57 protein-coding genes and 1 tRNA gene (2 of these 58 cut by a window edge) are annotated in these 57,321 nt (G+C 45.7%); 46 read left to right on the top strand and 12 right to left on the bottom strand.

Annotation, left to right across the window (positions count from 1 at the left end; all coding sequences use genetic code 11):
• The 10 genes from ICE93_RS11505 to ICE93_RS09990 form a co-directional block, all read left to right on the top strand.
• Positions 1–132 carry the 3' portion of an HNH endonuclease gene (locus tag ICE93_RS11505; protein ID WP_216187832.1) on the top strand. Its footprint begins 66 nt before the window's first position, so the window shows 132 of its 198 coding nt (coding positions 67–198); its start codon lies beyond the left edge, outside the window; its stop codon occupies positions 130–132.
• Positions 129–1,808, top strand: a complete 1,680-nt coding sequence (locus ICE93_RS10030) for a DEAD/DEAH box helicase family protein (protein WP_216187831.1) — start codon at positions 129–131, stop codon at positions 1,806–1,808. The genes ICE93_RS11505 and ICE93_RS10030 overlap by 4 nt, the downstream gene beginning before the upstream one ends.
• 139 nt (positions 1,809–1,947) lie before the next feature.
• Positions 1,948–2,256: a hypothetical protein gene (locus ICE93_RS10025; protein ID WP_216187830.1), complete on the top strand. Its 309-nt coding sequence runs from the start codon at positions 1,948–1,950 to the stop codon at positions 2,254–2,256.
• Between the two features lie 4 nt (positions 2,257–2,260).
• Positions 2,261–2,749: a hypothetical protein gene (locus ICE93_RS10020; RefSeq protein WP_216187828.1), complete on the top strand. Its 489-nt coding sequence runs from the start codon at positions 2,261–2,263 to the stop codon at positions 2,747–2,749.
• A 236-nt stretch (positions 2,750–2,985) separates the two neighbouring features.
• Complete coding sequence (locus tag ICE93_RS10015; protein ID WP_216187826.1) at positions 2,986–3,312, top strand: hypothetical protein; 327 nt, start codon at positions 2,986–2,988, stop codon at positions 3,310–3,312.
• Positions 3,312–3,635 (top strand): hypothetical protein, encoded by a 324-nt coding sequence (locus ICE93_RS10010; protein ID WP_216187824.1) that lies wholly within the window; start codon positions 3,312–3,314, stop codon positions 3,633–3,635. The genes ICE93_RS10015 and ICE93_RS10010 overlap by 1 nt, the downstream gene beginning before the upstream one ends.
• Positions 3,636–3,644: 9 nt before the next feature.
• A complete protein-coding gene (locus ICE93_RS10005) occupies positions 3,645–4,166 on the top strand; it encodes a surface-adhesin E family protein (RefSeq protein ID WP_216187822.1) in 522 nt (173 codons plus the stop codon).
• Positions 4,167–4,180: 14 nt separating this feature from the next.
• Entirely contained in the window at positions 4,181–4,531 is a 351-nt protein-coding gene (locus ICE93_RS10000; RefSeq protein WP_216187819.1) for a hypothetical protein, read from the top strand.
• The gene (locus tag ICE93_RS09995; protein WP_216187816.1) at positions 4,531–4,884 is read left to right on the top strand and encodes a hypothetical protein; all 354 of its coding nucleotides are present in this window, start codon (positions 4,531–4,533) and stop codon (positions 4,882–4,884) included. The genes ICE93_RS10000 and ICE93_RS09995 overlap by 1 nt, the downstream gene beginning before the upstream one ends.
• Before the next feature lie 13 nt (positions 4,885–4,897).
• Positions 4,898–5,269, top strand: coding sequence for a glycine zipper family protein (locus ICE93_RS09990; protein ID WP_216187814.1), 372 nt, complete (start codon positions 4,898–4,900; stop codon positions 5,267–5,269).
• Between the two features lie 99 nt (positions 5,270–5,368).
• Here ICE93_RS09990 and ICE93_RS09985 read toward each other — a convergent pair.
• Positions 5,369–5,445 (bottom strand) — tRNA-Met (locus tag ICE93_RS09985).
• 254 nt (positions 5,446–5,699) lie between these two features.
• Here ICE93_RS09985 and ICE93_RS09980 point away from each other — a divergent pair.
• Genes ICE93_RS09980 through radA form a run of 3 tightly spaced genes read left to right on the top strand, consistent with a single transcriptional unit; the run spans position 5,700 to position 9,451 of the window.
• Positions 5,700–7,541 carry a potassium transporter Kup gene (locus ICE93_RS09980; protein ID WP_255554734.1) on the top strand — a complete coding sequence of 614 codons (1,842 nt, stop codon included), beginning with the start codon at positions 5,700–5,702 and terminating at the stop codon, positions 7,539–7,541.
• An 11-nt stretch (positions 7,542–7,552) separates the two neighbouring features.
• Positions 7,553–8,047, top strand: a complete 495-nt coding sequence (locus tag ICE93_RS09975; protein WP_255554617.1) for a hypothetical protein — start codon at positions 7,553–7,555, stop codon at positions 8,045–8,047.
• A gap of 39 nt (positions 8,048–8,086) precedes the next feature.
• Entirely contained in the window at positions 8,087–9,451 is a 1,365-nt protein-coding gene (gene radA / locus ICE93_RS09970) for a DNA repair protein RadA (RefSeq protein WP_216187809.1), read from the top strand.
• 11 nt (positions 9,452–9,462) lie between these two features.
• Here the strand turns inward: radA and prmB are convergent, their stop codons facing one another.
• From prmB to dapD, 3 genes are read right to left on the bottom strand one after another with little or no spacing between them, the layout of a single operon-like run.
• Positions 9,463–10,359, bottom strand: coding sequence for a 50S ribosomal protein L3 N(5)-glutamine methyltransferase (gene prmB, locus ICE93_RS09965; RefSeq protein ID WP_216187807.1), 897 nt, complete (start codon positions 10,357–10,359; stop codon positions 9,463–9,465).
• 46 nt (positions 10,360–10,405) lie between these two features.
• Positions 10,406–11,557: a succinyl-diaminopimelate desuccinylase gene (gene dapE / locus ICE93_RS09960; protein WP_216187805.1), complete on the bottom strand. Its 1,152-nt coding sequence runs from the start codon at positions 11,555–11,557 to the stop codon at positions 10,406–10,408.
• Between the two features lie 9 nt (positions 11,558–11,566).
• A complete protein-coding gene (gene dapD, locus ICE93_RS09955; protein ID WP_216187803.1) occupies positions 11,567–12,394 on the bottom strand; it encodes a 2,3,4,5-tetrahydropyridine-2,6-dicarboxylate N-succinyltransferase in 828 nt (275 codons plus the stop codon).
• Positions 12,395–12,568: 174 nt separating this feature from the next.
• On the opposite strand from dapD, the gene smc reads away from it, so the two are divergent.
• Genes smc through ligA form a run of 3 tightly spaced genes read left to right on the top strand, consistent with a single transcriptional unit; the run spans position 12,569 to position 19,189 of the window.
• Complete coding sequence (gene smc / locus ICE93_RS09950; RefSeq protein ID WP_216187801.1) at positions 12,569–16,090, top strand: chromosome segregation protein SMC; 3,522 nt, start codon at positions 12,569–12,571, stop codon at positions 16,088–16,090.
• Positions 16,091–17,164 (top strand): cell division protein ZipA C-terminal FtsZ-binding domain-containing protein, encoded by a 1,074-nt coding sequence (locus ICE93_RS09945; RefSeq protein ID WP_255554613.1) that lies wholly within the window; start codon positions 16,091–16,093, stop codon positions 17,162–17,164.
• A 9-nt stretch (positions 17,165–17,173) separates the two neighbouring features.
• The gene (gene ligA / locus ICE93_RS09940; RefSeq protein ID WP_216187798.1) at positions 17,174–19,189 is read left to right on the top strand and encodes an NAD-dependent DNA ligase LigA; all 2,016 of its coding nucleotides are present in this window, start codon (positions 17,174–17,176) and stop codon (positions 19,187–19,189) included.
• Between the two features lie 14 nt (positions 19,190–19,203).
• On the opposite strand, the gene ICE93_RS09935 is transcribed toward ligA, so the two are convergent.
• Positions 19,204–21,801 (bottom strand): [protein-PII] uridylyltransferase, encoded by a 2,598-nt coding sequence (locus ICE93_RS09935; protein ID WP_216187795.1) that lies wholly within the window; start codon positions 21,799–21,801, stop codon positions 19,204–19,206.
• 4 nt (positions 21,802–21,805) lie between these two features.
• Positions 21,806–22,642: a type I methionyl aminopeptidase gene (gene map / locus ICE93_RS09930; protein WP_216187792.1), complete on the bottom strand. Its 837-nt coding sequence runs from the start codon at positions 22,640–22,642 to the stop codon at positions 21,806–21,808.
• Positions 22,643–22,909: 267 nt separating this feature from the next.
• Between map and rpsB the strand changes: the two genes are divergently transcribed.
• The 16 genes from rpsB to ICE93_RS09850 all read left to right on the top strand — a co-directional run bounded on the left by rpsB (position 22,910) and on the right by ICE93_RS09850 (position 37,874).
• Entirely contained in the window at positions 22,910–23,659 is a 750-nt protein-coding gene (rpsB, locus tag ICE93_RS09925) for a 30S ribosomal protein S2 (protein WP_068322489.1), read from the top strand.
• Entirely contained in the window at positions 23,659–24,543 is an 885-nt protein-coding gene (tsf, locus tag ICE93_RS09920) for a translation elongation factor Ts (RefSeq protein ID WP_216187789.1), read from the top strand. The genes rpsB and tsf overlap by 1 nt, the downstream gene beginning before the upstream one ends.
• A gap of 185 nt (positions 24,544–24,728) precedes the next feature.
• Positions 24,729–25,439: a UMP kinase gene (gene pyrH / locus ICE93_RS09915; RefSeq protein WP_216187787.1), complete on the top strand. Its 711-nt coding sequence runs from the start codon at positions 24,729–24,731 to the stop codon at positions 25,437–25,439.
• A gap of 11 nt (positions 25,440–25,450) precedes the next feature.
• The gene (gene frr, locus ICE93_RS09910; RefSeq protein ID WP_216187785.1) at positions 25,451–26,011 is read left to right on the top strand and encodes a ribosome recycling factor; all 561 of its coding nucleotides are present in this window, start codon (positions 25,451–25,453) and stop codon (positions 26,009–26,011) included.
• Positions 26,012–26,036: 25 nt separating this feature from the next.
• Positions 26,037–26,810 (top strand): polyprenyl diphosphate synthase, encoded by a 774-nt coding sequence (uppS, locus tag ICE93_RS09905; RefSeq protein WP_216187783.1) that lies wholly within the window; start codon positions 26,037–26,039, stop codon positions 26,808–26,810.
• 26 nt (positions 26,811–26,836) lie between these two features.
• The gene (locus ICE93_RS09900) at positions 26,837–27,664 is read left to right on the top strand and encodes a phosphatidate cytidylyltransferase (RefSeq protein ID WP_216187781.1); all 828 of its coding nucleotides are present in this window, start codon (positions 26,837–26,839) and stop codon (positions 27,662–27,664) included.
• A complete protein-coding gene (gene ispC, locus ICE93_RS09895; RefSeq protein WP_216187780.1) occupies positions 27,664–28,860 on the top strand; it encodes a 1-deoxy-D-xylulose-5-phosphate reductoisomerase in 1,197 nt (398 codons plus the stop codon). The genes ICE93_RS09900 and ispC overlap by 1 nt, the downstream gene beginning before the upstream one ends.
• A complete protein-coding gene (locus ICE93_RS09890; RefSeq protein ID WP_255554607.1) occupies positions 28,857–29,981 on the top strand; it encodes an RIP metalloprotease in 1,125 nt (374 codons plus the stop codon). The genes ispC and ICE93_RS09890 overlap by 4 nt, the downstream gene beginning before the upstream one ends.
• Complete coding sequence (gene bamA / locus ICE93_RS09885; protein WP_216187778.1) at positions 29,978–32,317, top strand: outer membrane protein assembly factor BamA; 2,340 nt, start codon at positions 29,978–29,980, stop codon at positions 32,315–32,317. The genes ICE93_RS09890 and bamA overlap by 4 nt, the downstream gene beginning before the upstream one ends.
• A gap of 18 nt (positions 32,318–32,335) precedes the next feature.
• Positions 32,336–32,863, top strand: coding sequence for an OmpH family outer membrane protein (locus ICE93_RS09880; RefSeq protein ID WP_216187776.1), 528 nt, complete (start codon positions 32,336–32,338; stop codon positions 32,861–32,863).
• 5 nt (positions 32,864–32,868) lie between these two features.
• Entirely contained in the window at positions 32,869–33,936 is a 1,068-nt protein-coding gene (lpxD, locus tag ICE93_RS09875) for a UDP-3-O-(3-hydroxymyristoyl)glucosamine N-acyltransferase (protein WP_216187774.1), read from the top strand.
• 46 nt (positions 33,937–33,982) lie between these two features.
• Positions 33,983–34,432 (top strand): 3-hydroxyacyl-ACP dehydratase FabZ, encoded by a 450-nt coding sequence (gene fabZ / locus ICE93_RS09870; RefSeq protein ID WP_216187772.1) that lies wholly within the window; start codon positions 33,983–33,985, stop codon positions 34,430–34,432.
• Positions 34,432–35,229 (top strand): acyl-ACP--UDP-N-acetylglucosamine O-acyltransferase, encoded by a 798-nt coding sequence (gene lpxA, locus ICE93_RS09865; RefSeq protein WP_216187771.1) that lies wholly within the window; start codon positions 34,432–34,434, stop codon positions 35,227–35,229. Before fabZ ends, lpxA begins: the two co-directional genes overlap by 1 nt.
• A complete protein-coding gene (lpxB, locus tag ICE93_RS09860) occupies positions 35,189–36,445 on the top strand; it encodes a lipid-A-disaccharide synthase (RefSeq protein ID WP_216187768.1) in 1,257 nt (418 codons plus the stop codon). Before lpxA ends, lpxB begins: the two co-directional genes overlap by 41 nt.
• Positions 36,442–37,035, top strand: coding sequence for a ribonuclease HII (rnhB, locus tag ICE93_RS09855; protein ID WP_216187765.1), 594 nt, complete (start codon positions 36,442–36,444; stop codon positions 37,033–37,035). Before lpxB ends, rnhB begins: the two co-directional genes overlap by 4 nt.
• Positions 37,036–37,049: 14 nt before the next feature.
• Positions 37,050–37,874: an RNA methyltransferase gene (locus tag ICE93_RS09850; RefSeq protein WP_216187763.1), complete on the top strand. Its 825-nt coding sequence runs from the start codon at positions 37,050–37,052 to the stop codon at positions 37,872–37,874.
• A 15-nt stretch (positions 37,875–37,889) separates the two neighbouring features.
• On the opposite strand, the gene ICE93_RS09845 is transcribed toward ICE93_RS09850, so the two are convergent.
• The gene (locus tag ICE93_RS09845; RefSeq protein WP_216187761.1) at positions 37,890–38,717 is read right to left on the bottom strand and encodes a pyruvate, water dikinase regulatory protein; all 828 of its coding nucleotides are present in this window, start codon (positions 38,715–38,717) and stop codon (positions 37,890–37,892) included.
• A gap of 106 nt (positions 38,718–38,823) precedes the next feature.
• Between ICE93_RS09845 and ppsA the strand changes: the two genes are divergently transcribed.
• Positions 38,824–41,229: a phosphoenolpyruvate synthase gene (gene ppsA / locus ICE93_RS09840; protein WP_255554606.1), complete on the top strand. Its 2,406-nt coding sequence runs from the start codon at positions 38,824–38,826 to the stop codon at positions 41,227–41,229.
• A gap of 80 nt (positions 41,230–41,309) precedes the next feature.
• Here the strand turns inward: ppsA and ICE93_RS09835 are convergent, their stop codons facing one another.
• The 5 genes from ICE93_RS09835 to smpB form a co-directional block, all read right to left on the bottom strand.
• Positions 41,310–42,182 carry a peptidase gene (locus ICE93_RS09835; protein WP_216187759.1) on the bottom strand — a complete coding sequence of 291 codons (873 nt, stop codon included), beginning with the start codon at positions 42,180–42,182 and terminating at the stop codon, positions 41,310–41,312.
• 53 nt (positions 42,183–42,235) lie between these two features.
• Positions 42,236–43,033 carry a transglutaminase family protein gene (locus ICE93_RS09830; protein ID WP_216187757.1) on the bottom strand — a complete coding sequence of 266 codons (798 nt, stop codon included), beginning with the start codon at positions 43,031–43,033 and terminating at the stop codon, positions 42,236–42,238.
• A gap of 18 nt (positions 43,034–43,051) precedes the next feature.
• Positions 43,052–44,029, bottom strand: a complete 978-nt coding sequence (locus tag ICE93_RS09825) for an alpha-E domain-containing protein (RefSeq protein WP_216187755.1) — start codon at positions 44,027–44,029, stop codon at positions 43,052–43,054.
• 12 nt (positions 44,030–44,041) lie between these two features.
• Positions 44,042–45,454, bottom strand: coding sequence for a circularly permuted type 2 ATP-grasp protein (locus tag ICE93_RS09820; protein WP_216187753.1), 1,413 nt, complete (start codon positions 45,452–45,454; stop codon positions 44,042–44,044).
• Positions 45,455–45,586: 132 nt separating this feature from the next.
• On the bottom strand, positions 45,587–46,039 hold the full coding sequence (gene smpB / locus ICE93_RS09815; protein ID WP_068321829.1) for an SsrA-binding protein SmpB: 453 nt from the start codon (positions 46,037–46,039) through the stop codon (positions 45,587–45,589).
• A 25-nt stretch (positions 46,040–46,064) separates the two neighbouring features.
• Here smpB and ICE93_RS09810 point away from each other — a divergent pair, with 25 nt between their 5' ends.
• The 13 genes from ICE93_RS09810 to ICE93_RS09750 form a co-directional block, all read left to right on the top strand.
• Positions 46,065–46,496 carry a type II toxin-antitoxin system RatA family toxin gene (locus ICE93_RS09810; RefSeq protein WP_216187750.1) on the top strand — a complete coding sequence of 144 codons (432 nt, stop codon included), beginning with the start codon at positions 46,065–46,067 and terminating at the stop codon, positions 46,494–46,496.
• A complete protein-coding gene (locus ICE93_RS09805) occupies positions 46,489–46,839 on the top strand; it encodes an RnfH family protein (protein ID WP_216187747.1) in 351 nt (116 codons plus the stop codon). Before ICE93_RS09810 ends, ICE93_RS09805 begins: the two co-directional genes overlap by 8 nt.
• Before the next feature lie 26 nt (positions 46,840–46,865).
• Complete coding sequence (guaB, locus tag ICE93_RS09800; protein WP_216187744.1) at positions 46,866–48,329, top strand: IMP dehydrogenase; 1,464 nt, start codon at positions 46,866–46,868, stop codon at positions 48,327–48,329.
• A gap of 37 nt (positions 48,330–48,366) precedes the next feature.
• Positions 48,367–49,974 (top strand): glutamine-hydrolyzing GMP synthase, encoded by a 1,608-nt coding sequence (gene guaA, locus ICE93_RS09795; RefSeq protein WP_216187742.1) that lies wholly within the window; start codon positions 48,367–48,369, stop codon positions 49,972–49,974.
• A 30-nt stretch (positions 49,975–50,004) separates the two neighbouring features.
• Positions 50,005–50,802 (top strand): ferritin-like domain-containing protein, encoded by a 798-nt coding sequence (locus tag ICE93_RS09790; protein WP_216187739.1) that lies wholly within the window; start codon positions 50,005–50,007, stop codon positions 50,800–50,802.
• A gap of 4 nt (positions 50,803–50,806) precedes the next feature.
• Positions 50,807–52,705, top strand: coding sequence for a radical SAM protein (locus ICE93_RS09785; RefSeq protein WP_216187736.1), 1,899 nt, complete (start codon positions 50,807–50,809; stop codon positions 52,703–52,705).
• Between the two features lie 65 nt (positions 52,706–52,770).
• On the top strand, positions 52,771–53,472 hold the full coding sequence (locus tag ICE93_RS09780) for a hypothetical protein (protein WP_216187734.1): 702 nt from the start codon (positions 52,771–52,773) through the stop codon (positions 53,470–53,472).
• A 98-nt stretch (positions 53,473–53,570) separates the two neighbouring features.
• Positions 53,571–54,176 carry a hypothetical protein gene (locus ICE93_RS09775; protein ID WP_255554602.1) on the top strand — a complete coding sequence of 202 codons (606 nt, stop codon included), beginning with the start codon at positions 53,571–53,573 and terminating at the stop codon, positions 54,174–54,176.
• Positions 54,177–54,204: 28 nt separating this feature from the next.
• Positions 54,205–54,858, top strand: coding sequence for a 7-carboxy-7-deazaguanine synthase (queE, locus tag ICE93_RS09770; protein WP_216187730.1), 654 nt, complete (start codon positions 54,205–54,207; stop codon positions 54,856–54,858).
• Between the two features lie 33 nt (positions 54,859–54,891).
• A complete protein-coding gene (queD, locus tag ICE93_RS09765) occupies positions 54,892–55,356 on the top strand; it encodes a 6-carboxytetrahydropterin synthase QueD (protein WP_216187728.1) in 465 nt (154 codons plus the stop codon).
• Positions 55,357–55,815, top strand: coding sequence for a tRNA adenosine(34) deaminase TadA (tadA, locus tag ICE93_RS09760; RefSeq protein WP_216187726.1), 459 nt, complete (start codon positions 55,357–55,359; stop codon positions 55,813–55,815). It abuts the gene before it with no gap.
• Positions 55,812–56,756: an LD-carboxypeptidase gene (locus ICE93_RS09755; RefSeq protein ID WP_216187724.1), complete on the top strand. Its 945-nt coding sequence runs from the start codon at positions 55,812–55,814 to the stop codon at positions 56,754–56,756. Before tadA ends, ICE93_RS09755 begins: the two co-directional genes overlap by 4 nt.
• A 77-nt stretch (positions 56,757–56,833) precedes the next feature.
• Positions 56,834–57,321, top strand: the 5' portion of a protein-coding gene (locus tag ICE93_RS09750) for a heme-binding protein (RefSeq protein WP_216187722.1). It continues 79 nt past the right edge of the window; the window shows 488 of its 567 coding nt (coding positions 1–488); the start codon lies at positions 56,834–56,836; its stop codon lies off the right edge, out of view.

Here is a 57,321-nt window from a genome sequence, read left to right as displayed (position 1 = left end):
ATATGCAAAGAAAAATTAAAGCGCAATTTCCATGCTGATCATGTTTTGGCATATGCAAATGGCGGGAAGACTGTAACAAAAAATGGTCAAGCCTTATGCCAAAAATGTAATTTAACTAAAGGTACAAATTGAATATTAAATTAAGACCCTGGCAAGTAGAAGCTCATCAAAAGGCGATGGACTGGTTGGTACGCAGTAAAAGAGACCGTCATTTTTTAATAAATGCAGCCCCTGGCGCTGGTAAGACTTTAGCGGCATGTGCGATAGCAAAAACATTGCTTGATGGTGAGGAAATCAGCCGAGTGATTGTTATTGCACCGCGTACGCAAGTGGTGACGCAATGGGCCGATGACTTTACCCGTGTAACGGGGAGGCATATGGGCAAAGTTACCGCAAAGGATGGAGAGTTGGGTGATCTTGGCATGGATATTTGCGCCACTTGGTCAGCTATTCAAGGTCTTTGGCCAGAGCTGCAGGCAGTCTGCCAATCCTCAAAGGTGTTGGTGATTTGTGATGAACACCATCATGCTGCGGTAGAGGCTGCTTGGGGTGAAAGTGCAGGCGGAGCTTTTGAGTCAGCCAAATTTGTGCTGGTATTAACTGGAACACCAATTCGCTCCGATGGTGCAGAGTCAGTATGGTTGGCTTATGACGATAGTGGCGCAATTTCACATCCAGAAGAAGGCACGTACACCTTAACTTATGGCGATGCTGTAGAGCTTGGATATTGCAGGCCAATTACATTCCATAAACACCAAGGTAAGTTTACGGTTGATCTAGGTGGTGAAGAGGTAAAAGTTTCCGGTGACACTGAGCCCACATTACCTAAAAATCTGGCGCGAATTCCCGGGCTACAGACAGCACTTGATTTTTACAAGTTGGCCAAGACGCCACAGTACATCCCTGGAACAGAAAAGCCATTAATGACGGGTTATCAAGCCTCAATGATCGAGTCCGGGATCGAGAAATTAAACCAGCTACGTCTAACAATGCCTGAGGCAGGTGGATTGGTTATAGCTCCGAATATTGAAGTAGCGGAGTTCATGGCCTCTTTATTAGAGGACTTAGATGGAGAGAAGCCGCTAATTGTCCATAGTCAGTTAGCCAATCCAGAAGACAAAATTAAGCAATTTAGAAATACAACACGAAAGTGGTTAGTTTCGGTTGCCATGGTTTCTGAGGGTGTAGATATTCGTCGGCTCAGGGTATTAATTTATTTGCCTAATGCTCTAACCGAGTTGGCCTTTAGACAGGCAATGGGCCGTGTTGTCAGAACTGCTTCATATGATGATTATTCACGTGCGTATGTTGTGATGCCAGCCTTTAAAACATTTGAAAAATATGCAAAACGGGTTGAGGACGAGATGTCTCCGGCAAACCGAGTCGATCCTGGGCCTCCGAAAGAGAAGGTCTGCCCTCAATGTGGTGAGAGTCATCCACTATCGGCTACTGACTGTGAATGTGGCTATGAGTTTCCAAAGAAGCCAGAGGATAAACAAGTTAAAAAATGCGTATCTTGCGGAGCGCTGAATTTACGTCATGCAGAGACTTGTCATGCCTGTGGTCAGAGCTTCTCGACTGAATTTACTTTAACGCTTGAGGAAGCGCTGCGAGTAGGTGCAATTGTTAGGGGTATGGAGCTTGAAGAGGGTGAGGTCCAGGGCTCGGAGGAGATGGCACCTGAACTAAAGAGACTCATTCTTAAAAGTGGTGACCAGCACTTAATTCGATTTTTAAAAACAGTTCCTGAGGAAAGCTACTCAAGATTAGGTCGAATGTTAGATGAAGTGCGATCGGGAAAGGTGTAATTAAAAAGCATGCAATTTTTGAGAAATCAATTAGTAAATCTAAGTGGAAATTTTGATATTGCAATTTGGATTATGACGATTTGTACGGTTATAGATACATTAATTTCAATAGTAGAAAAATTCAATTAAGGAAAAGACATTGAAGAATATTAAGAAAGTAGTAGGTGTATTAACGCTGGTTGTGTATGGGCAAGTATGTGGACAAGTTGCTAATTGGGATAACTCGCCAGCAAATTGGAAAAACAGCGAATCGAATTGGGATAACTCGCCAGCAAATTGGAATAACAGTCCTAGTAATTGGAATAACAGTTCAAGTAACTGGAATGCAACCAATGGAATTTATGACAACCAGGGTAAGCGACTTGGGTATGAGGTGCAATCGCCAGCTGGAGTGACAAACGTATTTGATAACAACGGTAACCGTATTGGTTACGTACCAAGTAAGTGAGCCTATGACTGCACAAATATCCGAAACATTAATTTATGAAGATCAAAGACTTTCTATGTGCTCGCAACCATTGGACTATTGGTTGTGTACAGCCGGTAAGGATGTTGAATTCCAATCAACATCAACTGCATGTTGGCGCGGTTATATGGGGACATGGAAAGTGATAAATGACCGCCTGTATTTGACAGGTTTGAGTGGAACTGGTCGTGATGGATCAAAACTAAGAATGAAAGATTTATTTCCTGATCATGCAAAAGGAGTTTTTGCGCATTGGTTTACTGGTGAGGTGAGGTGCCCATTTGGCAAGATGCTTGATTACGTGCATATGGGGTACGGAAGCACTTTTGAGAAAGATTTGTATCTAACCTTTAAAAAAGGAATGTTGGTTGCTAAACGTGTAATTACAAATGGCATTGGTAAGGATGGCGATCCCGAAGGATATGGCGTAGCAGCTTTTACAACATTTCCAGTCGATAAAAGTGGTCCGCAATGATGCTGTATTTGCAAATTTATATAGGCATAGGCTTGGTGATATCGGTCGGGCTCTACATATTTCAGTACGAGCGCCCCAGCCAATTTGCAAAAGATATTAATAAGGCTATTTACGGCGAAAAATCCTGGCATTACCGCCTAAGAGAAAAATTAGTAATCCCTGGAGCAATTTTGCTCATAACTGTATGTTGGCCGATAGCAATTTATATGGCCGTTAAGGACTTAATAGACAAAAAAATGAATAAAGATGAAGAGGAAATTGAATACCCATTCATAGCTAGACCGCAATACTTACTTGAGGAATGCAACATCGGCCAGATTGAGGCTGAGAACATCTTCTCAGACCCATTAAATGGAGTGCCTAGTCTGCCATTCGGTCATATGAATAAAGCATGGATTGAGTTTGTAAACCAACTTAGTCCAGATGGAAAAGTTCATCGCTTCAAAACGCCAAAAGATACTCCGTTTGGTGAGTATGGGGAATTGCTAGAAGATGCGGTTGAGGGATACGCCATTATTCGCAATGGGCAGATAGTTTGCGAATTTATTAATGAGAGCTATTAATGCAAATAGAGATCAATACCAAAGAATTTTTAGAGCTAGTAGCTCAGCTTAAGAAAAAAGGCCCGAAAACAAATACTAAGAAATATTTAAATGCAAAAGTAGATCTTTTTATGTTGGCGGGTATGGCAATTTTTAGGGTTGAAAGTGTAGAGCTTGCAGTACCGGCTAAGGGATATTGGGGTGCAAAGGTTACTTTTCCGTTTGCGGTATTAACCAGTTATTTAACTGCCAAACCTGCCGCTGAAATTATGAAGATTGAATATCTAGATGGCAAGGTTATTTTTGAGAATTTCAAGATTACTGCGACGTCAACATCTATATAAAGGGATAAATTGAATACAACTGAGATTACATTCAAGTCTGTTAGATGGGTACTTATATCTATTGCAATGGTATTTTCTCTGCCCGTAGCTGCTTATTACGGAATTCATGAGTTCTATGCAACTGCTCCAAATATTGTGTATTACCAAAGATTGAATGAGTTAAATGCCAAGTGGGAGAAGGTTGGAGAAACGGATGACTTTGCTGAATACCTTGACCCAGATCAAATCATCGCTAAGGATGAAGCAACTTTTTATGTGGTGGCAATGAGAAATTATTTTGATACACAAAAAGGTGCAGAAGAGCTAGATTACTTTTCAAAAATCCTAGAGGAAGAAATAGATTGTATTAATCGCACGATTAAGCCTAAGAAAGTTACCTTTTTTAAGGAAAAATTAGCTAAGGGAGATTTTTCTGAAGGCCCATTTGCGATGCGAGGAAAGGCATTTCACGTATCTCCAAAGTCGGTTGGTAACAGAAAGATTGAGTACGTTTGTAGCAAAAAAGAAAACAAAGATAAGCAATTTATTTAGGAACAAACAAATTTATGCGTGATTACACATTCTTCCAGGGCGCTCGTTTTTATATTAGCAATATTTTTAGAAGTGAAAGATTTGATATTGACCGATTAGACATGTCATGGGCTGATGAAGAGAGGCCTGAATTTTGTAGAGGGCTGCGAGTGATAGACCACCGCGAAGGCAGTACGGAGATGGTTGATGGTGAAGAGGCTGATAGTTTGATTTATAGCCTAGCTTATATCAGCTCTAAAGATTCAGATTCTGGTCCGGGAGCTATTGATATGTATTTGTTGAACGCCCTCAAAACGAAAGATTTTTTAGTAAGCAATCATGAAAAATTAGAAGTAGCAAAGCCTAAAGAGGATTTACTGCATTAATGAAAAAAGATTATCAAAAGAATATGAGCAAATTGAACTGTAGTCCAGGTGACTTGGCAATTACTGTTAACTGTATATGTCCAGAAAATTTGGGAAATATTGTGAGAGTAATTGAATATTTAGGTCCCAAAGATTGGGGCTTGTCTAATGAGTCGCTTCCTACCTGGGAAGTTGAAATTCAGGTGGAGAATCGGTGGCTACTTTATGAGCTAGATGGATATCCGCAAACCTCTAAGTCAGGTCCCGTCCCAGATCGCTGCTTGAGACGTATTGCCCCACTGGACTCAACAAATATTAATGATGTCGATCTATTCAGCCATTTGAATTTTGCTTATACTTTTCATGCTAAATAAAAAAGGTTTTTATATGAATAAGTTGCTCGTCTTATCTTCTATGGTTGTAGCTATAACGGTTGGCTGTGCCGGGGCGAATGTGCGTCCACTAGTAGATATGAAGGGTGTCAATGAAGCGGCATATGAAAAGGATTTAAGTGAGTGCCAGGCCTATGCGCAACAACAGTCTGGCATGGGTGAGACTGCCGCAAAGGGCGCTGGTGCTGGTGCTGTTGTGGGCGGCTTATTAGGTCTCGTTACTGGCGGAAATAAAACAGGTATTGCTCAAGCTGCTGGAGCTGGCGCGGTTGTGGGTGCTGCTGGAGGTGCTTTTACTGGCAATCAAGCGCAGGAGGCTGTGGTGAAGAGATGCTTGAGTGGTCGTGGTTACAAGGTTTTGAACTAAACCGAGTCCTAAATAGTCCAAAAGCCCGATAAATCGGGCTTTTTTATTACCCAGAAAAGCAAAAAGCCCTTAAAAATTAAGGGCTTAGAGCATAAATCTTGGTTGCGGGGGCAGGATTTGAACCTACGACCTTCGGGTTATGAGCCCGACGAGCTGCCAGACTGCTCCACCCCGCGTCTGAAGCTGAAATTCTACCATTTTTTGGGGGTCCCTGTCGAGGTATTCCTGCAAATAACGCATAAATAAGCGGTTTTTGGGTGCAAATTCTGGATTTAAGGCGTCTCTAGAAGGAGTAACATATTGCCACGCAACATCACCTTAAGGTTATGAGATGTCAATTAGTAATCCAGAGTTCTCAAGCTCAACACTTCTAAATCCAGTAGAGGTGAGTGGACCTGAGGGCGAGCATAAAAAAAGTCTTGGCGTAATGATGCTTGCGGCTATTGGTGTTGTGTTTGGCGACATCGGAACAAGCCCCTTATATGCACTAAAAGAATGTTTTGATCCTCATCACGGCATTGCCTACACGCCGGAAGCGTTGTTTGGGGTTATTTCCATGATGATCTGGGCATTGATCTTGGTTGTGACAGTGAAGTATGTCTTGTTTGTGATGCGTGCTGACAACAAGGGTGAAGGGGGTGTTCTTTCACTCATGGCTCTAGCTCTGCGCTCATTCGATAGCAAGTCCAAAAGCTATTTCTTCTTCATGATTATTGGCATGCTGGGTGCGTGCATGCTTCTCGGTGAGTCTGTGATTACTCCAGCGATTTCTGTTTTATCTGCGGTTGAGGGTATTGAGATTGCAACACCAGGATTGCATAAATTCATCATCCCTATCTCATTGATTATTTTGGTGGCTTTGTTCCTGATTCAGAAATATGGAACTGCCGCAGTAGGTAAATTATTTGGTCCTATAACGCTTGCCTGGTTTATTACGCTTGCAGTCTTAGGTGCCATCAATATTGGCGATGCACCACAAATTATTGCTGCTATTAATCCCTTGTATGCTGTGAATTTTGTCATGCTGCATCCAACAACTGCCTACATCGTGATGGGTGCAGTGGTATTGGTTGTGACTGGAGTTGAGGCGCTCTATTTGGATATGGGCCACTTCGGACGCTCACCCGTTAGATATGCGTGGCTGTTAGTTGTTTTGCCAAGCTTGTTGATTAATTATCTCGGGCAAGGCGCATTAGTTCTCTCTGATCCTGAAGCAATTAAAAACCCGTTCTACTTAATGGTTCCAGAATGGGCTCTTTGGCCTGTCGTTGGTTTGGCTACTGCAGCAACTGTGATTGCTTCCCAGGCTGTTATCTCTGGCGCGTATTCCTTAGTAAGTCAGGCAATTTTATTGGGCTTTATGCCCCGCATGAATATCCAGCACACCTCTGATTCCGAGCAAGGACAGATCTATATCCCACTTGTGAACTGGGCGCTCTTATTTATGGTGGTGGTGACGATCATTGAATTTAGAGAGTCGGTAAATTTAGCTGCTGCCTACGGTATTTCTGTGACATCCACAATGTTGATCACCACCATATTGTTGGCTGTTGTGATGTTCCGCGAATGGAAAATGAACTTTATTTTGGTGGCTTGCATTACTGCTGCATTTTTCGTTGTTGATTTTGCTTTCTGGACTGCCAATCTCATTAAGTTAAAAGATGGTGGTTGGTATCCTTTGGCCTTGGGTTTGCTCTGTTTCACCTGCTTAATTACTTGGTATCGCGGACGTCAAATATTGCGTAAGCGCGCTATGGAAGAGGGTATCCAATTAAGTAGCTTTATCGGGGCTTTGTTGCAGCACCCTCCGCACCGTGTTGAAGGTACAGCTGTCTTTCTCACTGCCCACGTCGACTATTTACCAGTATCTTTCTTGCATAACCTCAAGCACAACCATGTGCTACATGAAAGAGTATTTTTCTTGAAGGTAAGTATTTGGGACGTGCCTTACGTAAATGACAAGGATCGTATTACCTTGAAGGATTTAGGTGGAAACATCTTTGTTGTCCGAGCTATTTACGGTTTTAAAGAAACACCGGATATGGGAACCATCATCCATTTGATTGAAACCCATTTTGATATGAAGTTTGATTTGATGAATACTTCATTTTTCTTATCTCGCGATACGATCGTTCCATCAGCGATTCCAGGAATGGCGATGTGGCGCGAAAAATTGTTTTGCTGGATGTACCAAAATGCAGGGCGTCAATCGAACTTCTTTAAGATTCCGGCCAACCGTATAGTTGAGTTGGGTGCAAAGGTCGAGATTTGAGAAAGAATCTTTTGCTCCAATCAAAAATATTTATTTCAATATTTTTGCTGTCTACTGCATTGAGTGGCGTTGTAATAGCCACTCCTGCAGAAGAAGCTGAGCTTGAGCAGTTAGACAGAATCGAGCAAGAGCTGGAGCTTCAGCGTGAGTGGGCAAAGTATCGCTGGGGTAAAGCCTCATCTGAGTGCTATCAAAACTATTGGGTTAACTCTTGTTTAAAAGATGCTCGAGCGTTATATCGAAAAGAAATTGATCCCATTCGTCAGCAAGAAGTAGCTTTGCACGAAGTCCAGCGCAAGCTGCGCGAAAGCCTTAAGAACCAAGAGGACATCAAGCGCGCTGCTGAGCGGGCGAGCTCAGAAAAAGCAGCTGAGCGCGCAGCGAACCAGCGTGAATTCGAGCAGAAGCAAAAAGATGCCGCGGCTCGAGCTGCTGATTTAGAACAACGTCGCAAAGATGCTCCTAAGCGTGCGCAAGAAAATAAAGCGGGCACTCAGCTCGATTAATTTATTACCAATTTATAGTTCAACTTCATTAGGCAACTCTTGGCTAAAGTCAAAACAGTTTATATCTGTCAGTCCTGTGGTGGCACCTCTGCCAAATGGCAAGGGCAGTGCCCATCTTGTCAGGCCTGGAACACCATGGAAGAGGGACTGCCAGAAACTACCTCTAGTTCTCGTTTTCAGGGTTTGGCGCAATCCTTACCAAGGCAAAAGCTTTCTGCCATTACTGCAGAAGACTTACCAAGATTTAGTACGGGTGTAGAAGAGTTTGACCGCGTGCTCGGTGGCGGTTTAGTTCCAGGCGGCGTAGTGCTCTTGGGTGGCGATCCTGGTATCGGTAAATCGACTTTGTTATTGCAAGCACTTGCAGAGATGAGTGCTGCAGGCATGAATGTGCTCTATAGCAGCGGTGAAGAATCAGCCGCCCAGATCGCATTGCGTGCAAAGCGCATTGCATTAGATGCTCCCCAGCTTGAAGTGCTGGCTGAAATTCAGTTGGAGAAACTGATTTCTATTATGGATACTGTGAAGCCGCAAGTATTGGTTGTGGATTCCATTCAGACTTTGTACTCTGAGGTACTGAGTTCTGCTCCTGGTTCTGTTGCGCAAGTGCGTGAGTGTGCGGCGCAATTAACCAGGGCTGCTAAATCTAGTGGCATCTGTGTCTTGATGGTGGGTCACGTTACTAAGGATGGTCATTTAGCAGGCCCTCGAGTTCTCGAGCATATTGTTGACACCGTTTTGTACTTTGAGGGCGATACCCACTCATCCTTCCGCTTAGTGCGATCCATTAAGAACCGTTTTGGTGCCGTCAATGAGTTGGGCGTATTTGCCATGACAGAAAAGGGTTTGCGCGGCGTAACGAATCCTTCAGCGATTTTCTTGTCACAACACGAGCAAATGGTTCCTGGTGCTTGCGTTCTGGTGACGCAAGAGGGTAGCAGACCTCTTTTGGTAGAGATCCAAGCCTTGGTAGACACAGCGCACGTACCTAATCCTCGCCGTCTAGCGGTTGGCTTAGAGCAGGCTCGCTTAGCAATGCTCTTGGCGGTGTTACATCGTCATGCTGGTGTTGCTTGCTTTGACCAAGATGTTTTCTTAAACGCGGTTGGTGGCGTCAAGATCTCTGAGCCAGCCGCCGATTTAGCTGTATTGCTGGCAATTCAATCATCGATTCGTAACCGTGCATTACCAAAGGAATTAATTGTCTTTGGTGAAGTTGGTTTGGCTGGAGAGATTCGTCCGTGTCCTCGTGGTCAGGAGCGTTTGAAAGAGGCTGCTAAATTGGGCTTCACTGTAGCCATCATTCCCAAAGCCAATATGCCTAAAAACAAGATTCCGGGTTTGAAGGTAATTCCGGTCGAGCGAATTGATCAGGCCATCGCAGCAGCAGCAGAGTTGAGTTAACCCCATTTGTCTTAACGCAAGTCTTCTGCTTGAATCAGCAAGACTTGTTCTTCCCCGGCAGATACTTCCATCCAGATCGCTGGAATTTGTGGGAATGCCTTTTTGAAGTTCTCATACTCATTGCCAATCTCAAGCAAGATGGCGCCGCGCTCTGATAAATAATCAGGAGCCTGGGCAAGAATACGTCTAATTAAATCCATGCCATCTTCACCACCAGCTAAAGCCAGCTCTGGCTCAGCATGATATTCAGCTGGAAGTGCATTCATAGAGGCTGCATTCACATAAGGCGGATTGCAAATAATGAGATCAAAGAGATTATCTTCATTGGGCTCAGGTAATGCATCCCATAAGTCGCCATTCAATAGCTCTACTTGGGAGCTTAGGGCATGACGATCAACATTACGCGCTGCAACCGATAGTGCGGGCATACTGATATCGCAAGCGCTTACATGTATATCTGGACAAGACAAAGCCAAGAGGATTGCTAATGAACCATTGCCAGTGCAAAGGTCTAGGGCTTTGCCGTCCGCAGGCAACCAAGGCTCTAGTGAGCCATCGACAATAAGTTCAGCAATCCAGGAGCGCGGCACTATGCTTTGCTCGCTACAAAAGAATGGAACTCCCATGAGCCATGCCTCGCCTAGGATGTAGGCTAATGGCTTGCGTGTAGAGATTCTGGTATCGGCAACAGCAGATGCTTTTTTCAGTTGATCTTCAGAGATTGAGTCGTCTAAATGATCAAGTGCCTCTGCTGGACTGATATCAAGCTGTTTGCTCACAATCCACAAAGCTTCGCTTTGCGCATCGATAGCCCCATGTCCGTAATGCAATTTCCCTGCTTCGAGTTTTTGTGCAATCTGATTGATGCACTGGTTCACGGTAAGGTATTGCTGAGACTCAGGGTCCATGATGGAGGGTTCTTTAGAAGAAAAAAGAGGGTGCGCAGTTAAGCGATTAAGCGATAAGCTGTTCGAGTGTCTTGCGATAGATGTTTTTGAGTGGTACTACGTCATCCACAATGACGCACTCATCGATCTTGTGGCTTGTGGCATTCAGAGGTCCGAATTCCACAACTTCTTTACAGATCTTGGCGATAAATCGACCATCACTTGTACCGCCAGTAGTTGAAAGCTCTGTTTCCACATTGGTTTCTGCTTTGATAGCTTTGCGTAATGCGCCAGCCAAATCACCATCACCAGTAATAAATGGGCTACCGCCTAATACCCAATCAATTTCAAACTCAAGGGCCGCATCCTTCAGAATTTTTTCTAAGCGTTCACGCAATTGTTCTGGTTTGCTTTCAGTAGAAAAGCGGAAGTTAAAGTCGATAACGAGTTCGCCTGGGATGACATTATTTGCGCCAGTACCGGCATGTACGTTCGAGATCTGAAAGCTCGTAGGTTGGAAGTATTCGTTACCTTTATCCCACTCAGTTTCCACCAATGCAGAAATCGCAGGAGCAGAGAGATGAATTGGGTTCTTGCCTAAGTGCGGGTAAGCGATGTGCGCCTGAATACCTTTTACTTTGAGCTTGCCGGACAGGGAGCCGCGACGACCGTTCTTAATCATGTCGCCGAGCTGATTGACTGAAGTGGGTTCGCCAATCACACAGTAGTCCAAACGCTGACCATGTTTTTGTAATCGTTCGCACATGATGACAGTGCCATCGTTGGCAGGACCTTCTTCATCGCTGGTGATTAAGAAGGCGATAGAGCCTTGATGGTCAGGATGTGAAATAACAAATTCCTCTGTAGCCACTACAAAACCGGCGAGTGAGGTTTTCATATCCGCTGCGCCACGCCCGTAGAGCATGCCGTCACGAATCGTTGGCGTAAAGGGATTGCTTGTCCACTTCTCTAGTGGGCCTGTGGGCACTACATCAGTATGGCCAGCAAACATTAGGACTTTGCCTTGATCTCCCGCTCTACCTTTTTTGATAGCCCACAAATTCGTCACTTGAAAATTTTCAGGACCACTAACTACGCTCTCAGTATGAAAGCCGATTGCTTGAAGTCGCTTTGCAATTAAATCTTGGCAGCCACCATCAGCCGGTGTTACGGAATGGCAGGCGATGAGAGCTTCGGTTAGCTCTAGTGTGGCGCTCATAGATTCGACTTAATCGCGAAGTAATTCGTTGATAGCGGTCTTAGCGCGAGTCTGAGCATCAACCTTCTTCACGATGATGGCTGCATACAAGCTGTATTTGCCACATGCGGATGGGAGGGAGCCCGGAACTACGACTGAACCTGCTGGTACGCGACCGTAATGCACTTCGCCAGTTTCACGGTCATAGATCTTGGTGCTTTGGCCGATGTAGACGCCCATTGATAAAACAGCGTTTTCTTCGATCACAACACCCTCTACAACCTCGGAGCGGGCGCCAATAAAGCAGTTATCTTCAATAATCACTGGCCCGGCTTGAATTGGCTCGAGAACGCCGCCAATACCAACACCGCCAGAAAGGTGAACGTTTTTACCGATTTGAGCGCAAGAACCAACGGTTGCCCAGGTATCAACCATGGTGCCTTCACCTACATAAGCGCCAATATTGACGTAGGAAGGCATCAAAACAGCGTTTTTGCCGATAAATGAGCCGCGACGGGCTACGGCAGGGGGTACTACTCGGAAGCCACCAGCAGCAAAGTCAGCTGCTGTGTAGTTTTCAAATTTACTTGGAACCTTGTCATAGAACTGGGTATAGCCGCCAGCGCTCATGGGTTTGTTGTCTTCTAGGCGGAAAGAGAGCAAAACAGCCTTCTTAACCCACTGGTTAACTTCCCATTTGCCTACGTCACGGCGCTCAGCCACACGAATAGTGCCCGCATTTAGGCCTTCTAGGACCGCATTTACGGCATTACGTACATCCCCAGGGACGCTATCTGGAGACAGGTTTGCGCGGTTTTCCCAGGCTTGTTCAATGATGTTTTGTGGTGATTGGCTCATGCTTTTTAGTTAACTATCAGATTGTTAAGGGATTTTGTCCCTGAGGGTGGTTTTATCATTATATAGATGGGGCAAAAACGCGTCTAAGCACCTTCAAGCTTGCTATCATCTTCCCACTTTAGCTTTAATTTTTACCCCTTTATTTGAACCTCTTTTTCCCCTGCAAAGTACGCCGTGCAACTGAAATCCATCAAACTTTCCGGCTTTAAGTCTTTCGTAGACCCAACCCATTTTGAAATGCCTGGCCAATTGATTGGCGTTGTGGGTCCTAACGGTTGCGGAAAGTCGAACATTATTGACGCCGTTCGCTGGGTTTTAGGAGAATCCCGCGCTAGCGAATTGCGTGGTGAGTCCATGCAGGACGTTATTTTTAATGGTTCTGGTTTACGTAAACCATCTGGCCGCGCAAGTGTGGAACTCATTTTTGATAATACCGAAGGGCGTGCACAAGGTCAGTGGAGTGCTTTTACAGAATTAGGTATCAAACGTGTTTTAACTCGCGATGGAAATTCGAGTTACTACGTGAATAACCAAGTAGTGCGTCGTAAAGATATTCAGGATATTTTCTTGGGTACTGGAATGGGTCCAAGAGGTTACGCAATTATCGGTCAAGGCACCATTAATCGTATTTTGGAAGCAAAACCAGAAGAGTTACGCGTGTTCTTGGAAGAGGCTGCTGGTGTTTCTAAATATAAAGAACGTCGCAAAGAAACTGCGGCACGTTTAGAAGATACTGTTGAAAATTTAACTCGCGTTGAAGATATCTTGCGCGAACTCGATCAGCAGCTTACTCGTTTAGAAAAACAAGCTACTGTTGCTGAGCGTCATGCAGAGCTCTCTTCGCAGATGAAATCACAGCAGCAACTGTTGTGGTTTGTGCGTCAGACTGAGGCGGGTAAAGAGCAGGAGCGTCATGCCAACGGTATTCGTGATACGCAAGTTGGGCTAGAAGAGCAAACTGCTAAGCTACGCCACGTCGAAGCTGAACTGGAAACAATGCGCACACAACAGTACGCATTGCAAGATAAAGTTTCTCAAGCACAAGGTGATTTATATCAAACCAATTCTGATGTGAGTCAGGTTGAGTCACAGATTCTTTATGTGCAAGAAGCACGTCAACGCTTGCAACAACAAGCTCAAGATTTACAGGCGCAATTACAACGTTGGACTGTGCAAGAGACTGATGCAGCACAAGCACAGCGTACAACCGAGCATGAGCTTTCATTAGCTGCTGAGAAAGAGCAAACACTCTTGGCAGATTTAAATGGCTTACAAGAGCAAATGCCAAGTCGTGAAGAGGCTTATCAAAATGCCTCACGCGAGCTCGATAGTGCACGCGATTCATTGGCTTCAATTGAGCAACGCTTGGCTAGTTTGAGTGAGCGCCTTCGCTCTATGTCTGCTCAGTCGGATGAATTGAAGGGTCGCGAGACCCGTCTTGTTAGTGAATTCGATGGTCTGCGTCGTCCAGATGCGGAAGCCTTGCAGATGGCAATTGATCGTCAAACAATGGCTGCTCGCAAAGTTGAAGAAGCTAAGTATCGCGCTGTTGAAGCTCAGCAACGAGTACCTGCTGCTGATGAGGCGCGTAATGCTGCCCAGCAAAAAATCCAGGAAGCAAATCAGGATTTAGCTCAAACCGAAGCTAAATTGACCGCATTAACTGCCTTGCAGGCTAGCGTTCAGGCGCAAGGCAAGATTGGGCCTTGGTTAGAAAGTAAGGGCCTCAAAGAAAGTAAGCGTCTTTGGCAAGAGCTCAAAGTTGAGAGTGGTTGGGAGCCTGCACTTGAGTCAGTGTTGCGTGAGCGTTTAGCTGCGGTTACTGCAAAGAGTGTCCAAGAAACATTGGCCTTAGCTAATGATGCACCCCCAAGTCGTTTGGCAATTTTGCTCACGGAAGAGATTACTCCGGCGCATACATCTGCTCCCGCTGACTTTACGCCATTATTGAGCCGTGTACAAAGCGCAGGCGCAGCAAGACTCACTTCTGTATTGCAAGAGTGGTTGGACAATATCTATATTGCTAACAGTCTTGAGGATGCTTTGCATCGCCGTGAAAAACTACCCGCTGGAGGCGCATTTGTCACTCAACAAGGTCATTTGGTAAGCCGCGTTGGTGTACAGCTTTACGCAGCAGATTCTGAACAAGCTGGTATGTTGGCTCGCGCTCAGGAAATGGAAAGTCTCGAGAAGCAATTACGTGCGCAACAGTTGATGCAAAGCGAACTCAAGGGCGAGCTGGATCAATGTGTTGCCAACTATCAGGCAGCCCATCAAGCAGCTGAGCAGGCACGTGAAAACGCAGAGCACGCTGTCCAAGAGTCGCATGGCTTTGAAGTGGAAAGAATGCAGTTGACCCAAGCTGAAGAGCAATATAGTCAACGTGCGGCGCAGATTCAAGGTGAATTAAGTGAATTGCGTCAGCAGATGGAGCAAGTGAGCCAGACTCAAGAGCAGTCTGCAGCCGAATTGCTCGAGTCAGAAGAATCCAAGCAAGGCTTGCAAGAGGCTTTACAAGCAGCTCAAGAAAAATTAGAGTGCTCCACTGAAGAGCGTGATAGTTTGCGTGAGTCGCTTCGTGCTGCTGAGATGGCTGCGCAAGAGGCGGCATTTGCCACTCGTTCATTGCAACAACGCATTGCTGACTTGCAACGTGATCAAAGTACTGCGCGTACACAGATCATGGAGATTCAAGACAAGCATGATGCAGCCGCTCAAGAGTTAGAAACATTGAGTGATGAAGAGGCGCAAGATAAATTACAGGGCTTATTGCTAGCACGCAGTGCACGTGAAGCAGCTTTGGCAAATGCGCGTACTGAGCAAGATGCTTTATTGCATCAATTGCGTGAGGCTGATGAGTCTCGCATGCAAGTAGAGCGTAGCTTGCAACCTATGCGTGACAAAGTTGTGGATTTGCAATTGCGTGAACAGGCTGCACGCTTGAACTTTGAGCAGTTTGCTACTTTATTGTCAGATGCCGAGGCTGACCTCTCCGCACTTGAAGCAAGTTTCAGTCCTGATTTGAAAGTTGGCGCATTACAAAGCGAAGTGAATCGCTTGAATACTGAAATTCAATCTCTGGGCCCAGTTAACATGGCTGCCCTGGATGAATTGTCTAGTTCACGTGAGCGCAAGCAGTTCTTGGATGCTCAATCTGCCGACTTGAATGAAGCGATGCAGACTTTGACAGATGCGATTGCCAAGATCGATGCAGAGACCCGTGATTTACTGCAAGGCACCTTTGATCAAGTGAATGGCCACTTTGGAAAACTATTCCCTGAATTGTTCGGTGGCGGTCATGCTGAGTTGTTGATGACAGGCGAAGAAATTCTAGATTCCGGTGTTCAGGTGATGGCGCAGCCTCCTGGTAAGAAAAATAGCTCTATTTACCTCCTCTCTGGTGGTGAAAAGGCCTTGACTGCAATTGCCTTGGTGTTCTCGCTCTTCCTTTTGAATCCAGCCCCATTTTGTTTGCTAGATGAGGTTGATGCGCCATTAGATGATGCAAATACCTTGCGTTATGCAAATCTAGTAGCCAAAATGTCAGATAAGACTCAGTTTTTATTTATCTCACATAACAAGATCACTATGGAAATCGCTCATCAATTGATTGGTGTCACGATGCAAGAGCAGGGAGTATCCCGCATTGTTGCTGTGGATATTTCTTCTGCGGTATCGATGGTAGAGGCTGCTTAAATGTATGTAGAACAAATCATGACGATGTTGGGTTTGTCTGATTTGCAATTGGCGCTGGCTGTTATTGGTCTTTTAATACTGATAGCAGTAGCCGTTCTGAACATCAAGTATTCTCGTGCGCGCCGTAAGGCAAAAGAGCAAAGCGAATACGCTTTAGATGATCGCTTTGTACGTGAGCCAAGCTTTACTAAGGGTTTTGCAGATAGCGATGCGTCTGGTCGAGTAGAGCCTGGCTTTGGCGAGGCCTTAACAACAATCTCAGCCCTAGAAAAATTCGCGATTGATCCACGCATCGATTGCGTCATTACCTTGCGTTTTGATGAGGCCATAAGCGGCGCAGAAATTCTGGCGGAAATTAACGCCTGGACCGACCTTGAAGCCCAATCAATAGCACGTTGGATGTGCGAAGGTTTAAATACGGATGTCGATGCTGCTGAAGACTGGGAAGAATTAAAGTCTGAAGGATCTTATTCAGAGCTACAGCTAGCCATTCAGCTGGCTAGTCGCAAAGGTCCGATTGGCGTTTTGGAGCTTTCTGATTTTTGCTCTCGTGCCCAGGCGCTTGCTGAAACTTTGGACTCACAAATTGATATGCCTAGCGTCAATACAATGTTGGAGAGTGCTAAAGAATTAGATGTGCTGGCTGCTGAGAGTGATATCCAGTTGAGCATCAATATACTATTTGATGAGCCATGCCCATGGGGTAACTTTGATGCCCTCATGCGCCAACGCGGTTTCAAGCTATCTCGTAATGGACGTCAATACGAATATCTCAGCAAAGGCCTAGTGATTTTCAATAGTGCCGACTTGGATCCGAATAAGTCTGTAACTCAAGCCACTTTGTTGCTAGAGATTCCCCTGGTTCCACAAGATGAGCGCGCATTTGAAAGAATGCTCTCTGAAGGCATTGAGATTGCACAAGCTGCTCATGGCCGCTTGGTAGATGACAATGGCATTAACTTAAGTGAAGCTGCAGTCATTAGCATTCGTCAGCACCTTGATGTTCTTTATGCCAATCTTGAGAAATCTGGCATTCCTGCTGGATCTTCTACAGCTAGCAGACTCTTTAGCTAGGAAATTACTTTGTCGTCCAATAGTCCGACAAATTTAGCGGAGCGTTACGCATTCTTACAAGCTGAGCTTGCGCGCCTTGAGCATGCTTACTACGTTCTAGATAATCCACTGCTGCCTGATATTGAGTACGACCGCCTCTATCGCGAGTTATTGGAGATTGAGGCAGCTCATCCGGAGTGGATTACCCCTGAGTCTTTATCACAGCGTGTAGGTGGGGCAGCCTTAAAAGAGTTTGATTCAATCACTCATACAGTGCCGATGCTTTCTTTAAACAACGCCTTTGAAGATGCTGAATTGATTGCCTTTGATCGTCGCTGTCGCGAGGCGCTCCACTCAGATCGTGTCTCTTATGCTGGTGAACTGAAGTTTGATGGCCTCGCAATATCCCTGCGCTATGAAAATGGTCTATTAGTAACTGCTGCCACTCGTGGTGATGGAGCCAGTGGTGAAGATGTCACTGCTAACATCAAAACAATTCGTGCTATTCCTCTTAAGCTTACTGGAAACAATATTCCTCAGGTCTTAGAGGTGCGTGGCGAGGTCTTTATGTACCTCAAAGATTTCGAGAAGATGAATCGGCAAGCTGCAGAGTCGGGCGAAAAAGAATTTGCCAATCCTCGTAATGCTGCTGCAGGTAGCCTGCGTCAATTGGATTCAAAGATCACAGCCAAGAGACCGCTTTCATTCTTTGCCTATGGCTTGGGCGCTCTGGAGCCACAGTCTTGGCTCCCCAAAACCCACGAAGAATTACTTAATGCTTATGTAGAGCTCGGATTACCAGTTTGTGCAGAACGCAAAGTGCTCCATTCCGTAGAAGAGATCTTGGCTTTCTATAACGAGATTGGTGCCAAAAGAGATTCATTGCCATATGACATCGATGGTGTTGTCTATAAGGTCAACTCATTTGCAGAGCAAGCTAAGTTGGGATTTGTATCAAGAGCCCCTAGGTTTGCGCTTGCACACAAGTACCCTGCCCAAGAGGCCCTAACTACTGTCTTGGGGATTGACGTACAAGTGGGGCGCACAGGTGCAATCACTCCAGTAGCAAGACTTGCTCCTGTAGAGGTAGGTGGAGTCACAGTCACTAATGCAACCTTGCACAACGAAGACGAAGTTAAGCGCAAAGATGTGCGAATTGGCGATACCGTTTCAGTACGTAGAGCAGGTGATGTGATTCCTGAGGTGGTTTCAGTTATCAAGGATCGCCGCCCAGCCGAGACAAAAGAATTTGTCATGCCAATTCGTTGTCCTGTCTGCGATTCTCATATTGAGCGCCTGGCAGATGAGGCGGTAGCGCGTTGTAGTGGCGGACTCTTCTGCGGGGCTCAGCGCAAGCAAGCGCTAATTCACTTTGCTCACAGAAGGGCGTTAGACATCGAAGGCCTTGGTGAGAAGATTGTGGACCAGTTAGTGGATCAGAATCTCGTTAGAACCCCTGCGGATCTCTATCGCTTAGGATTTACGGCTCTCGCAAACTTAGAGCGTATGGGCGAGAAGTCTGCGGATAACCTCATTCAAGCAATTAACCAATCCAGAAATACCACCTTAGCCAGATTTATCTTTGCCTTAGGCATACGTCATGTGGGAGAGACCACCGCTAAAGATTTAGCGAATCACTATCAGTCGATGCACGCCTTAATGGATGCAAGTATGGAAGATTTGCTCACGGTAAAGGACGTTGGTCCTGTTGTTGCCGACTCTATTACAAGCTTTATGCAAGAGGCTCATAATCGAGAGGTTATTGAGCAGCTTTTAGCATCTGGAATGCAGCTTGCCGTAGAAGAAAAAGTGATTAGCGCTGCAGTGGCAGGTAAAACTTTTGTTCTTACGGGTACATTCCCAACGATGACCAGAGACGAGGCTAAAGATCTCCTTGAAAAAGCTGGCGCCAAGGTTGCTGGATCGGTTTCTAAAAAGACTGACTATGTAGTAGCTGGTGAAGACGCTGGCAGCAAGCTCACGAAAGCAGAAGAATTGGGGGTGCCAGTGATTGATGAAGCTGCAATGCTGGATTTGCTGAAATAATTGAAGCTAAAGATTTAAGCCCCTAAAGCCTCAAGCAACTCAGTCTCAAGTTGAATCTGTAGCTTAGGATTCTTGCCCAGGTTGGCAGCGTCTAATAGCAACACGTCTTCTACTCTTTCTCCAAGTGTATTAATTCTGGCAGTATGAATCGATACCTGATGTTTTGCTAGGACCCTGGAGATGGTATATAGCAAGCCAGTGCGATCACTTGCGGACAGTGCGAGTGTGTAATAGCGGCCACGATCATCTGGAACCATATGCACGCGTGGTTGAATTGGGAAGGTGCGTGACTGTCTTGAGAGGCGACCCATGCTTGGCGCAGGTAGGGGCTCAGCATTGGTTAGTGCAGCAGTAAGTTCAAACTCTACTAACTGAATGATGTCGCGATAACTGCCGCCTTCATCTACCAAGTTACTGCCTGAAATTTGGAAGCTATCCAAGGCATAGCCATGACGCGTCGTATGAATGCGTGCATCCCAAATGGAGAAGCCGTGTCTCTCGAAGTATGCACAGATTCTGGCAAAAAGGTCTTCTTGGTCTTTTACGTAGACAGCTACTTGCAGTCCTTCGCCAATTGGAGATAGTCTAGCTCTGACAATTGGCTGCTCGCTATTTACTTTATTAAAAAGATGGCGTGTAAGCCAGGCAATATCAGAAGAATCTTGTCTTAAGAAGAAGGCAACATCCAACTGCTTCCATAGGTCTTCATAGGCGTCATCATTGATGCCGTAGAGACGCAACTTTGCTTTAGATTCTTCTTGGTGTTGGGCTAACTCTGACGAGGCATCTGGCTTGGCTCCACCCAAAACTCTGAGTGTTGCGCGATAGAGGTCTTCAAGAAGTTTGCCTTTCCAGGCATTCCAGACTTTAGGGCTAGTGCCTCGAACATCAGCAACGGTGAGCAAGTAGAGTGCAGTGAGATGACGCTCATCACCCATCTTTTTGGCAAAAGCTTTAACGACATCAGGATCGGTGATGTCTTGTTTCTGAGCTGTTTGGCTCATATTTAGATGTTCGGCTACTAACCATACTAAAAGTTCAGTATCTTTTTTATCTAGACCATGTTCTTTAGCAAACTTGCGTGTATCTGCTTTTCCTAATTGCGAATGATCGCCCCCACGCCCTTTAGCAATGTCATGAAAGAGGGCTGCTATGACGAGTAACCAAGGTTTCTCAAAGTGAGCAATGAGGCTGCTGCAGAAAGGGAATTCATGAGTGTGTTCAACCACCATGAAGCGCCGCACATTGCGCAGCACCATCAGAATATGTTGATCGACTGTGTATATATGGAACAGGTCATGCTGCATCTGCCCAACAATCTTTCTGAAAGCTGGGAGGTAGCGCCCTAGTACGCTGCTACGATTCATTAGGTGGAAAGCGCGGCTTACACCTTCGGGCTGCTTCAAGATTTCAATAAAAAGCGCGCGATTAATCGGGTCTTTGCGCCATTTGCTATCCATCTTAGTTCTGGCGTTATAGAGCGCCCTGAAGATGGTTGCCGATAAGCTCTTTACATTAGATGTTTGGGCAAATACTAAGAAGGTTCTGAGGATTTGCTCTGGATGTTTTTGAAAGAGCTGCGGGTCGGTAATATCCAATACCCCTTGGCGCTCAATAAAGTATTCATTACCTTCACCTGGAATGGGGTGAGTGGTTTTAGATTCCTGCGGGAAGAGAATAGCCTCAATGTTCTGCAATAGAACATCATTCAATTGTGTTACTGCTTTTGCTGCCCAATAGTAGCGTCGCATGATTGCTTCACTAGCAACCCTTGAAGATTCTTCTTTGATTCCCATGGATGTTGCTAAGGGCGCCTGTAAATCAAAAGCCAGAACATCTTGCCTACGTTTTGCAAGGAGGTGGAGGTTGGCGCGTAAGGTCTCTAAAAATCGTTGATTGCGGTTGAGTTCAGTCAATTCGCGTTGAGTGACAAGGCCGGCTTCATGGAGATCTTTGAAGGTATCACCCAATAATGCAGCCTTGCTAACCCATGAGATCACTTGTAAATCACGTAAGCCGCCGGGACTTTCTTTGCAATTTGGCTCTAGAGAGTAAGGGGTGTTCTGATATTTGTAGTGACGCTGAATTTGTTCTGCTTGCTTGGCTTGAAAAAATGCCTTGGGATCCATGGCCGCTTCAAATGCTTTAGCAAAGTCTTTAAATAAAGCCTTCTTGCCGCAAAGAAAGCGTGCCTCCAAAAGTGAGGTACGAACCGTGACATCTTGATCGGATTCTGAAATACATTCAGCGATATTGCGGACTGAGGAGCCAATCTCCAACCCAACATCCCAGCAACTAGCGATAAATTGTTCAACTTGCTTTGATAGGGCGATGGCCTGCTTTTCATCTTCTGGCAAAAGGATGAGGATATCGATATCAGAATATGGGAATAAAGCATTTCTTCCATAGCCACCAACAGCTATTAAAGCGGCTTCATTTTTTAAGCCACTGTTACTCCAAAGATGGGCGAGTATTTGATCGCTCATTTTAGTAAGTTGTTTGGTTAACTTACCTACCGCTTGTGTTTTTCTAAACTCGTCGTAAGCAACTTCGCGAGCAGCACGCAGGCTAGCTGCATCAGTAATATTGCTGGCTGCCTGGAGCTTGCTCATGAAATTATGCGCTTGCTAGGGTAGGTCTAAAAGACAGGCCTTTAACGCAATCAGGTGGAGGGTTGCTACCTTCTGACCATGTCAATACTTCAACACCAGTCTGCGTTACCAGTAATGTATGTTCCCATTGCGCTGACAGACTGCGATCTTTTGTTTTGACAGTCCACTGGTCAGGCATGGTGCGAATATCTCTTTTGCCGGCATTAATCATCGGCTCAATTGTGAAAGTCATGCCAGCCTCTAGCTTTTCGCCAGTACCAGGTTTGCCATAGTGAAGAATTTGAGGGTCTTGATGAAATACCTTGCCAATGCCGTGGCCACAGTATTCGCGCACGACTGAGTAGCCTGCTTTTTCTGCATGCGTTTGAATAACGTGACCAATGTCTCCAAGCGATGCGCCTGGTTTTACTTGGGCTATGCCAAGCCACATGCATTCAAAAGTAATTTGAGTAAGACGCTTTGCCATGACGGAAACTTCACCCACCATAAACATGCGACTGGTATCGCCGTAATAACCATCAGGGGTAATAACAGTGATGTCTAGGTTTACTACGTCACCGGCCTTCAAAACTTTGTCACCAGGAATGCCGTGGCAGATCACATCATTTACTGAAGTGCAAATTGAAGCTGGAAAAGGAGGGTAGCCTGGCGGCTGATAGTTCAGTGGAGCGGGAATGGTCTTTTGGACATCGCGCATGTATTCATGGCAAATACGATCTAGCTCTCCAGTGGTAACCCCGGCTTTGACGTGAGGGGCCACATGATCTAGAACTTCGCTGGCTAAGCGGCCAGCTTCGCGCATCCCTTGGATGTCTTTTTCTGCGGTAAATACATTATTCATGCCTTGATTATCAACGACTTGGAGAGTTTTGGCTTATCAGAATTGCCTAAAAATTAGGCATATATCCTATATATAGGATGGCTGGAGAGTATTTCGATGGGGGCCGCATGTTCTATCTGGGGGTAAAGGTGGCTAGAGCATTGATATTTAAGCTATAATTTCTGCCTCAAGTCTATTTTGGACCTGAAATCGCGAGTTGAGCCTTCCAGGGTGGCGTTTTTTAGCGCAGCTAGGACTCAACTTTAGAATCAACCCTTAGGAGAAGTTATGTCAGTAACTATGCGTCAAATGCTGGAAGCTGGTTGCCATTTTGGTCACCAAACTCGCTTCTGGTCCCCAAAGATGGCCCCATTCATTTTCGGTCATCGCAATAAAATCCACATCATTAACTTGGAAAAAACATTGCCAATGTTTCAGGACGCCCTGAAATTTGCAAAACAAGTTGCTGCTAACCGTGGCACGATTTTATTTGTTGGTACTAAGCGTCAATCACGCGAGATCATTGCTGAAGAAGCTGCTCGTGCTGGTATGCCTTACATCGACAGTCGTTGGTTGGGCGGTACGCTCACTAACTTCAAAACTGTAAAAGGTTCCCTCAAGCGTTTGAAAGATATGGAAGTTGCTAAAGAAGCTGGCGACTGGGAAAAGCTTTCTAAGAAAGAAGCTTTGACTAACGACCGTGATCTCGACAAATTGCAAAAAGCTCTTGGCGGTATCAAAGATTTGAACGGTGTTCCTGATGCGATCTTCGTAGTGGACGTTGGCTATCACAAGATTGCTATTACCGAAGCTAACAAGCTCGGTATTCCAGTAATCGCTGTTGTGGATACCAACCACTCACCAGAAGGTGTTGATTACATCATCCCTGGTAACGATGACTCAAGCAAAGCAGTAACCCTTTATGCACGTGGCATTGCTGATGCAATCCTCGAAGGCAAAGCCAACTCTGTTCAAGAAATCTTGACAGCAGTTAAAGAGGGCGAAGAAGAGTTTGTTGAAGAAGGGAACGCTGAATAATGGCCGCTATTACCGCTGCAATGGTTGGCGAGTTACGCGCCAAAACTGATGCTCCAATGATGGAGTGCAAAAAAGCTTTGACTGAGGCTGATGGTGATATGGCTCGTGCAGAAGAAATTCTGCGTGTAAAGCTTGGTAGTAAAGCTGGCAAAGCAGCTTCTCGTGTTACTGCTGAAGGTATCGTTGCTGCTTCTATCAACGGCACTACTGGTGCATTGTTAGAAGTGAACTGCGAAACTGATTTCGTTTCTAAGAACGATGACTTCTTAGCATTCACAGATGCATGTGTGAAGTTGGTTGCTGAAAAGAATCCGGCTGACGTTGCTGCTTTGTTGGCATTGCCAATGAATGGTCAAACTGTTGATGAAGTTCGTAGCGCATTGATTGGTAAGATCGGCGAGAACATCATGCCACGTCGCTTTAAGCGTTTCGCTGGTAGCAACAAGTTAGTTTCCTACCTTCACGGTACACGTATTGGTGTAGTAGTTGAGTTCGAGGGTGACGATACTGCCGCCAAAGACGTAGCAATGCATATTGCTGCAATGAAGCCAGTAGCTTTGTCTATGGCTGACGTTCCTGCCGAAGCAATTGCTGTTGAACGTAGCGTTGCTGTTCAAAAGGCTGCTGAATCTGGTAAACCACCAGAAATCGCTGAAAAGATGGTTGAAGGTTCTATTCAGAAGTACCTCAAAGAGGTTTCTTTGTTGAACCAGACTTTCGTTAAAAACGACAAGCAAACTGTTGAGCAAATGCTCAAGGCTGCAAATACAACAATCAAGGGCTTCACCATGTATGTTGTAGGTGAGGGCATTGAGAAGCGTCAAGACGACTTTGCAGCTGAAGTTGCTGCACAAGTTGCTGCCGCCTCTAAAGCAACTGCTTAATTAGCTGGTTTGGGGCTTGCCCCACTCGGTTGGTAATACCCAAAAGGGCATAGAAACCTTAGTTTCTGTGCCCTTTTCTTTGATCCCTCTCAAGCCCTTTATAATTTGGCGGGTATATTAAAAGTGCTTAAAGATCAATAAGCTAAGTAAGTTAATTACTTGGCAAATTACGGAAAATTAAAAACATGCCAGCCTACAAACGAGTCCTCCTAAAACTATCTGGTGAAGCCCTTATGGGTGACGATGCTTTCGGCATCAATCCAGTCACCATTGATTCCATGGTCAAGGAAATCGCCGAGGTTGTGAATAGCGGAGTAGAGTTAGCGATTGTGATCGGCGGCGGTAATATTTTCCGCGGTGTTGCTGGCGGTGCTGCGGGCATGGATCGCGCAACTGCCGATTACATGGGTATGTTAGCAACCATGATGAATTCATTAGCGCTGCAAGATGCCTTGCGTCAAAAAGGTGTTGAGGCACGTGTGCAATCTGCTCTTCGTATGGATCAGGTAGTAGAGCCTTATATTCGTCCTCGCGCAATTCGTGCAATGGGTGAAGGTAAGGTTGTGATCTTTGCGGCAGGTACTGGCAATCCATTCTTTACTACCGATACTGCAGCCGCTCTGCGTGGTGCGGAGATGGGTGTTGAAGTTATGCTCAAGGCTACCAAGGTAGACGGCATCTACAGTGCTGACCCAGTAAAAGACCCAACAGCTACTTTATACAAAACGATTACGTTTGATGAGGCATTAATTAAGAATCTACAAGTGATGGATGCAACTGCATTTGCGTTGTGTCGCGATCGTAAATTACCAATCAAAGTATTTTCAATTCTCAAGCCGGGCGCATTAATGCGCGTAGTGCAAGGTGAGGCTGAAGGTACTTTGGTGCACGTTTAATAGGAGGCCTGATGTCTGCAGCAGAAATTAAAACCACTACCAATCAAAAGATGGAAAAGTCTCTTGAGGCTTTGAAAACCAATTTAGCCAAGATTCGCTCTGGCCGCGCTAATCCAGGAATCCTGGAGCACATTCATGTGGATTACTACGGTAACCCAACCCCATTAAGTCAGGTTGCCAGCTTGGGCTTGGCTGATGCTCGTACGATCAATGTTCAGCCTTTTGAAAAGACTATGGTTGCAGCAATCGAGAAGGCAATTCGTGATTCTGATTTAGGTCTAAATCCAGCGTCTCAGGGCACTGTCATTCGCGTGCCGATGCCTGCATTAACAGAAGAGCGTCGTCGTGAGCTCACCAAGGTCGTCAAGAGCGAAGGTGAAGATACTAAGATTGCGGTGCGCAATTTACGTCGTGATGCAAATGAGCATCTCAAGCGTTTAACCAAAGATAAAGAAATTTCTGAGGATGATGAGCGTCGTGCTACTGATGATATTCAGAAGATGACTGACAAAGCAGTGGTTGATATTGACAAGATCATCGCTGAAAAAGAAAAAGAGATCATGACGGTTTAAAAGCCTGATTGAACTTTAGCTTCTAATGACTCAACACTCCAGTTCAACCCTAGCCATTCCAGAGGTCAGTGCGATACCTCGCCATGTTGCAATCATCATGGATGGTAATGGGCGCTGGGCCAGTAAGCGGATGATGCCCCGTGTGGCAGGGCACTCTGAGGGTTTGGGTGCTGTTCGCAGAATTGTTCAAGAGTGTCGCAAGCTTGGTGTTGAGTATTTAACTGTATTTGCGTTTAGTTCCGAAAACTGGCGTAGACCACCTGAAGAGGTGGGATTCTTAATGAAGTTATTTCTTAAGTCTCTCAAGGGTGAGGTATCCCGCCTTGCTGAAAACGATATTGCCCTACGATTAATTGGTGACTTGAGTCGTTTCGATACCGCTATTCAGGAAATGGTGGATTTTTCTGAGAAGAAGACGGCCGGTTGTAAGAGCCTCACTTTTACTATTGCCGCAAACTATGGTGGCCGTTGGGATATTTTGCAGGCGATGCGTGAATGTCTTGCAGCAAATCCCAATTTGAAACCAGAGCAGGTCACGGAAGAGCTCCTTCAACCTCATCTTTCAATGGCTTATGCGCCAGAGCCGGATTTATTCATTCGGACTGGTGGCGAACAACGTGTCAGCAATTTCTTGTTGTGGCAACTGGCTTATACCGAGCTGTATTTCACGGATATCTTGTGGCCTGATTTTGATGAGAAAGAATTGCACAAAGCGTTTGACTGGTTTAGTCAGCGCGAGCGTCGATTTGGTCGTACCAGTGCTCAGCTTGCATCGCAAGCGATGAGCGATACAGTTTGACGCAGTTCATTACCAAGCCCATTCCCATGTTAAAAACCAGAGTGATTACCGCCCTTGTCTTATTGGCGGTACTTCTGCCCATCTTGTTTCTGCTTCCTCCAATTTATATTGGCGGCTTCTTTTTGATAGCTTTATTGGCTGCTGCCTGGGAGTGGAGTCGCTTGCTTGCTCCTGAGGCAGGGCGTGCAGCGTGGCTATATGCTTTATTTTGCATGGTCATTATTTTACTTTTACTCGGTATGCAAAATGCCTCTTGGCAGTTTGCTTTATTGCTACTAGCGGTTTTATTTTGGTTCTTTATTGCGCCATTTATTTTGGCCAAAGGAATGAATCTTTCCTTGCAAAAGTTACGACCTTTTTATGTTGTGCTTGGGCTCATATTGCTACCTGCCACTTGGTTTGCATTGGTGTTTTTACGAGAGCTTGGCCTCATCTTTTTACTGAGCACGATGGCTTTAGTTTGGATTGCTGATATCGGCGCCTACTTTGTAGGTAAAGCCTTTGGTAAGCGTAAGCTTGCTGTACTAATTAGTCCGGGCAAATCAATTGAGGGTGCTATTGGTGGCTTAATACTTTGTTATGTTTACGCATTTGCATGCGTCTACTATTTATCTTTCGAATCTACTTTATTTGGCGCATGGGTAATACGCTTTGGCTGGATTCCAATGTTCTTAATGGTTACGGTATTAACAGCCTTCAGTATTTTTGGTGATTTATTTGAGTCTCAACTCAAACGTTTGGCAGGAGTTAAGGATTCAAGCCATTTATTACCCGGTCATGGCGGGGTCTTGGATCGTGTAGATGCCTTGATACCAACAATGCCGATCGCAGCGCTCTTAGCAGGGTTTGTCTGATGTCGGTAAAGCAGGTTGCCATCCTAGGCTCAACTGGATCTATCGGCGTTAATACGCTCGATGTGATCCGGGCGCACCCAGATCGTTTTAACGTGGTTGCACTTACTGCAGCCAAGCAAGTCGATTTGCTTGCTCAGCAATGCTTTGAATTTAAGCCGGCTATTGCAGTTGTATCCGATGCGGAAGGTGCTGCTCGTTTGAGCAAGCTTCTGCTTGAGAAAAAAATCAATACTCAAGTTTTGTATGGACCAGACGCCCTGGCTAATGCTGTTACCGATTCTCATTGCGATACTGTGATGGCCGCGATTGTGGGTGCTGCTGGATTGGTGCCTGCATTGGCTGCGGCAAAGGCTGGCAAAAGAGTGCTGCTGGCAAATAAAGAAGCGCTGGTGATGTCTGGCGATTTGTTTATGCACGCCATGAAAGAGGGTGGTGGTGAACTGCTGCCAATTGATAGTGAGCATAATGCCATCTTTCAATGCTTGCCAGAACAATTTTCTAAGGAGTCAAATTCTCGTCATGGGGTTGAGGAACTTTGGCTAACAGCTTCAGGCGGACCATTTCGAAATACACCACTCGATCAGCTCGCGAGCATTACTCCTGAGCAGGCATGTGCACACCCAAACTGGGTGATGGGTAGAAAAATTTCTGTTGATTCTGCAACGATGATGAATAAAGGCCTTGAAGTCATTGAGGCGTTTTGGTTGTTTGGTTTGCCATTAGAGAAGATTAAAGTATTGATTCATCCGCAAAGCGTAGTGCACTCAATGGTTCGTTATCGCGATGGTTCTGTGTTGGCTCAATTAGGCCAACCAGATATGCGCACCCCGATTGCTTATGGTTTGGCATGGCCGGAGCGTATTGATGCTGGAGTCGCGCCGCTGAGTTTGACTCAGCTGGCATCCTTGAGTTTTGCTGAACCCGAATTAGCGCGCTTTCCTTGCCTTTCATTAGCATTTGCTGCTGCCAAAGCGGGCGGTACTGCTCCAGCCGTTCTCAATGCTGCTAATGAAATTGCGGTGGCTGCTTTTTTAGATGCAGGATTGCCATACTTGCAAATTCCAGTTGTAGTGGAGAAGGTATTAAATGCTATTCCTGCATCCGATGCGCGCTCTCTTGAGTTGATCTTAAGTATTGATGCGCGAGCACGTGAAGCGGCAAAAGCAGTGGTAAAGGGTATTCTTTGCAAGCAATGATTACTATCGCCGCTTTTTTGTTAACGCTGGGCGTACTGGTTAGCTTTCATGAGTTTGGACATTTTTTAGCAGCTCGCTGCTGTGGTGTTCGAGTGCTTCGTTTTGCGATTGGTTTTGGTAAGCCGATTTACACCTACCATGCAAAAAATAAAACCGAGTGGGTATTGGCCTCGATTCCATTGGGTGGTTATGTGAAATTGCTGGACGGAAGAGATGGTCAGCAAGTGATTTCGCCAGCGGATGAGCGCCAGGCTTTTGATAAAAAACCTCTTTGGCAACGTTCTTTGGTTGTAGCTGCTGGTCCCTTCGCTAATTTTTTCTTGGCGATCATTTTGTTTGCCTGCATTTATCTAGCTGGCGCACCTCAATTACCCGCTATATTGCAGGCGCCCCCCGAGAGCTCCTTAGCAGCCAAGCTGGGGGTTGCCGAGGGTGATCGAGTGGTTGGGTGGCAAGATTTGGGCTCCCAGGCCGATAGCGTGCCCCTTTTTGGTGAATTCAAGCCTGTTCCCAGTTGGAATGCTTTGCGCTGGAATCTAATGGATGCTATTACCGCAGAGGATGGGTTTGCACTTGAGCTCCAAACTCCGTCAGGCGCTCGTCATGTAAAAGCCTTTAATGCCATAGATTTGCCGAAAATCAGTCCTGAAAGGGATCCAATGATGGCTCTGGGCTTGCTGCCTGCACCGAGTCCATTAGAAAAGTGGCAGGAACTCAGATTAGGCCCTCTAGAAGCCGTCATATTTGCTTCGCAAAGGGTCTGGGTCATCACTAAGGTCTCCGCAAGGTTAATGGTCGGTTTATTTACTGGGAGCACCTCCTTAAAGCAACTGGGCGGGCCCCTCAGTATTGCGGATATGGCAGGCAAGACAGCTCAGGTAGGGTGGCAACCATTTTTAGCCTTTTTAGCACTTATGAGTATTAGCATTGGTTTGCTGAATTTGCTCCCATTTCCGATGCTTGATGGGGGGCAGCTACTGTATGATGCATGGGAGTTGGTCGCCGGTAAGCGGATTTCGATATCAAGGCAGGAACAGTTTCAGAAACTGGGCTTTATTTTGCTGATTTCTATGTCATTACTGGCATTGTTTAACGATTTACAACGCTATATTTCGCCTTGAATTCTCTGTCATTATCTTTCCGTATTTTTGCCCGTTTCATCACTCGCGTCTTGGTTCTCTCTGCGCTCGGGTTGAGTTTGAATGTTTCGGCGGCTGATTCTTTTGTGGTGAAAGATATTCGTGTTGAAGGCCTTCAGCGTGTAGAGCCTGGCACCGTATTTAGTTATTTGCCTGTTCAAGTCGGCGATACCTTTACAGAAGAAAAGGGTGCCGAATCGATTAAAGCCCTTTATGGCACTGGCTTTTTTAGAGATGTGCAGATCCAAGCACAAGGCAGTGTTTTGATTGTGATTGTCGAGGAGCGCCCAACAATTTCTCGTATTGAATTTACGGGAATGAAAGAGTTTGATCCTGAGGCTGTCCGCAAGTCATTGAAAACGGTTGGTGTAGCTGAAGCCCGCTTTTATGACAAGGCTCTGATCGATAAAGCAGAGCAAGAGCTTAAGCGCCAATATGTTGGTAAAGGCCTGTATGCGGCCGAGATTGTGGCTACAGTTACACCGGTTGAGCGTAATCAGGTTGCGATTTACTTCAACGTTGACGAAGGTCCTGTTGCCAAAATTCAAGAAATTAATATCATCGGCAACGAAGTGTTTAGTGAAGGTACTCTAAAAAGTGAGATGCAGTTAAAAACAGGTGGGTGGTTATCTTGGTATAGCAAAGACAATCTCTATTCCAAGCAAAAACTAACTGCTGACCTCGAGACTATTCGTTCTTACTATCTCAACAGGGGGTACCTCGAGTTTGTGATTGAGTCTACTCAGGTATCAATTACTCCCGACAAGAAAGGTGTTTACCTCACCATTAGTATTCGTGAAGGCAAAAAATTCACCGTTAAAGATGTGCGCTTGGCTGGAGAAACTCTAGGCAAAGAGTCTGAGTTAATGCAGTTAATTGTTTTGAAACCTGGCGATACTTTCTCATCTGCAAGGCTTACTGAAAGTACCAAAGCAATTGCCGAGGTTCTAGGCTCCTATGGTTACGCCTTTGCAACGATTAATCCGCAGCCAGATATCAGGCGGGATGTCGCTGAGGTGGATCTGACACTGGTAGTGGATCCTGGGCGTCGCATTTATGTTCGTCAGGTGGCAATCACTGGCAATGCTAAAACTCGCGACTTGGTTATTCGTCGCGAGATGCGTCAGTTTGAAAGCTCTTGGTTTGATAGCGAAAAGATTGATTTATCCAAAAAACGCTTGGGTCGTTTAGGCTACTTTACCGAAACTGATATCACTACGGAAGATGTGCCTGGATCCCCCGATCAAGTTGACGTTAATGTGAAGGTTACAGAGAAGCCAACTGGTGCAGTCACAATTGGCGCAGGTTACTCCTCAACAGAAAAACTGATATTGTCTGCCGGCGTTAACCAAGAAAATGCTTTTGGCACTGGTACATCAATTGGTTTGAACGCATCTTTGGGTAAGATTACGCAAAATCTGACTCTTTCTAATTACGACCCTTACTTTACTGAAGACGGCATCAGTCGCTACACCGATCTTTATTACCGCTCATCCAAGCCCCTCTACTACGCGGGCGATCCGGCTTACCAAATTAAGTCCGTTGGATCCAACATTAAGTTCGGTGTACCTTACACAGAGGTTGATCGAGTTTTCTTCGGAACAGGCATTGAGATATTTGATATTTATGCAACAACAAATACGCCGATACCCTACCAAAATTATGTAACCAGCTATGGTGGGACAGTGCCTGGACGTTTGCAAACTTATAACGTTCCGCTGACGGTAGGTTGGGCGCGTGATGGCCGTGATAGCACTTTAATTCCTTCTGAGGGATCGTTGCAGCAGCTCTCTGCTGAAGTGGGCACCCCAGTAGGAGACCTTACTTTTTATCGACTATTTGGCCAGTACCAGAAGTACCATTCATTTTCCAAGGGAAATATCTTGTCCTTTAATGGCGAGGTTGGGTATGGTGAGGCTTACGGGAATAAAGAATTCCCAATTACTAAAAACTACTATGTAGGTGGTATCGGGTCGGTTCGCGGATACTCTCCTGGCTCCCTGGGTCCTCAGTATTACAACACGGTCATCGGCGCTTACCAGCCTACTGGCGGGCAGTCTAAAATTGTCACCAATGTGGAGTATACCTTCCCAGTCCCAGGCTCTGGCGTGGATAAAACCCTGCGTCTCTTTACCTTCGTTGACGGCGGTAATGCTTTTGGGGAAAACATCAATTTAGTTCTGAGATACTCCTACGGATTGGGTTTATCATGGATATCACCGCTAGGGCCTTTGAAGTTCAGCTACGGTATTCCGTATAAGTCACTTCCAACGGATAATATCCAGCGTTTACAGTTCCAAGTGGGTACAGCGTTTTAATTGCTTAAGGAAAGTTTTATGAAGTTCTATCAATCTTCAAAATGGATTCAAGTTGGCATTATTGCTGCTCTAACAGCAATAGCTGCTCCTCAAGTGTTCGCTCAAGACGCCAGTACGCGTGTTGCAGTTGTGAACTCTGAGAAAGTATTTAACGAGTCTAATCTCGCTAAAGCAATGCAGACTCGTTTGCAGAATGAGTTTACAAAGCGTCAGAATGATTTGCGTGACAGCGCTCAAAAGATTAAGTCTGCTGCTGAAAAGCTGGATCGTGATGCTGCTGTCATGAATGAATCAGAGCGTATTCGTCGTCAACGTGAGTTGGCTGACCAAGATCGCGAATTGCAGCGCAAGCAACGTGAGTTCACAGAAGATCTTAATCAACGCACTTTCGAAGAGCGTGCCAAGATTGCAGAAAAAGCAAATGCAGTGTTAAAGCAAATTGCTGAACAAAGAAAAATTGATGTCATTGTTCAAGAAGCGGCTTATGTGAGCCCTAAGGCTGACGTAACTGATGATGTCATCAAGGCTCTGAATAGTCTTAAGTAAGTTTTATGCCCACCGCCATCGAGCTGGCCGAACAGTTTCAAGCAAGCTTGGTGGGGGAGGCCTCCCGCGGATTTACGGGCCTCGCTCCATTGGAGCGAGCGCAGTCCGACCAAATATCCTTTTTATCGAATCCGCTCTATCGCCAGCAGGCCAGTGAAAGTGCTGCCGGAGCATTGATTGTCAGTCAATCAGACCTCGATTTTTTACAAGAAAATCCGAGCACTAACTCATCTAAGCGTGTGTATTTCGTTGCAAAAAATCCATATGCTACTTTTGCAAGAATGGCGCAACACTTTGCTAAAACGAGCGGCCCTAAACACGAGCCTGGAGTTCATCCTAGCGCGGTAATTGATTCAACCGCCATCGTTCCGCCTTCATGTCATATTGGGCCATTTGTTCAAATAGCTGCAGGTGTAAAACTTGGTGAGCGAGTTTCTATACTTGGAAACACTAGTGTTGCTAAAGATAGCGTTATTGCAAGCGATACATTGATCTACCCATCCGTATCAATTTATTACGGTACTCAAATTGGTGAGCGCTGCATTATTCATAGTGGCGCAGTAATTGGTGCCGATGGTTTTGGTTTTGCTCCTGATTTTTCTTCAAAGGGTGGGGAGTGGGTCAAGATTCCACAGACAGGACGTGTTGTCATTGGCAATGATGTCGAGATCGGTGCATCAACCACCATTGATCGTGGTGCAATGAATGATACGGTCATCGGTGCTGGCACTAAAATAGATAACCAGGTGCAGATAGCGCATAACGTCATCGTGGGCGCATGTTGTGTCATAGCGGGATGTGCCGCAATCTCTGGTAGCACCAAAATTGGTAATTTCTGCATTATTGGTGGCGCTGCTAACTTTGCAGGCCATTTGACGATTGCTGATAGAACAACTGTTTCTGGCAATACTTCGATTATTCGCTCCATTACAGAGCCTGGTCAGCATTTCACGGGCGTCTATCCATCTATGCTACACGGCGCATGGGAGAAAAACGCCGCTATCCTGCGTGGCCTAGATAAAATACGTCAGCGCTTGCGCTTACTAGATAAAAACAAATCTTCAGAGTCTTGAGATTCTATAAATCTAAAATTAATACTTATTTTTCAGCGGGTCATTTATGAGCACACCAATCGCAATCGATATTAACAAGATTCTTAAATTGTTACCGCATCGCTATCCATTCTTATTGGTCGATCGCGTCCTTGAAATCTCCCCGCGCGAAAGTATTACCGCATTAAAAAATGTCACGATGAATGAGCCATTTTTTCAAGGCCATTTTCCTGATTTTCCGGTGATGCCTGGAGTGTTAATTATTGAAGCCTTAGCTCAAACCGCAGCCTTGCTGACTTTCTCTGAGGAACGTGCTGAGGATGCGATTTACTACTTCGCAGGTATTGACGGTGCGCGCTTTAAAAAGCCTGTACTGCCTGGCGATCAACTAATCATGACCGCCACATTAGAGCGGGGCCGTGCTGGTATTTACAAGTTTGTAGTTAAGGCAACTGTAGATGGCGAGATTGCTGCAGAAGCAAATATTACTTGTGCGGTACGTACGAAAGGCGCGTAATGACTCGGATTCATGCATCTGCTGTAGTAGACAGCAAGGCTGAGCTAGCTGGTGATGTTGAGGTTGGTCCTTATTCCGTAATCGGACCCAACGTCAAGATTGGCGCCGGGACCAAAATTGGCTCGCATACTGTGATCGAGGGTTATACAACCATCGGCAAAGAAAATAATTTTGCACACTTTGCCGCTATTGGTGGTCCACCGCAAGATATGAAATACCGTGGCGAGCCAACCCAATTAATTATTGGTGATCGCAATACTATTCGTGAGTTCACGACGATTCATACCGGTACATCACAAGACGAAGGTATTACTCGCATAGGCAATGACAACTGGATCATGGCTTATGTGCATATTGCTCACGATTGTCAGGTTGGTAATCACACAATTTTCTCAAGCAATGCTCAGGTTGCTGGCCATGTGCAAGTAAATGACTGGGCCATTATGGGTGGCATGTCTGGTGTGCATCAATTTGTTCGCATTGGTCAGCATGCTATGTTGGGTGGCGCATCTGCGTTAGTGCAAGACATTCCGCCGTTTGTGATTGCTGCTGGAGATAAAGCTTCACCTCATGGGATTAATGTAGAGGGTTTAAAGCGCCGTGGATTCTCAAGCGAAACAATTTCTGCGTTGCGCCAAGCTTATAAAGTTCTATATAAGGATGGCCTGAGTTTTGAAGAGGCTAAAGTAGAAATTCAGAAGATGGTAGTTGCTTCTGCGGGCGATCCTGCAACTGCCGAGAAGCTTTCTCAGTTCCATGATTTTATTGCCGCCTCTACCCGCGGCATTATTCGATAACGGAATCACTTTGCCAAAGTTAGCTTGTGTAGCTGGCGAACCTTCTGGCGATCTATTAGCAGCGCCAGTTCTTAGTGCGCTAAATCAAATACCGGATATGTCCGGTCTTGAGGTTTACGGTATTGGTGGTCCTCGCATGCAAGCCGAAGGTATGCGATCTGATTGGCCCATGGAAACTTTGAGCGTGCGTGGCTATGTTGAGGCTATCAAACAACTTCCAGCAATTCTGAAGCTTCGCAAAGAGCTCATACAAAATCTTCTAAATGAAGGGCGCCCCGATGTTTATTTGGGAATAGATGCCCCAGACTTTAACTTAGGTATTGAATTGCAGTTGCGTAAGACGGGTATCCCAACTTTGCATTTGGTTTCTCCATCAATTTGGGCATGGCGAGCAGGACGCATTAAAAAGATCTCACAAGCTGTTGAGCGTATGTTGTGCATCTTTCCATTCGAGACTGAAATCTATGACAAAGTAGGTGTGGCTTCGACGTATGTAGGGCATCCATTGGCTAGCGAGATTCCATCTGAGCCGAATATTCAGCAGGCAAGAGAAAAAATCTGCCGCTACCTGAAAATTCAAAATTCTTCTCTTGAAGGTTTAATTATAGCAGTACTTCCAGGAAGTCGTGGTTCCGAGATCGAACTGATCGCACCTGTCTTTTTTGAAACTATGCAGTTATTGTCCGAAAGATTGAAAGTTCAAAAACTTCATTTTTTAATTCCTGTTGCGACACCGCGTTTGCGCGAGCCTCTTGAACAGCTTTTACTCAAGACTAAAAACACTACTCCTGATATTCAGATTCATTTGCTTGATGGCATGGCTGATGAAGTATTAGAAGCCTCTGACGTAGTGTTGATTGCCAGTGGTACAGCCACATTACAAGCGGCCTTATGGAAAAAGCCGATGGTGATTTCATATAAGGTGCCTTGGCTAACTGCACAGATCATGAAACGTCAAGGTTATTTGCCTTATGTAGGCTTACCAAATATTCTTTGTGGAGAGTTTGTTGTCCCCGAACTCTTGCAAGATGATGCCACTCCAGAGAAGTTGGCTAATGCCCTGCAGAAGTGGCTGGAGCATCCGGTAAAAGCGGCTGAACTAAAAGAGCGCTTTGCACAGATGCATGAGACCTTGCGTCGACCTACAGGCCTATTAGTCGCGCAAGCAGTCGCGCAAACGATTGCCAATAATCGCAATAAGCAAGTAAGCGCATGAGTCTTATTTGGGTCTGCGGTGTCGATGAGGCGGGACGCGGTCCATTAGTAGGTGCTGTAGTGGCCGGCGCTGTAGTCCTCGATCCCAATACTCCGATTGAAGGATTAAAAGACTCCAAGAAATTAACTGCTGCTCGTCGCGAATATCTCTATGAGCAAATTATGGAAAAGGCAAAAGCCTGGGGTGTTGGTGAAGCTAGTCCGCTAGAGATTGATCAGATCAATATTCTGCAAGCTACTATGTTGGCGATGCGCAGGGCGATTGAAGACCTTGCCACCCGCTTAGGTGCATGGCCTGATAAAGCATTGATCGATGGGAATCGTTGTCCTGAGCTACCGATTGCTGCGGAAGCAATTGTGAAGGGTGATGCTAAAGAACCGGCCATATCCGCAGCATCGATTGTGGCAAAAGTGACGCGTGATCGTCAGATGATGTCTCTACATGAGCGTCATCCAGAATATGGCTTTGCACAGCATATGGGATATCCAACAGAAGCTCATTTTGCAGCCCTTAAGCAATATGGTGCATGTGATCAACATAGAAGAAGCTTTTCGCCGGTGCGTAATGTGCTTGAATCGATTAAAAACTAAGTTATAAATTGCTTATGAATTTTGATCTCATTACCTCCAAAGAGAATCCTTTATTTAAGGAGGTTCGCAACCTGCAAGCCACAGGCTCCAAGGGGCAAAAGGCTAGGCTAGCTAGCGGCCAGGCTTTATTGGAAGGTATTCATCTTGTTCAAACTTGGGTGGGTGACCCTTCTTTAAGAATCCTTCTGACTTCAGATGTGGGCTTAAAAAATATTGAGATCTCACAAGCCATCTACGAACATCTCGAGATTTGTCCTGAGACAAAAGTATTTCAGTTAGATAGCGCACTTTGGGATTTACTCTCTGATTTGGTGAATGCACCGCATATTGCTGGATTGTTAGATCTACCTAAATCCACTCTTGCAACACCGCAATCGATTGCAACGCTTAATGGCGATGTAGTGATATTGGATCGAGTGCAGGACGCCGGAAACGTAGGGTCGATTTTACGTACTGCAGCTGCAGCCGGATTTTCGCAAGTGATTGCATTATCTGGATGCGCTCATCTCTGGTCCAGCAAGGTATTACGTGCCGGCATGGGGGCTCACAAATTGCTAGATTTATATGAGGGTTGGTCAAACCAGCAAGTCTTAAGTGCTGTAACCGCATCATTCCTTGCGGCCACAGCAGATGCAGAGCATGACCTCTTTTCTCTAAAGAAAGATCTACTGCATCCAGTTGCCTGGGTGATGGGTAGTGAAGGCCAAGGAGTATCTGAAGATATTCTTGCTCAGGCTAAAGGGGTATCCATCCCTATTGACCCTAGAGTGGAGTCTCTGAATGTTTCAACAGCGGCGGCTGTGTGTTTATTTGAGACGATGCGTGTAAGGCGAAGTTAGCCTTACCTTAAATCATCAACCCAAGATTGTTTTATCAGACTTGATCGCTTGTAGAACGGTGGTCGCAATCTCTTCGATGGATTTGCTGGTTGTGAGAACCCATGGAATAGATTGCTTTTTCATCATTGCCGTTGCTTCATTGATTTCATAGCGACAGTTTTCAAGCTTGGCGTAATTACTTCCAGGTCTACGTTCATTGCGAATCTCGGATAAGCGCTCTGCATCAATCATGAGGCCAAAGATTTTCTGGCGGTAAGGTGCCAAGTCCTTAGGCAGTTGTCCCCGTTCAAAGTCTTCCGGAATAAGTGGGTAGTTTGCCGCCTTGAGGCCGTATTGCATTGCAAGGTACAAACTTGTGGGAGTTTTACCAACGCGAGAGATGCCAATCAGGATGACGTCAGCCTCAGCCAAATTTTGATTGGATTGCCCATCGTCATGGGCCAAGGAGTAGTTAATCGCCTCTATACGATTCTTGTAGGCTTCGGTATCCGCATTGTGGTGGAGACGGTTCATGGCATGGGTAGATTTCATGCCAAGAGCTTCCTCAAGAGGGGCTACGAATGTCTGGAACATATCCAGGATGAGGCCATTTGCCTTACCAACTATGGCATTGAGCTCGGAATTCACCAAAGTGGTGAAAACAATGGGTTGAACCCCATATTTGCTTGCTGCTTGGTTGATGCTGCTGACAGCGTCATGCGCTTTGTCAACGCTATCCACGAATGGCACTCGAATATGCTTAAAAGTGGCCTCAAATTGAGCCAAAATCGACTGACTGAAGTTCTCGGCAGTAATGCCGGTACCGTCAGAAACAATAAAAACAATGCGGGTTTCGTTAGACATAGATTTGGCTTAAAAGTCGGGGTCAGCACTACAATAGAATCATATTAAAGCATGCCCCATATAAGGTGGCCGCTACACCAGTTTCCTTATCTTTAGAGAGTATTTTATGTCCAACCAACAGCAACAAAATAGCAGTATGGCTGATGCCTATGTTTTGCCTTTTGAGCAACTTCGCATGACAGATGTTGAATCCGTCGGCGGTAAGAATGCCTCACTAGGGGAGATGATTTCTCAGTTAGCTTCTACTGGAGTTCGTGTTCCAACGGGTTTTGCTACTACTGCTTTGGCGTTCCGTGATTTTCTAAAACATAACAATCTGACTGAGCGTATTCAACAACGTTTAGATGGTTTAAATATTGATGATGTGCGTGCATTAGCGCAAGCTGGTGCAGAGATTCGTAATTGGATCGAAACAGCGCCTTTCCAGCCTAAGCTTGAAGAAGAAATTCGTAAGGCATTTGCCGTTTTGGATGACTCTGGCAAAGGCTCATTCGCGGTACGTTCATCAGCTACTGCTGAAGACTTGCCCGATGCTTCTTTTGCAGGCCAGCAAGAAACTTTCTTGAACGTTGAGGGTATTGAGGATGTTCTCAAGAAGATTCGTGAAGTATTTGCTTCGCTTTATAACGATCGCGCCATCTCTTATCGTGTTCATAAAGGCTTTGCCCATGCTGAAGTAGCTTTATCTGCCGGTATTCAGCGCATGGTGCGTTCAGACCTAGGCGCTGCAGGAGTGATGTTCACGTTGGATACTGAGTCTGGATTTGAGGATGTGGTTTTCATTACCTCAAGCTATGGCTTAGGTGAAACAGTGGTTCAGGGCGCAGTTAATCCTGATGAGTTTTATGTATTCAAAACCACTTTAGCCAAAGACAAGAAAGCAATCATTCGTCGCTCTTTGGGTTCTAAGTTGATTCAAATGCAATTTGCACCTAAGGGCTCTACAGAAAAAGTGCAGACAGTAGATGTGGCTCCCGAAAAGCGTAATCGCTTCTCATTGGAAGATGCTGATATTACTGAGTTAGCTAAATACGCCATGATCATTGAGAAGCACTACGGTCGTCCGATGGATATCGAGTGGGGCAAAGATGGTCAAGATGGCCGCATTTATATCTTGCAAGCTCGTCCTGAGACGGTAAAGAGTCAGGCAGCTGGCCAAGTAGAGATGCGCTACAAGTTAAAAGGAAGCTCAAAGGTATTGGCAAAAGGCCGTGCGATCGGTCAAAAGATTGGTGCTGGTCCAGTTCGCATCATTCGTGACCCAAGTGAGATGGATCGTGTTCAGCCTGGAGACGTATTGGTTGCAGATATGACCGATCCAAACTGGGAGCCAGTCATGAAGCGTGCTTCTGCGATTGTGACTAACCGTGGTGGTCGTACCTGTCACGCGGCGATTATTGCCCGTGAATTAGGTGTTCCTGCAGTAGTTGGTTGTGGTGATGCTACCGAGAATTTGCAAGACAGCATGATGGTGACAGTTTCTTGTGCTGAAGGTGATGAAGGTCATATTTATGATGGCTTGATCGAAACCGAAGTGACTGAAGTGTCTCGTGGTGTATTGCCGGAGATACCAGTGAAGATCACCATGAATATTGGCAACCCTCAATTGGCATTTGATTTCTGTCAGATTCCTAATGCTGGTGTTGGCTTAGCTCGTCTTGAGTTCATTATTAATAACTACATTGGTGTTCATCCGCGCGCAGTATTGGAGTACCCAAATATTGATCCAGATCTCAAGCGTGCAGTTGAAAGTGTGGCCCGCGGTTATGCTAGCCCACGTCAGTTCTACGAAGATAAGTTGGTTGAAGGCGTTGCAACCATTGCTGCTGCTTTCTATCCAAAGCCAGTAATCGTTCGTTTATCAGACTTTAAATCTAACGAGTACAAGAAGTTGATTGGCGGATCACGCTACGAGCCGGATGAAGAGAACCCAATGTTAGGCTTCCGCGGTGCATCACGTTATGTATCAGAGGATTTCGGTGAAGCATTTGCTCTCGAGTGCGCAGCAATGAAGCGCGTTCGTGAAGATATGGGCTTGGATAACGTTGAGATCATGGTTCCATTTGTGCGCACGATCAAGCAAGCCGAGCGCGTAATCAACATGATGGAAAAGTTTGGCCTCAAGCGGGGCGTGAATGGCTTACGCCTCATCATGATGTGCGAGATCCCATCCAACGCCATCTTGGCAGATCAGTTCCTCGAATACTTTGATGGCTTCTCTATCGGTTCAAACGATATGACTCAATTAACTTTGGGTTTAGATCGTGACTCCGGTATGGAATTGCTGGCAATCGACTTTGATGAACGTGATCCAGCCGTAGAGTTCATGATTGCTCGCTCTATTGATGCTTGCCGCAAGCAAAACAAATACGTTGGTATTTGTGGTCAAGGCCCTTCAGATCACCCGGACTTTGCGCGTTGGTTGGTTGAGAAGGGTATTACTTCCATCTCATTGAATCCAGATAGCGTAGTAGCCACTTGGGAGATGTTGGGCAAGAACTTAAAAGCCTAATTGGCGAAGTCATCAAAAGCAAAAGGCCTAGATTCTTCTAGGCCTTTTTGTTTGGTGCAAATAATAAATATGAAGCGTATTTATTTTGCCTTTGCCTTGGCGCTAGTTTTCTTAGCTGGCCTCTTAGCAATTGAAGAGACTACTTCCGCCTTTAATTTAGTAGGCTGGCGATTAACGGGAACCGCACCCATCTTTTTAGCCGGCGCTGAGATAGCACTCGATTTATTAGCGCCGCTCCAACTTGGCTCTGAAATCGAGTTAAACGCCGCGCGCAGTTTTTCACCCCAAAGCTGATGAATCATCTGGAAGTAGGGGTTGGACTCATCCATCGTAACTATCTTATCGGCTTTGAGGGAATTCTTCTCGTATACGAGTAGGTCGAGCGGCAGACCCACAGAAATATTGCTGTTGAGAGTCGAATCCATTGAGATCAAGGCGCATTTGGTCGCAAGATTCAATGAGGTGTTGAAGTTCAAAACTCTATCAAGAATTGGCTTGCCGTATTTGGATTCACCAATCTGGAAGTAACAAGTCTCCGGCGTAGCTTCAATAAAGTTGCCTGCTGAGTAGATATTAAACAGGCGAGGTCTTTCACCTTTAACCTGTCCGCCAAAAATGAGATTGCAGTTAAAGTCGATGCCTGCTTTTTCCAGTGCGCTATGATCGCGTTCATATACTTGTTTAATGGCATCGCCGATGACAACGGCAGCATCATGCGTGTTTTCAGCGTTCCAAAGATTCTTTCCATTTAGGAGTTGCCCTTGCAAGAGGATTTCTTTAACGGCCTGAGTGATGGCAAGATTACCAGCACTCATCAGAGTGAAGAAGCGATCCTTTTCTTGGAACAAGGTCATTTTTCTGAAGGTGCCAATTTGATCTACGCCTGCATTTGTGCGGGTATCCGACAAAAATACAAGACCATCCTTCAGACAAAGCCCAACACAGTACGTCATTCTCTAACCCTCTTTTTTATTTCTGGTGATTATCTCTTAAAAACCAGGCGGGCTTAGCTTAGTTGTTGAATGGAGATATTGGCGCTCAGCTCCTCACCGCCGCCTCCGGTACGAACCCCTTTTACAGGGGCCGCAGAGTAGTAGTCACGACCTACTGCCAGTCTGATGTGACGTGAGTCAATCAGGCAAGCATGGGTGATATCTACACTCGTCCAAATACCTTTTCTAATGTCGCTACAAAAGTCAATCCATGCATGGCTTGCAAGGTTTGGGGATTCTTCTGCAAAGAAATAACCGCTGACATATCGAGCCGGTATTCCAGCGGCTCGACAAAGACCCAACATAATATGAGCATGATCTTGGCAGACGCCAGATTTCATGGCGAAAGATTGCGCAGCAGTGGTAGCAAAGTTCGTCTGTCCTGGTGTGTATACAATCAAACCTTGAACAGCCTCAGCGAGTTTAAGTACTTGATCAACAGAATTTTGCTTTGGAAGACTGCATGAGAAATGCTCCAACATGGCATCTGTTGGCTCAGTTAGATTGGTTTGCTGTAAAAGATAGTAAGGGGAAACTGCTTTAGCATCATCGACGAACTCAAAAGCATCCTGTGTATGAACTTCACCTTCAGCCTCAAGCATCATCGAGGTATAGGGCGTCTCTTGCACAAAGACACTGCATACGTTTCCGAAAGTATCTATGGAGTTAGATGCTTTAATCGGAGTGCTTATCTTCCATTTATCAATCTGTTGACCCACAACTGCAGGCGGAGTCAGGCGTAATTCCTGGATGGAATAACGCACAGGCGTTTCATAACGATATTCAGTGCGGTGACGGATCTTTAGGTGCATATATTCTTTAGTAAAGTCTTAAGCGACCGCTAGTGGGATAAGGTATGCATTGCTAAATTCATCAGCAATGTGATTAATGCGCTCCAAGAAAGACTCAATATATTCTTCCAAGCCTTGCTCGAAAACCTCATCGATATCGGAGTAATCCATACTTGCTTTGAGTTTGCCAAGTAAACGTTCAATTTCTTTGGATTGCTGATTTTTTACTTCTGAAATGAGGGGAATGAGTTGATTCACACAGCACACTAGAGAGCGCGGCATTTGTTTATTAAAAATCAGCAGCTCTGCAACTTGTTTTGGAGTGACTTGATCAGAATAGATCTGGCGATAGATTTCAAACGCAGATACCGAGCGGAGCAGTGCAGCCCAGTGATAGAAATCAAAGAACTCCCCATCGGTACCTTCGTCTGACGATTTATTGGCGCCAAGCACCTTGAGGGTTGCTTGATCTTCATATTTGGTTTCTAAAATACGAGCAGTATTATCGGCGCGCTCCAGCAGCGTTCCAACACTAATGAAGTAGAAGGCCTCGTTCTTCAGCATCGTGCCATATAGAACGCCTCTGAAGAGGTGGCAGCGGTGTTTTACCCACTCCAAAAGGCGGCTAGGGTCAGCTTGATGTCTCGCTTCTAGGATGCGCTGCAGTTCAAGCCAGGTAGTGTTCTGTGTTTCCCAAACTTCGGACGTAATCTTGCCGCGAATAACGCGCGCATTTTCTCGGGCGGCATAGAGACACGAGACGATGCTGGAAGGGTTGCTAGTTTCATAAATCATGAAATCCAACACATTCTCGCGATTGATCACATCATATTTATTTAGAAAAGCTTCTTCTAGTTTTGAGATCGTCAGCAATTTTTTCCAGCTTTGCTCTAAAAATTCAGAAGGTTGTGGAAGCAGGGATGTTTGATGGTTTACGTCGAGCATGCGGGCAGTATTCTCTGCACGCTCAGTATAGCGAGCCATCCAATAAAGACAATCAGCGGTACGACTAAGCATGTTTACTCTTCCTTATTTCTCTAACACCCAGGTGTCTTTAGTTCCACCACCTTGTGAGGAGTTCACCACCAAAGAGCCTTCTTTGAGTGCAACCCTAGTCAGTCCACCTGGAACCATCTTGATGGTCTTGCCCGATAGCACAAAGGGTCTTAAATCGATATGTCTTGGGGCAATCCCTGACTCTACAAAAGTAGGGCAGGTTGAAAGAGCCAGGGTAGGTTGAGCAATATATTTATCTGGATTGGCGATTAGGTGTGTTCTAAATTCTTCAATCTCTGTTTTAGTAGAGGCGGGACCCACTAACATGCCGTAACCGCCAGCACCATGAGTAAGCTTAACTACCAGCTTCTCTAAGTTTTCTAAGGTATATGCAAGATCATCGGCCTTGCGACACTGGAAGGTTGGCACATTATTTAGAATTGGTTTTTCGCCAAGATAGAACTCAATCATCTCGGGAACATACGGGTAGATTGATTTGTCATCAGCGATGCCAGTTCCGATGGCATTGGCTAATGTCACATTACCAGCGCGATGAGCGGACAGCAGCCCTGCAACACCTAAGGTGGAGTCGGAGCGAAACGCTAATGGATCTAAGAAGTCATCATCGACACGGCGGTAGATAACATCAACCCTTTCAGGGCCTTGGGTAGTTCGCATAAAGACTTGTTCGTTCTTTACAAATAAGTCCTTGCCCTCAACCAACTCAACACCCATCTGCTGTGCAAGATAGCTGTGCTCAAAGTAAGCTGAGTTATACATGCCAGGGGTAAGTACAACTACATTTGGTTTTTTAACGTCGTCAGGTTTTACAGACTTAAGGCACTCTAATAAAAGATCGGGGTAATGTTCTACAGGGGCGATGCGATATTTTTGGAAGAGGTCAGGAAAGAGTCGCATCATCATCTTGCGATCTTCAACCATATATGAAACTCCTGACGGAACTCGTAAGTTGTCTTCCAATACGTAGAACTCGCCTTCACCTGCGCGCACGATATCGATACCGGCAATTTGTGCGTAGATGTCGCGCGGTACGTTTACATTGCGCATCTCTGGTCGATATTGTGCATTGTTATAAATCTGTTCAGCAGGAACAATACCTGCTTTAATGATTTCTTCATCGTGATACACGTCATAGATGAAGCGATTGAGCGCTTTAACGCGTTGACGTAAACCTGCTTCAAGTTGTTCCCACTCTTTAGCGGTAAAAATGCGAGGCACTTGATCGAAAGGAATGGTTCTTTCTGAACCTAGGTCGTCACCATAGACGGCAAAAGTAATACCTACTCGTCTAAAAATGAGGTCAGCTTCAGCACGCTTGAGACCCATAAGGGTGTCGCTTTGCTGCTTTAACCAGTTGTGAAAGATTTGGTAGTGGGGACGCGCTTTGCCTGCGGCGTCGAGCATTTCGTCAAAAGGCAATTTCATAGTTATAAAACTAATGCCTTTGTAAAAGCTGGAATAAGTGATTTGAAGCGGCTTGGTGCCGTATTGCACCGAAGTGGTGCATAAATGCTCAGATACTAGCCATCTAACCAGTCTACCCCAGTTTTAAGGTTATTAAGCGTTTAAATCGCCTCTCGCAATACGTCCCTTTTGCACTTCCCACTCGCGTTCTTTCGTGGCCGCACGTTTGTCATGCTGTTTTTTTCCTCTAGCCAGGCCAATCTCGCACTTCACATTCCCTTTGGAGAAGTGCAGGTTGAGTGGGACGAGGGTGTAACCCTTTTGCTCTACTTTACCTATGAGCTTGCGGATTTCAATGGCGTTCAGAAGTAGTTTTCTAGTGCGGGTGTTATCAGGCACGATATGGGTAGAGGCTGATAGGAGCGGGGTGATATGGCAACCAATCAGAAATAGCTCCGCCTTGCGAATGACAACATACGCTTCTTTGATGTGCACGCGCCCCGCACGAATGGCCTTCACTTCCCAGCCTTCCAGCACGAGACCTGCCTCAAAACGTTCCTCGATAAAATAATCGAAGAAGGCTTTTTTGTTATCGACGATACTCATATTTATTTAGCTCTCAAGAACGATTATGGCAGACGTCTACAAGACCGTTTTAATTGGCCAATCAGCCGACCGCATGTATGGCTTGGTGACAGATGTTGCCAGCTATCCTGAGTTTCTGCCGTGGTGTGGAGGCGTGGAAATTTTTGAGCAGACCGAAACTGTACTTGACGCCAAAATCAATATTCATTTCAAGGGCATTACCCAGTACTTTCATACACGTAACGTGAACCATCGCCCGGAAACCATTGATATGGTCTTTGTGGATGGCCCGTTTAAGCATTTTTCGGGGCAATGGAACTTTATCCCATTGCGAGAGGATGCCTGTAAGGTGGAGTTCAAGCTCCATTGGGAGTTTAAAAGCGTCATCCTGGATAAGATTATTGGACCAGTCTTTGGTCATATAGCAGGTACGTTTGTGGATTGTTTTGTGAAGCGCGCTGAAGAGCTCTATGGCTGATTGCTTTATTAATCTCACTCTCTGCGATGCTAGGCAGGGGGAGCCAGTGCTCAAGCCATTTCAGTTGTCTCTGGATGAAGGTCAATCAGCAACAGTGGGGTTGGCTTTAGTGAAAGCTGGAATTGTGCTTGGACCAGATGACCCGGTTTTGGCCAGAAAGGGCTGCTTTGGGGTCTTTGGGAAGCGTAAAGACTGGGATAGCCCCATTTATGATGGCGATCGTCTGGAGCTGTACTCACCCTTGTTAATAGACCCCAAGACGGTTCGGCGTAAAAAGGCCAACCAGAACCAAGATGCCAAATTCCAGGCTGCCGCTGCTAAAAGAAAGGCTAGGAGGCTATAATCGGTTTTTGCGACTAGGGGTTTTGCATGCGACTCATTCAAAAAGCACTCACTTTTGACGATGTGCTCCTCGTACCGGCCTATTCATCGGTACTCCCTCGAGATGCCAGCTTGGCAAGTAAGTTAACTCGAGAAATTTCACTCAATACACCATTGGTGTCCGCAGCTATGGACACCGTTACCGAAGGTCGTTTGGCAATTGCCATGGCCAGCGAGGGTGGTATTGGCATTATTCATAAAAACTTAAAGCCTGCCGAGCAAGCGCGCGAAGTGGCGAAAGTTAAGCGCTACGAATCTGGCGTACTGCGCGATCCAATCACCATCGGCCCGGATGTCACTTTGCGCCAAGTCATTCAGCTTTCTCGCGAACATGGCTTCTCTGGATTCCCAGTACTCGTTGGCAAAGAAGTAGTTGGCATTATTACTAACCGCGATTTGCGTTTCGAAGAGGATTTGGATGCGCCAGTCAAAAGCAAAATGACTCCACGTGAGCGTTTAGTGACTGTCAAAGAAGGTTGCTCATTGGACGAAGCAAAACGTTTAATGAGTCAGCATCGCCTAGAGCGTGTATTGGTGGTCAATGACAAGTTTGAGTTACGCGGTCTCATCACTGTAAAAGACATTCTCAAAGCGACCGAGCATCCAAATGCTTGCAAGGACGGCGAAGGCAAGCTGCGCGTGGGCGCGGCGGTAGGTGTTGGCCCTGACAATGACGAACGTATTGAGTTGTTGGTGCGCGCTGGTGTTGACGTTATCGTAGTAGATACTGCACACGGTCATAGCCAAGGTGTTTTAGATCGCGTGAAGTGGGTTAAGAAAAACTACCCTCATGTACAAGTAATCGGCGGCAACATTGCTACTGGCGATGCTGCTAAAGCATTAGCCGATCATGGTGCCGATGGTGTGAAAGTAGGTATTGGCCCTGGCTCTATTTGTACAACTCGTATTGTTGCGGGCGTTGGTGTTCCACAAATCACAGCAATTGTCAATGTGGCGACTGCGCTTAAAGGAACTGGTATTCCATTGATTGCCGATGGTGGTGTGCGTTACTCTGGTGACGTTGCAAAAGCGCTAGCAGCAGGCGCTAGCTCTGTAATGATGGGTGGCATGTTTGCTGGTACTGAAGAAGCTCCTGGAGAAGTGTTCTTGTATCAAGGACGTTCTTATAAGAGTTATCGTGGAATGGGTTCTTTGGGTGCGATGGCCGATGGCTCTGCCGATCGTTACTTCCAAAGCGACATTGTTGCCAATGCCGAGAAGCTCGTGCCAGAGGGAATTGAAGGTCAAGTACCATATAAGGGCAGCGTATTAGCAATCTTGCATCAGCTTACTGGTGGTATTCGCTCCTCCATGGGTTACCTCGGCTGCAAAACCATTGATGAGCTTCATGAAAAGGCCAATTTTGTAGAAATCACTTCAGCTGGTGTGCGCGAGTCGCACGTTCATGATGTGAAGATTACTAAAGAAGCGCCAAATTACCATATTGATTAACAAGTCAAAAAAAGCTGAAACAAAGGCTAGCCTTTTCGTGCACGACAAAATACTGATTCTCGACTTTGGTTCACAAGTAACCCAACTGATTGCAAGGCGTGTACGTGACGGACGAGTCTATTCTGAGATCCATCCCTACGATTGTGATCCTGAATTTATCCGAAAGTTCATTCAAGAACAGGGTGGTAAGGGTATTATTCTTTCTGGTGGGCCTAGTTCAGTAACTGAAGACGGCAGTCCACGTGCGCCACAAATTGTTTTTGAGCTTGGTGTTCCTGTGCTGGGTATTTGCTATGGCATGCAAACGATGGCCACTCAATTGGGTGGGGCCGTTGCATCCGCTGAGTCTTTGGGTAAGGCTCGTGAGTTTGGTTACTCTGAAGTGCGTGCACATGGCCACACCAATTTGCTTAAAGGTATTCAGGATTTCTCCACTAGCGAAGGATATGGCATTCTCAAGGTGTGGATGAGTCATGGAGATTCTGTCACAACATTACCCCCATCATTCAAATTGATGGCATCAACTGAGTCTTGCCCTATTGCGGGCATGGCTGATGAAGAGCGTCGTTTCTATGCATTCCAGTTTCATCCTGAAGTAACCCACACCATTCAAGGCACTGCAATCATTGAGCGCTTTGTGCATGAGATTTGCAAGTGCAAGCCTGATTGGGTAATGGGTGATTACATCGCCGAGGCAGTTGAGAGCATTCGTAAACAAGTTGGCAATGAAGAGGTCATTCTTGGCTTGTCTGGTGGAGTTGACTCCAGTGTTGCTGCAGCCTTAATTCACCGAGCTATTGGTGACCAACTGACTTGTGTATTTGTTGACCATGGCTTACTTCGTCTCAATGAGGGCGATATGGTGATGGAAATGTTCGCACGCAATTTGGGTGTGAAGGTCATTCGTGTCGATGCTAAAGAAACCTTCATGGGCGAATTGGCTGGTGTTTCTGACCCAGAAGCAAAGCGCAAAATTATTGGTAAAGAATTTGTTGAAATTTTCCAAACTGAATCTGGAAAAATTAAGAATGCAAAGTGGCTTGCTCAAGGAACCATATATCCAGACGTGATTGAATCTGCTGGTAAGGGTAAGAAGGGCGCGCATACGATCAAAAGTCACCATAACGTAGGTGGCTTACCTGAAGATATGCATCTCAAATTACTCGAGCCATTACGTGAGTTGTTTAAAGATGAGGTGCGCGAACTTGGCGTTGCCTTAGGATTACCTCGTGAGATGGTATATCGCCATCCGTTCCCAGGCCCTGGTCTTGGCGTCCGAATCTTGGGCGAAGTGAAGGCGGAATTTGCCAGTCTTTTACAGCGTGCTGATGCCATCTTTATCGAAGAATTACGTAATACGATCGACGAAGCAAGTCAGAAATCTTGGTATGACCTTACTAGCCAAGCATTTGCTGTCTTCTTGCCAGTGAAGTCTGTTGGCGTGATGGGTGACGGTAGAACGTATGAGTATGTTGTTGCTCTGCGTGCGGTTCAAACCCAAGACTTTATGACTGCACACTGGGCCCATCTGCCACATGAATTGCTTGGTAAGGTTTCTAATCGCATCATTAATGAAGTGCGTGGCATCAATCGAGTGGTATATGACATTAGTGGAAAACCGCCAGCAACGATTGAGTGGGAATAAGGTGCGGGCTAAATCAGCCTGCTAATTCCTATGTTTGAGTTACGAGCAACAGCACTCGCAATCCTAGCAAGCTCAGATGCACAGACTAAAGTAAGTCAGTTACGTAGGTTATTTGATGAATATCAACAGCATCGAGTGACGCTAGATGTTTCTCGTAAGATTGATTCTCCAGATCTCATTCTTCCTGGCCGCCCAGTAAAGCCAGAGCTTGTGCTTCCTAAGCTGGTTCCCAAAAGAAGAATGGATACGCCAGAAGGTAGGGCGGGCTTATTGCACTCCTTGGCTCATATTGAATTTAATGCCATGAATTTAGCTTTAGATGCGATCTGGCGTTTTCCGGATATGCCTGAAGAATACTACGAAGATTGGCTGAAAGTTGCCAAAGAAGAGGCTTATCACTTCAGTCTGGTTAATGAGCATCTACAAACACTTGGCTTTGCCTATGGTGATTTTCCAGCCCACAATAGTTTGTGGGAGATGGTTGAGAGAACAACGGATTCAGTCATCGCCAGAATGGCGCTTGTCCCCAGAACAATGGAAGCAAGAGGGCTAGATGCGGTGCCTTCAATTCGAGATCGTTTTAAACAAATTAAAGAGGCTCGCGCTGTTGAGATTCTAGAGATTATTCTTAATGATGAAATCGGTCACGTGCTGATTGGCAATCGTTGGTTTAATTTCTTATGCTCTAAAGATAATCTATCTCCAATTACAGCTTATCGAGAGTTAGCTGGAAAATATCGGGCACCTGTTCTTAAGGGTCCATTCAATATCGAGGCGCGCAAGCAAGCAGGCTTTACCCCTGAAGAGTTAAGTCTCCTTGGAATATAGTCATATGAAGGTATTAAGCCTCATCCCTCCGATGACGCAGCTCAATACCCCGTATCCCTCTACGGCTTACCTTACTGGGTTCTTGCGATCACGTGGTGTGGATGCTGTGCAAGAGGATTTGGCTTTAGCTCTGGTACTCAGTTTTTTTACACCAGAAGGCTTGTCAGAAATTCATGCTCAAGCTCTCAGCGCGCCCGAAGAGAATCGCAGTGCTAGCGTTAACTTTTTTCTGGATTGCTTTTCCACGTATCAATCCACAATCTCGCCAGTAATTGCTTTCTTGCAGGGGCGTGATAGCACCCTGAGTCATCGTATTAATAGTCGAGCTTTTTTGCCTGAGGGGCCCCGCTTTTCATCGCTTGATGCATTTGATGAAGAAGAGGTTGGTGATTCCTTATCTTGGGCATTTGGTGCCTTAGGATCACAAGATCGAGCACGTCATTTAGCAACCCTTTATCTCAATGATCTTTCCGATGTTTTACGTGATGCCGTTGACGATCGTTTTGAATTCGTGCGCTATGCAGAGTCACTGGCAAGTAGTCAACCTACTTTCACGCCTTTAGCAGATGCACTTCATGCCAAGCCAACGCTGATGGATATGCATTTGCAGGCACTTGCCAACCAAGCAATTGAGCGCCATCAGCCGGGTCTAGTGCTTTTATCAGTCCCTTTTCCTGGTGCGATGTATGCAGCCTTACGTATTGCCCAAGTAATTAAAAGTAATCATACAGAAATCAAGATTGCATTGGGTGGTGGGTATGTCAATACAGAGTTGCGAGAGCTATCTGATCCTCGCATATTTGATTACGTCGATTTCATTACCTTGGATTCTGGCGAGAGACCATTGCTTGCCCTGCTAGAGCATCTTACTGGTAAGCGCTCTGTTGAGAGGTTGGTGCGTACCTTTATCCGTAATGCGAACAATCAGGTGCAATATTTCAATTGGCAGGAGCCAGATATTCCTTTCGAGGAAGTTGGCACTGCGACCTGGGATGGATTACCGCTAGATTCTTATTTATCGCTTCTGGATATGCTCAACCCTATGCATCGCTTATGGAGCGATGGTCGTTGGAACAAGCTAACTGTTGCGCATGGATGTTATTGGAAGAAATGTAGCTTCTGTGATGTATCGCTTGACTATATATCGCGCTATGAAACTGCATCAGCCAGTTTGCTGGTGGATCGCATTGAGCAAATTGTTTCCGAGACTGGGCAAACAGGCTTTCATTTTGTGGATGAAGCAGCACCGCCAAAGATATTAAAGGCTTTGGCGGAGGAGTTAATTAGTCGTCAAGTTGTCATTTCTTGGTGGGGCAATATTCGCTTTGAAAAAACCTTTACGCCAGAATTGGCTGAACTTCTAGCTCAGAGTGGTTGCATTGCTATGTCAGGCGGCCTTGAAGTTGCTTCTGATCGCTTGCTCAATCTGATGAAAAAAGGCGTATCAGTCCAGCAGGTTGCTCAGGTGACCAAAGGTTTCTCGGATGCAGGCATCTTGGTACACGCATATCTGATGTATGGTTTCCCGAGTCAAACCGTGCAAGAAACAGTAGATGCTTTGGAGTATGTAAGACAGTTATTTGAGAGTGGCTGTATCCAAAGCGGCTTCTTTCATCGATTTATCTGCACAGTCCATTCTCCGGTAGGGCTAAATCCACAAGAGTATGGAGTGGAATTGGTACCTTTGCCTGAAATCACTTTTGCTAAGAATGATGTCTCCTTTATCGACCCTACTGGGGTAGATCATGATTTATTGGGGCACGGCTTGAGAAAAGCACTTTATAACTATATGCATGGTGTGGGCTTTGAAATCAAAGCACAATCCTGGTTTGATGGTTTGGGAATCGCTATTCCCAAGACAACCGTACCCAAGAATTTCATAGAGAACGCTCTATACCGATAGCCTGATCGCAGGATTCAGACTTAAAATCATTTTGTGAAGTAATGAGATTAATGCGGGAGAAGAAGATGAATTTATCGCGTCGTACTTTTATTGCGTCAGCAGCCTTAGCCCCTGTCGCCTGTGGTGTTCCCTTGGCGTACCAAAGGGGTACTCCTGTTGCTCAACCAAAGCCAACTCCAAATGTGAGGGCGCCTCAAGTTGGGCAGGAGTGGACATATGTCAAGCGTGATGTTTTCGATGGCAAGATCCGTGGAGTAATTTCAGAAAGAGTTGCTAGTGTTGGCTCAACCATTGTGATAGAGCGCAGAGATGAAGATGGTAGTCAATTACCGAGCGAGATACAGGGACCATGGGGTGTAGTTCAATTAGATACTTCGTGGCCACGCCTCATAAGTTTCAAGCCACCGATTCCCCTATGGCCTGAGGAGCTGACATCAAGCTGGAGTAAGCAATTGAACACCAAATATAGCTTGGGCGGATACTCTGAAAATGCTTATGGGTGGCAAGAATATATGAGTGCACATGGTTGGGAGCAAATTACCGTACCTGCAGGAACCTTCTTAACATTGCGTTATCAAAACCTAATTAACTTCGAGAGTAATGATGACAATAAAGTGAATTGCATTCGTAAACAAACCATTTGGTTCGCCCCAAGCATTGGTCGCTGGGTAGCCAAAGAATCATCTGGTTCATACATGATTCAGGGGCAATTGGGTATGCCCAATTTAGAGGATAGCTATCAATGGCAACTGACTTCATACAAGTAAATAGATTGCGCAGATTACTTTTAATAGCGTTACCAGCTTTGCTGGTGGGTTGCATTTCGTCTCAGCCCGTTCCTAGGGGTCGACTAGAGGTGCAACCTATGCCAACTCCTGCAGTAAGGGCTCCAAAGATTGGTCAAGAATGGGTCTATCAAGTTCGCAATGTTTTTAACCAAGAGATTGTGGATACCGTCACCGAGAGAGTGGTATCAGTGGGAGAGCAGATTCGTATCAGTCGCTCTGGGGTTAAAGCGGGACCACTTCCTGATGAAATCCAGGCGCCTTGGGGGTATGTCATTCAAGATCCACACTGGCAGCCTCCTCAGAAATTTACTAAAGCCATACCTTTGTGGCCCGAGCAATTGCAGGTTGGTTGGAATAAATTCTTCACTACCGAGTATGAGGTTCTTTCCTATCCTGGATCTACTTACTACTGGGGTCTTAGTATGTCTGCAACCCAGTGGGAGCGCATTAAATCTCCTGCTGGTAAGTTTTTAGTCTTGCGAGTTCAAAACGAAATACCGAATTTTGTTAGTAACGACCTCTTTAGGGTTGGCAATATTCGGAGCGAGGAGTTGTGGTTTTCTCCGGAGATTGGTCGGTGGGTGGTTCGCAGGAGCTCAGGACGCTACATTACCTCAGGCGTATATTGGTCTAATGCTTACTGGGAAGATTTCCTGGAGTGGGAGCTAATCTCCTGGAAGTAAGCAAAGCGCTTAAAATAGGTGCATTGCTATGTATACCGTAAAAGAACTATTTCCCACTCTCCAAGGTGAAGGTGCTCATGCTGGTAGGGCGGCAGTATTTTGCCGCTTTGCTGGATGTAATCTATGGAGCGGACGCGAAGAAGATCGCACTAGCGCTATTTGCCAATTTTGTGATACCGATTTTGTTGGGAGTGATGGTTTTGGTGGTGGCAAGTTCGATACCGCAGCTTCGCTTGCGGATGCAATTGAAACTGCATGGCGCAGTACTTCTGCCGGACCTCAGCAACGTTATGTGGTTTTTACTGGTGGTGAACCTCTTCTTCAGTTGGATGACGAATTAATTGCAGCGCTTCACCAAAAAGGTTTTGCAGTCGCCATTGAAACCAATGGCACGATAAAAGTTCCCAAGGGAGTTGATTGGGTTTGTGTAAGCCCTAAAGCTGGCTCTGACTTAATTGTCTTGCAAGCTGATGAGCTGAAATTGGTAATTCCGCAACAAAATTATGCAGATTTAGAAAAGATCATGGCGCGTTTTGAGAAGATGGACTATCGCAATCGCTTCTTGCAGCCTATGGATGGTCCGGGTCTAAAAAGTAATACAGAGTTGGCTGTAACCCTATGTCAAAAACGCCCTTTATGGAGATTAAGTCTGCAGTCTCATAAACTCATTGGGATTCGGTAATCTAGCTAAATAAACATATTAATTGAGTACTTAATGTCAATCAAACAACCCCCTATCTCTATTACCCGCCGCCTCGAGTTCGACTCTGGCCATCGCATTCCGAATCACGATGGGCAGTGCCGTCATCTTCATGGGCATCGTTATGCAATAGAGGTGACGCTGACTGGTAAGGTAGCAGATCATCCTGGTAAAGCAGATGATGGGATGGTCTTGGATTTTGGCGACATCAAACGTTTAACAAATCAATACGTTGTTGAGTTATGGGACCATGCGTTTTTAGTGGCAAAAGAGGATGAGGGGTTAGTTGCTTTCTTGGCAACATTGCCTAACCACAAGACTGTCATCATGGAGCATGTGCCTACTGTAGAAAATCTTGCGAATGCAGCGTTTGCTATTTTGCAGCCAGTATTTAGTAAGGCCTTTGGTGGTCGCTTAGAGCTTTCATCCATTCGTCTTTACGAGACGCCCAATTGTTGGGCTGATATTCACTCTGCCTAAATGACTCAAGCTGAGCTTGACCAAAAATATATGCGTATGGCAATTGAGCAGGCTCAGTTGGCTGCACAATCAGGGGAAGTTCCTGTAGGCGCTGTATTGGTCAAAGATGGCCAGGTTATTTCCAAAGCTTTTAATAAGCCAATTGCAAATCACGATCCTAGTGCGCATGCTGAAATGCTGGCTCTAAGAGAGGCCGCTTTAGCTGAAGAGAATTACCGTATTCCAGGCAGCACTCTCTATGTCACCCTAGAGCCATGCACCATGTGTTCTGGGGCTATGCTCCATGCTAGGATTGATCGCGTCGTCTATGGAGCACCAGATCCCAAGACGGGCGCTGCAGGCAGTGCTTTAGATATCTTTGCCTCTAAGCAAATTAACCATCAGACTAGCGTAGAAGGTGGCATCATGAGTGAGGAGTGCGGTCAGTTGTTGCGCGATTTTTTTAAGGGACGACGTTGAAATCCATTCACCTGATTGCTCCATCTGGAGCAAGCTTAGATAGCAAAAGTCCTTTAGCTGGCATTAGCTGGTTAGAGAGTCAAGGTATTGCTGTAGAAAACACGGATTGCGTGAATCGAGTGTATGAACGATTTGCAGGTAGTGATGACGCACGTCTTAAGGAAATCAATCACTTATCCAAATTGGATGGAGATGCCTTGGTGATGGCAATGCGTGGCGGTTATGGCCTTCATCGCTTGCTCCCGGGCATTGAGTGGAGCGCGATTGCAAATGCGATTCAAAATGGTTTGCAAGTTTGTGGTCATAGTGACTTCACGGTATTTCAGCTGGGCCTGTTGGCAAAAACGGGTGCAATCACTTTGGCTGGACCAATGCTTAATTATGACTTTGGGCGGCTAGGTGACGATGGTGCTCCAGTGGTTCCGGATGCATTCATGTGGGGGCATTTTCAAAATGCCGCTGAAGACCGTAACTTGGAATGCACAGTATCAGCTCCGCAAGCCTTCTTAGGTAAAACCAAGACTGGTTCCCTCACAGGTCTGCTATGGGGTGGAAACTTAACTGTTGTAGCGGGTTTAGTCGGTACACCTTACCTGCCTAGTAATAAGCAAACGCAAGGCGGCATCCTGTTCCTTGAAGATGTCAATGAGCATCCTTATCGTATCGAAAGAATGATGATGCAGCTTTTGGATTCGGGAATACTTGCAAATCAGGGCGCTATTCTGCTGGGCGGATTCTCTGCTTATCGTCTATACGATAACGATAAAGGTTATTCGCTCGAGCGGGCTATAGAGGCGATTCGCAAACGTTTGTCCGAAGAGATTCCAATCTTGACCGGTCTTCCATTTGGGCATCAGGCGAATAAATTAACTTTGCCTGTTGGTGTTTCAGGGAATTTAAGCTTCAACCCAAATGGATTTGAGCTGAAGTCTCGGTGGTAGTCACTAGAAATCTTTTGAGCCACCCTTTTTTGAGAGGCGCTCTCATTCTCATTGCTTTTATATTTACTGGGGCAGTCATGGCAACTGAAGAGCCAAAATACACTGTTCTTGAAAAAGAACCTCCTTTTGAAGTCAGAGCATATGCGCCAATGATTGTGGCTGAAGTTCAGGTTGAGGGTGATTTAGATGGGGCATCTAGTCAAGGCTTTCGTCTAATTGCTGCCTATATATTTGGGCAGAACCAAGTGAGTGAAAAAATAGCGATGACTGCACCGGTGACGGTAGTGGATCAATCAGTAAAAAATGCAAAGATTGCCATGACCGCTCCCGTGGGAATTGAGTCAAATGCTGGTAAATGGGTTGTGTCATTTGTGATGCCGGCTGAGTACACTATGGAAACGATTCCTAAGCCATTAAATTCTCAAGTGCAATTACGTCAAATTCTGGCAATGAAAAAGGCTGTTATCAGCTTTAGTGGTTTTTATAACGACCAAAAAGTTGCCGAGAAAACTCTCGAACTTGAGCAGTGGATGAAGATCAAGAATCTTCAAAGCGCTGGTGCACC

This window comes from Polynucleobacter sp. MWH-HuK1, assembly GCF_018881815.1.
Classification (GTDB): domain Bacteria; phylum Pseudomonadota; class Gammaproteobacteria; order Burkholderiales; family Burkholderiaceae; genus Polynucleobacter.
Note: the sequence above shows the minus strand (reverse complement) of the source record. Positions and strands in the feature narration are given on the sequence as shown.

Bases quoted from the DNA above. Each gene is read 5' to 3' on its own strand.
- ICE93_RS10020 (WP_216187828.1), top strand. From the start codon at position 2,261: ATGACTGCACAAATATCCGAAACATTAATTTATGAAGATCAAAGACTT.
- ICE93_RS10015 (WP_216187826.1), top strand. From the start codon at position 2,986: ATGAATAAAGATGAAGAGGAAATTGAATACCCATTCATAGCTAGACCG.
- ICE93_RS10010 (WP_216187824.1), top strand. From the start codon at position 3,312: ATGCAAATAGAGATCAATACCAAAGAATTTTTAGAGCTAGTAGCTCAG.
- ICE93_RS10000 (WP_216187819.1), top strand. From the start codon at position 4,181: ATGCGTGATTACACATTCTTCCAGGGCGCTCGTTTTTATATTAGCAAT.
- ICE93_RS09995 (WP_216187816.1), top strand. From the start codon at position 4,531: ATGAAAAAAGATTATCAAAAGAATATGAGCAAATTGAACTGTAGTCCA.
- ICE93_RS09990 (WP_216187814.1), top strand. From the start codon at position 4,898: ATGAATAAGTTGCTCGTCTTATCTTCTATGGTTGTAGCTATAACGGTT.
- ICE93_RS09980 (WP_255554734.1), top strand. From the start codon at position 5,700: ATGCTTGCGGCTATTGGTGTTGTGTTTGGCGACATCGGAACAAGCCCC.
- prmB (WP_216187807.1), bottom strand. From the start codon at position 10,359: ATGGACCCTGAGTCTCAGCAATACCTTACCGTGAACCAGTGCATCAAT.
- dapE (WP_216187805.1), bottom strand. From the start codon at position 11,557: ATGAGCGCCACACTAGAGCTAACCGAAGCTCTCATCGCCTGCCATTCC.
- dapD (WP_216187803.1), bottom strand. From the start codon at position 12,394: ATGAGCCAATCACCACAAAACATCATTGAACAAGCCTGGGAAAACCGC.
- ICE93_RS09945 (WP_255554613.1), top strand. From the start codon at position 16,091: ATGTATGTAGAACAAATCATGACGATGTTGGGTTTGTCTGATTTGCAA.
- ICE93_RS09935 (WP_216187795.1), bottom strand. From the start codon at position 21,801: ATGAGCAAGCTCCAGGCAGCCAGCAATATTACTGATGCAGCTAGCCTG.
- map (WP_216187792.1), bottom strand. From the start codon at position 22,642: ATGAATAATGTATTTACCGCAGAAAAAGACATCCAAGGGATGCGCGAA.
- rpsB (WP_068322489.1), top strand. From the start codon at position 22,910: ATGTCAGTAACTATGCGTCAAATGCTGGAAGCTGGTTGCCATTTTGGT.
- tsf (WP_216187789.1), top strand. From the start codon at position 23,659: ATGGCCGCTATTACCGCTGCAATGGTTGGCGAGTTACGCGCCAAAACT.
- pyrH (WP_216187787.1), top strand. From the start codon at position 24,729: ATGCCAGCCTACAAACGAGTCCTCCTAAAACTATCTGGTGAAGCCCTT.
- frr (WP_216187785.1), top strand. From the start codon at position 25,451: ATGTCTGCAGCAGAAATTAAAACCACTACCAATCAAAAGATGGAAAAG.
- uppS (WP_216187783.1), top strand. From the start codon at position 26,037: ATGACTCAACACTCCAGTTCAACCCTAGCCATTCCAGAGGTCAGTGCG.
- ICE93_RS09900 (WP_216187781.1), top strand. From the start codon at position 26,837: ATGTTAAAAACCAGAGTGATTACCGCCCTTGTCTTATTGGCGGTACTT.
- ispC (WP_216187780.1), top strand. From the start codon at position 27,664: ATGTCGGTAAAGCAGGTTGCCATCCTAGGCTCAACTGGATCTATCGGC.
- ICE93_RS09890 (WP_255554607.1), top strand. From the start codon at position 28,857: ATGATTACTATCGCCGCTTTTTTGTTAACGCTGGGCGTACTGGTTAGC.
- ICE93_RS09880 (WP_216187776.1), top strand. From the start codon at position 32,336: ATGAAGTTCTATCAATCTTCAAAATGGATTCAAGTTGGCATTATTGCT.
- lpxD (WP_216187774.1), top strand. From the start codon at position 32,869: ATGCCCACCGCCATCGAGCTGGCCGAACAGTTTCAAGCAAGCTTGGTG.
- fabZ (WP_216187772.1), top strand. From the start codon at position 33,983: ATGAGCACACCAATCGCAATCGATATTAACAAGATTCTTAAATTGTTA.
- lpxA (WP_216187771.1), top strand. From the start codon at position 34,432: ATGACTCGGATTCATGCATCTGCTGTAGTAGACAGCAAGGCTGAGCTA.
- lpxB (WP_216187768.1), top strand. From the start codon at position 35,189: ATGATTTTATTGCCGCCTCTACCCGCGGCATTATTCGATAACGGAATC.
- rnhB (WP_216187765.1), top strand. From the start codon at position 36,442: ATGAGTCTTATTTGGGTCTGCGGTGTCGATGAGGCGGGACGCGGTCCA.
- ICE93_RS09850 (WP_216187763.1), top strand. From the start codon at position 37,050: ATGAATTTTGATCTCATTACCTCCAAAGAGAATCCTTTATTTAAGGAG.
- ICE93_RS09845 (WP_216187761.1), bottom strand. From the start codon at position 38,717: ATGTCTAACGAAACCCGCATTGTTTTTATTGTTTCTGACGGTACCGGC.
- ppsA (WP_255554606.1), top strand. From the start codon at position 38,824: ATGTCCAACCAACAGCAACAAAATAGCAGTATGGCTGATGCCTATGTT.
- ICE93_RS09835 (WP_216187759.1), bottom strand. From the start codon at position 42,182: ATGACGTACTGTGTTGGGCTTTGTCTGAAGGATGGTCTTGTATTTTTG.
- ICE93_RS09830 (WP_216187757.1), bottom strand. From the start codon at position 43,033: ATGCACCTAAAGATCCGTCACCGCACTGAATATCGTTATGAAACGCCT.
- ICE93_RS09825 (WP_216187755.1), bottom strand. From the start codon at position 44,029: ATGCTTAGTCGTACCGCTGATTGTCTTTATTGGATGGCTCGCTATACT.
- ICE93_RS09820 (WP_216187753.1), bottom strand. From the start codon at position 45,454: ATGAAATTGCCTTTTGACGAAATGCTCGACGCCGCAGGCAAAGCGCGT.
- smpB (WP_068321829.1), bottom strand. From the start codon at position 46,039: ATGAGTATCGTCGATAACAAAAAAGCCTTCTTCGATTATTTTATCGAG.
- ICE93_RS09810 (WP_216187750.1), top strand. From the start codon at position 46,065: ATGGCAGACGTCTACAAGACCGTTTTAATTGGCCAATCAGCCGACCGC.
- ICE93_RS09805 (WP_216187747.1), top strand. From the start codon at position 46,489: ATGGCTGATTGCTTTATTAATCTCACTCTCTGCGATGCTAGGCAGGGG.
- guaB (WP_216187744.1), top strand. From the start codon at position 46,866: ATGCGACTCATTCAAAAAGCACTCACTTTTGACGATGTGCTCCTCGTA.
- ICE93_RS09790 (WP_216187739.1), top strand. From the start codon at position 50,005: ATGTTTGAGTTACGAGCAACAGCACTCGCAATCCTAGCAAGCTCAGAT.
- ICE93_RS09785 (WP_216187736.1), top strand. From the start codon at position 50,807: ATGAAGGTATTAAGCCTCATCCCTCCGATGACGCAGCTCAATACCCCG.
- ICE93_RS09780 (WP_216187734.1), top strand. From the start codon at position 52,771: ATGAATTTATCGCGTCGTACTTTTATTGCGTCAGCAGCCTTAGCCCCT.
- ICE93_RS09775 (WP_255554602.1), top strand. From the start codon at position 53,571: ATGCCAACTCCTGCAGTAAGGGCTCCAAAGATTGGTCAAGAATGGGTC.
- queE (WP_216187730.1), top strand. From the start codon at position 54,205: ATGTATACCGTAAAAGAACTATTTCCCACTCTCCAAGGTGAAGGTGCT.
- queD (WP_216187728.1), top strand. From the start codon at position 54,892: ATGTCAATCAAACAACCCCCTATCTCTATTACCCGCCGCCTCGAGTTC.
- tadA (WP_216187726.1), top strand. From the start codon at position 55,357: ATGACTCAAGCTGAGCTTGACCAAAAATATATGCGTATGGCAATTGAG.